This is a genomic window from Marivita sp. (genome assembly GCF_020055675.1).
In the GTDB taxonomy this organism is placed as follows: Bacteria; Pseudomonadota; Alphaproteobacteria; order Rhodobacterales; family Rhodobacteraceae; genus Marivita.
Genome location: NZ_JAIPUS010000020.1, coordinates 1 through 57,671, shown reverse-complemented (window position 1 = coordinate 57,671; position 57,671 = coordinate 1). Strand labels below are relative to the sequence as shown.

At 61.8% G+C, this 57,671-nt stretch carries 50 protein-coding genes and 1 tRNA gene (1 of these 51 running past the window's edge); 30 read left to right on the top strand and 21 right to left on the bottom strand.

All coding sequences use genetic code 11. The features are described from left to right. The 6 genes from LCF59_RS12885 to phoB all read left to right on the top strand — a co-directional run. Positions 1-212: the 3' end of a substrate-binding domain-containing protein gene (locus tag LCF59_RS12885; protein WP_292288016.1), read on the top strand. 772 nt of this gene lie to the left of the window's left edge; only the last 212 of its 984 coding nucleotides appear in the window; its start codon lies off the left edge, out of view; it ends in the stop codon at positions 210-212. A gap of 102 nt (positions 213-314) precedes the next feature. Further along, entirely contained in the window at positions 315-1,691 is a 1,377-nt protein-coding gene (pstC, locus tag LCF59_RS12880) for a phosphate ABC transporter permease subunit PstC (RefSeq protein WP_292288015.1), read from the top strand. A 12-nt stretch (positions 1,692-1,703) separates the two neighbouring features. After that, positions 1,704-3,500, top strand: coding sequence for a phosphate ABC transporter permease PstA (gene pstA / locus LCF59_RS17790; RefSeq protein ID WP_367273397.1), 1,797 nt, complete (start codon positions 1,704-1,706; stop codon positions 3,498-3,500). 15 nt (positions 3,501-3,515) lie between these two features. Beyond that, the gene (gene pstB, locus LCF59_RS12865; RefSeq protein ID WP_292288014.1) at positions 3,516-4,313 is read left to right on the top strand and encodes a phosphate ABC transporter ATP-binding protein PstB; all 798 of its coding nucleotides are present in this window, start codon (positions 3,516-3,518) and stop codon (positions 4,311-4,313) included. A 4-nt stretch (positions 4,314-4,317) separates the two neighbouring features. Then, positions 4,318-5,037 (top strand): phosphate signaling complex protein PhoU, encoded by a 720-nt coding sequence (gene phoU, locus LCF59_RS12860; RefSeq protein WP_292288013.1) that lies wholly within the window; start codon positions 4,318-4,320, stop codon positions 5,035-5,037. 16 nt (positions 5,038-5,053) lie between these two features. Then, complete coding sequence (gene phoB / locus LCF59_RS12855; RefSeq protein WP_292288012.1) at positions 5,054-5,743, top strand: phosphate regulon transcriptional regulator PhoB; 690 nt, start codon at positions 5,054-5,056, stop codon at positions 5,741-5,743. A gap of 14 nt (positions 5,744-5,757) precedes the next feature. Here phoB and LCF59_RS12850 read toward each other — a convergent pair whose 3' ends face one another. Both LCF59_RS12850 and LCF59_RS12845 read right to left on the bottom strand, forming a co-directional pair. Continuing rightward, the gene (locus tag LCF59_RS12850; protein WP_292288011.1) at positions 5,758-6,798 is read right to left on the bottom strand and encodes an ATP-binding protein; all 1,041 of its coding nucleotides are present in this window, start codon (positions 6,796-6,798) and stop codon (positions 5,758-5,760) included. Then, on the bottom strand, positions 6,795-7,976 hold the full coding sequence (locus LCF59_RS12845) for an aminotransferase class V-fold PLP-dependent enzyme (RefSeq protein ID WP_292288018.1): 1,182 nt from the start codon (positions 7,974-7,976) through the stop codon (positions 6,795-6,797). The genes LCF59_RS12850 and LCF59_RS12845 overlap by 4 nt, the downstream gene beginning before the upstream one ends. A gap of 134 nt (positions 7,977-8,110) precedes the next feature. Here LCF59_RS12845 and LCF59_RS12840 point away from each other — a divergent pair, with 134 nt between their 5' ends. The 3 genes from LCF59_RS12840 (at position 8,111) to LCF59_RS12830 (ending at position 10,682) form a co-directional block, all read left to right on the top strand. After that, positions 8,111-8,998, top strand: a complete 888-nt coding sequence (locus LCF59_RS12840; RefSeq protein ID WP_292288010.1) for a PfkB family carbohydrate kinase — start codon at positions 8,111-8,113, stop codon at positions 8,996-8,998. 3 nt (positions 8,999-9,001) lie between these two features. Beyond that, on the top strand, positions 9,002-9,919 hold the full coding sequence (locus LCF59_RS12835; protein ID WP_292288009.1) for a pseudouridine-5'-phosphate glycosidase: 918 nt from the start codon (positions 9,002-9,004) through the stop codon (positions 9,917-9,919). Positions 9,920-10,001: 82 nt separating this feature from the next. Further along, positions 10,002-10,682 (top strand): DUF502 domain-containing protein, encoded by a 681-nt coding sequence (locus tag LCF59_RS12830; RefSeq protein ID WP_292288008.1) that lies wholly within the window; start codon positions 10,002-10,004, stop codon positions 10,680-10,682. Between the two features lie 56 nt (positions 10,683-10,738). On the opposite strand, the gene LCF59_RS12825 is transcribed toward LCF59_RS12830, so the two are convergent. Both LCF59_RS12825 and LCF59_RS12820 read right to left on the bottom strand, forming a co-directional pair. Continuing rightward, entirely contained in the window at positions 10,739-11,770 is a 1,032-nt protein-coding gene (locus LCF59_RS12825; RefSeq protein WP_292288007.1) for a patatin-like phospholipase family protein, read from the bottom strand. Between the two features lie 85 nt (positions 11,771-11,855). Continuing rightward, entirely contained in the window at positions 11,856-12,629 is a 774-nt protein-coding gene (locus LCF59_RS12820; RefSeq protein WP_292288006.1) for a 3-hydroxybutyrate dehydrogenase, read from the bottom strand. A gap of 480 nt (positions 12,630-13,109) precedes the next feature. Between LCF59_RS12820 and LCF59_RS12815 the strand changes: the two genes are divergently transcribed. From LCF59_RS12815 to LCF59_RS12805, 3 genes are all read left to right on the top strand, one after another. Continuing rightward, positions 13,110-14,927, top strand: a complete 1,818-nt coding sequence (locus LCF59_RS12815; protein WP_292288005.1) for an extracellular solute-binding protein — start codon at positions 13,110-13,112, stop codon at positions 14,925-14,927. A 3-nt stretch (positions 14,928-14,930) separates the two neighbouring features. Continuing rightward, on the top strand, positions 14,931-15,047 hold the full coding sequence (locus LCF59_RS12810; RefSeq protein WP_292288004.1) for an entericidin EcnA/B family protein: 117 nt from the start codon (positions 14,931-14,933) through the stop codon (positions 15,045-15,047). A gap of 106 nt (positions 15,048-15,153) precedes the next feature. Next, the gene (locus tag LCF59_RS12805) at positions 15,154-15,441 is read left to right on the top strand and encodes a hypothetical protein (RefSeq protein WP_292288003.1); all 288 of its coding nucleotides are present in this window, start codon (positions 15,154-15,156) and stop codon (positions 15,439-15,441) included. Here LCF59_RS12805 and LCF59_RS12800 read toward each other — a convergent pair. Next, positions 15,397-16,017 carry a helix-turn-helix domain-containing protein gene (locus LCF59_RS12800; protein ID WP_292288002.1) on the bottom strand — a complete coding sequence of 207 codons (621 nt, stop codon included), beginning with the start codon at positions 16,015-16,017 and terminating at the stop codon, positions 15,397-15,399. The two genes, LCF59_RS12805 and LCF59_RS12800, sit on opposite strands and share 45 nt — an antisense overlap. A 78-nt stretch (positions 16,018-16,095) precedes the next feature. On the opposite strand from LCF59_RS12800, the gene LCF59_RS12795 reads away from it, so the two are divergent. The 6 genes from LCF59_RS12795 (at position 16,096) to LCF59_RS12770 (ending at position 21,928) form a co-directional block, all read left to right on the top strand. Beyond that, a complete protein-coding gene (locus LCF59_RS12795; RefSeq protein WP_292288001.1) occupies positions 16,096-17,604 on the top strand; it encodes a class I adenylate-forming enzyme family protein in 1,509 nt (502 codons plus the stop codon). Between the two features lie 66 nt (positions 17,605-17,670). Then, positions 17,671-18,318, top strand: a complete 648-nt coding sequence (locus tag LCF59_RS12790) for a DsbA family oxidoreductase (protein WP_292288000.1) — start codon at positions 17,671-17,673, stop codon at positions 18,316-18,318. A gap of 68 nt (positions 18,319-18,386) precedes the next feature. Further along, positions 18,387-19,619, top strand: coding sequence for a multidrug effflux MFS transporter (locus LCF59_RS12785; protein WP_292287999.1), 1,233 nt, complete (start codon positions 18,387-18,389; stop codon positions 19,617-19,619). Between the two features lie 25 nt (positions 19,620-19,644). After that, the gene (locus LCF59_RS12780; RefSeq protein WP_292287998.1) at positions 19,645-20,859 is read left to right on the top strand and encodes an NADP-dependent isocitrate dehydrogenase; all 1,215 of its coding nucleotides are present in this window, start codon (positions 19,645-19,647) and stop codon (positions 20,857-20,859) included. 48 nt (positions 20,860-20,907) lie between these two features. Next, positions 20,908-21,528 carry a YitT family protein gene (locus tag LCF59_RS12775; RefSeq protein ID WP_292287997.1) on the top strand — a complete coding sequence of 207 codons (621 nt, stop codon included), beginning with the start codon at positions 20,908-20,910 and terminating at the stop codon, positions 21,526-21,528. A 70-nt stretch (positions 21,529-21,598) separates the two neighbouring features. After that, the gene (locus LCF59_RS12770) at positions 21,599-21,928 is read left to right on the top strand and encodes a multidrug efflux SMR transporter (protein WP_292287996.1); all 330 of its coding nucleotides are present in this window, start codon (positions 21,599-21,601) and stop codon (positions 21,926-21,928) included. A 129-nt stretch (positions 21,929-22,057) separates the two neighbouring features. Here LCF59_RS12770 and LCF59_RS12765 read toward each other — a convergent pair whose 3' ends face one another. Beyond that, the gene (locus LCF59_RS12765) at positions 22,058-22,639 is read right to left on the bottom strand and encodes an outer membrane beta-barrel protein (RefSeq protein ID WP_292287995.1); all 582 of its coding nucleotides are present in this window, start codon (positions 22,637-22,639) and stop codon (positions 22,058-22,060) included. Positions 22,640-22,957: 318 nt separating this feature from the next. Here LCF59_RS12765 and typA point away from each other — a divergent pair, with 318 nt between their 5' ends. Then, positions 22,958-24,778, top strand: a complete 1,821-nt coding sequence (gene typA / locus LCF59_RS12760) for a translational GTPase TypA (protein WP_292287994.1) — start codon at positions 22,958-22,960, stop codon at positions 24,776-24,778. Positions 24,779-24,829: 51 nt separating this feature from the next. Here typA and LCF59_RS12755 read toward each other — a convergent pair whose 3' ends face one another. From LCF59_RS12755 to recA, 3 genes are all read right to left on the bottom strand, one after another. Continuing rightward, positions 24,830-25,117: a DUF1330 domain-containing protein gene (locus LCF59_RS12755; RefSeq protein WP_292287993.1), complete on the bottom strand. Its 288-nt coding sequence runs from the start codon at positions 25,115-25,117 to the stop codon at positions 24,830-24,832. Positions 25,118-25,120: 3 nt separating this feature from the next. After that, positions 25,121-27,796: an alanine--tRNA ligase gene (gene alaS, locus LCF59_RS12750; RefSeq protein WP_292287992.1), complete on the bottom strand. Its 2,676-nt coding sequence runs from the start codon at positions 27,794-27,796 to the stop codon at positions 25,121-25,123. Positions 27,797-27,976: 180 nt separating this feature from the next. After that, complete coding sequence (recA, locus tag LCF59_RS12745; RefSeq protein ID WP_292287991.1) at positions 27,977-29,056, bottom strand: recombinase RecA; 1,080 nt, start codon at positions 29,054-29,056, stop codon at positions 27,977-27,979. 181 nt (positions 29,057-29,237) lie between these two features. On the opposite strand from recA, the gene LCF59_RS12740 reads away from it, so the two are divergent. After that, positions 29,238-29,840, top strand: a complete 603-nt coding sequence (locus tag LCF59_RS12740; RefSeq protein ID WP_292287990.1) for a gamma-glutamyl kinase — start codon at positions 29,238-29,240, stop codon at positions 29,838-29,840. On the opposite strand, the gene LCF59_RS12735 is transcribed toward LCF59_RS12740, so the two are convergent. The 3 genes from LCF59_RS12735 to guaB form a co-directional block, all read right to left on the bottom strand. Continuing rightward, positions 29,841-32,165: a PAS domain-containing hybrid sensor histidine kinase/response regulator gene (locus tag LCF59_RS12735; protein ID WP_292287989.1), complete on the bottom strand. Its 2,325-nt coding sequence runs from the start codon at positions 32,163-32,165 to the stop codon at positions 29,841-29,843. An 88-nt stretch (positions 32,166-32,253) separates the two neighbouring features. Further along, positions 32,254-33,411 carry an RsmB/NOP family class I SAM-dependent RNA methyltransferase gene (locus LCF59_RS12730; RefSeq protein WP_292287988.1) on the bottom strand — a complete coding sequence of 386 codons (1,158 nt, stop codon included), beginning with the start codon at positions 33,409-33,411 and terminating at the stop codon, positions 32,254-32,256. A gap of 15 nt (positions 33,412-33,426) precedes the next feature. Continuing rightward, positions 33,427-34,875 carry an IMP dehydrogenase gene (gene guaB, locus LCF59_RS12725; protein ID WP_292287987.1) on the bottom strand — a complete coding sequence of 483 codons (1,449 nt, stop codon included), beginning with the start codon at positions 34,873-34,875 and terminating at the stop codon, positions 33,427-33,429. 249 nt (positions 34,876-35,124) lie between these two features. On the opposite strand from guaB, the gene LCF59_RS12720 reads away from it, so the two are divergent. The 3 genes from LCF59_RS12720 to LCF59_RS12710 all read left to right on the top strand — a co-directional run bounded on the left by LCF59_RS12720 (position 35,125) and on the right by LCF59_RS12710 (position 38,158). Further along, entirely contained in the window at positions 35,125-35,715 is a 591-nt protein-coding gene (locus tag LCF59_RS12720) for an NAD(P)H-dependent oxidoreductase (RefSeq protein ID WP_292287986.1), read from the top strand. 118 nt (positions 35,716-35,833) lie between these two features. Beyond that, positions 35,834-37,882: an ASKHA domain-containing protein gene (locus LCF59_RS12715; protein ID WP_292287985.1), complete on the top strand. Its 2,049-nt coding sequence runs from the start codon at positions 35,834-35,836 to the stop codon at positions 37,880-37,882. Positions 37,883-38,084: 202 nt separating this feature from the next. After that, positions 38,085-38,158 (top strand) — tRNA-Gly (locus LCF59_RS12710). A 63-nt stretch (positions 38,159-38,221) separates the two neighbouring features. Here the strand turns inward: LCF59_RS12710 and mfd are convergent. Continuing rightward, the gene (gene mfd / locus LCF59_RS12705) at positions 38,222-41,698 is read right to left on the bottom strand and encodes a transcription-repair coupling factor (protein WP_292287984.1); all 3,477 of its coding nucleotides are present in this window, start codon (positions 41,696-41,698) and stop codon (positions 38,222-38,224) included. Between the two features lie 33 nt (positions 41,699-41,731). Next, on the bottom strand, positions 41,732-42,259 hold the full coding sequence (locus LCF59_RS12700) for a component of SufBCD complex (protein WP_292287983.1): 528 nt from the start codon (positions 42,257-42,259) through the stop codon (positions 41,732-41,734). 252 nt (positions 42,260-42,511) lie between these two features. Here LCF59_RS12700 and hemB point away from each other — a divergent pair, with 252 nt between their 5' ends. Next, positions 42,512-43,510, top strand: coding sequence for a porphobilinogen synthase (gene hemB / locus LCF59_RS12695; protein WP_292287982.1), 999 nt, complete (start codon positions 42,512-42,514; stop codon positions 43,508-43,510). Between the two features lie 126 nt (positions 43,511-43,636). Continuing rightward, the gene (locus LCF59_RS12690; RefSeq protein ID WP_292287981.1) at positions 43,637-44,194 is read left to right on the top strand and encodes a YSC84-related protein; all 558 of its coding nucleotides are present in this window, start codon (positions 43,637-43,639) and stop codon (positions 44,192-44,194) included. A gap of 289 nt (positions 44,195-44,483) precedes the next feature. Here the strand turns inward: LCF59_RS12690 and LCF59_RS12685 are convergent, their stop codons facing one another. Further along, entirely contained in the window at positions 44,484-45,107 is a 624-nt protein-coding gene (locus tag LCF59_RS12685) for a thiamine phosphate synthase (RefSeq protein WP_292287980.1), read from the bottom strand. Positions 45,108-45,249: 142 nt separating this feature from the next. On the opposite strand from LCF59_RS12685, the gene LCF59_RS12680 reads away from it, so the two are divergent. The 3 genes from LCF59_RS12680 to LCF59_RS12670 all read left to right on the top strand — a co-directional run bounded on the left by LCF59_RS12680 (position 45,250) and on the right by LCF59_RS12670 (position 48,674). Next, entirely contained in the window at positions 45,250-45,993 is a 744-nt protein-coding gene (locus LCF59_RS12680; RefSeq protein WP_292287979.1) for an RNA methyltransferase, read from the top strand. A 63-nt stretch (positions 45,994-46,056) separates the two neighbouring features. Continuing rightward, a complete protein-coding gene (gene ctaA, locus LCF59_RS12675; RefSeq protein ID WP_292287978.1) occupies positions 46,057-47,205 on the top strand; it encodes a heme A synthase in 1,149 nt (382 codons plus the stop codon). Continuing rightward, entirely contained in the window at positions 47,202-48,674 is a 1,473-nt protein-coding gene (locus tag LCF59_RS12670) for a carboxypeptidase M32 (RefSeq protein ID WP_292287977.1), read from the top strand. The genes ctaA and LCF59_RS12670 overlap by 4 nt, the downstream gene beginning before the upstream one ends. 49 nt (positions 48,675-48,723) lie before the next feature. Here LCF59_RS12670 and LCF59_RS12665 read toward each other — a convergent pair whose 3' ends face one another. Continuing rightward, a complete protein-coding gene (locus tag LCF59_RS12665) occupies positions 48,724-48,996 on the bottom strand; it encodes an aspartate-semialdehyde dehydrogenase (RefSeq protein WP_292287976.1) in 273 nt (90 codons plus the stop codon). A 243-nt stretch (positions 48,997-49,239) separates the two neighbouring features. Between LCF59_RS12665 and gyrA the strand changes: the two genes are divergently transcribed. Further along, positions 49,240-51,936, top strand: a complete 2,697-nt coding sequence (gene gyrA / locus LCF59_RS12660; protein ID WP_292288017.1) for a DNA gyrase subunit A — start codon at positions 49,240-49,242, stop codon at positions 51,934-51,936. 609 nt (positions 51,937-52,545) lie between these two features. Here the strand turns inward: gyrA and LCF59_RS12655 are convergent. The 3 genes from LCF59_RS12655 to LCF59_RS12645 all read right to left on the bottom strand — a co-directional run bounded on the left by LCF59_RS12655 (position 52,546) and on the right by LCF59_RS12645 (position 54,451). Beyond that, the gene (locus LCF59_RS12655; RefSeq protein ID WP_292287975.1) at positions 52,546-53,373 is read right to left on the bottom strand and encodes a 1-acyl-sn-glycerol-3-phosphate acyltransferase; all 828 of its coding nucleotides are present in this window, start codon (positions 53,371-53,373) and stop codon (positions 52,546-52,548) included. Then, entirely contained in the window at positions 53,370-54,143 is a 774-nt protein-coding gene (locus LCF59_RS12650) for a GNAT family N-acyltransferase (RefSeq protein WP_292287974.1), read from the bottom strand. Before LCF59_RS12650 ends, LCF59_RS12655 begins: the two co-directional genes overlap by 4 nt. A 125-nt stretch (positions 54,144-54,268) precedes the next feature. Further along, positions 54,269-54,451: a DUF3553 domain-containing protein gene (locus LCF59_RS12645; protein WP_292287973.1), complete on the bottom strand. Its 183-nt coding sequence runs from the start codon at positions 54,449-54,451 to the stop codon at positions 54,269-54,271. A gap of 33 nt (positions 54,452-54,484) precedes the next feature. On the opposite strand from LCF59_RS12645, the gene LCF59_RS12640 reads away from it, so the two are divergent. Continuing rightward, positions 54,485-55,117, top strand: a complete 633-nt coding sequence (locus LCF59_RS12640; RefSeq protein WP_292287972.1) for a histidine phosphotransferase family protein — start codon at positions 54,485-54,487, stop codon at positions 55,115-55,117. On the opposite strand, the gene LCF59_RS12635 is transcribed toward LCF59_RS12640, so the two are convergent. Then, positions 55,097-56,200: an acetoin utilization protein AcuC gene (locus LCF59_RS12635; RefSeq protein WP_292287971.1), complete on the bottom strand. Its 1,104-nt coding sequence runs from the start codon at positions 56,198-56,200 to the stop codon at positions 55,097-55,099. The two genes, LCF59_RS12640 and LCF59_RS12635, sit on opposite strands and share 21 nt — an antisense overlap. A gap of 90 nt (positions 56,201-56,290) precedes the next feature. Further along, positions 56,291-57,671: ATP-binding cassette domain-containing protein (locus LCF59_RS12630; RefSeq protein ID WP_292287970.1), on the bottom strand; the 1,381-nt coding region annotated here is incomplete at its 5' end.

Sequence of the window (57,671 nt, the reverse complement as noted above, 5' to 3'; positions counted from 1 at the left end):
ACCCGGTGTCGCGCTCGATGTACTTCTACATCAAGCACGCCCACGTTGGCGTCATCCCGGGCATCAAGGAATACGCCCGTGAATTCGTCAGCGCACAGGGTCCGGACGGTTACCTCGCCGATGTCGGCCTGATCCCGGTGTCCGAGGAAGCCCAGCAGGCGAACCTTGAAGCCATCGAAGAGCTGCCGGCTCTGACGACCGAGAACTACTGATCCGATTGATCGGACAAGGCTGGGGGCGGCGTGCCGCCCCCGGCATTTTCAATCACGTTCGACCCTATTCCCTGCCGGAACGGGTCACACTGGGGTCCCTGCATGATATTCGCCCTTTTTGTTTTCGTCCCGGTCGCGGCGATTGTCGCGTTTTACGTCTCGCAGCAACACGCCAATGCGCTGTCGTCGGCGACGGGTCAACGCCTGCACTCCAGACCCCAGCACCACGGGATGCACAGCATGCTCTGGGTTATGCTGGCCGGCTGGGGTGTGTTGCTTGTTCTGACGGTCCTTGGCGAAACGCTGATCCACAGAACCCTGATCGGTCGGGTCAGCGATGCCCTGCCCGATGACGGCCCGCTTCAATGGAACCTTGTCCTGTCGGATGCGCGCAGCATCGCGCAGGGCACTGTCGCGTCCTCTACCGACATGCTGCGCGAACAGATTGCGAGTTCATTTTCGTGGATGAACGCGACACGCCTCTGGGGTACGGCGCTGGCGACGATCGGCGCGGTTGCCGCAGTTGCCTGGTGGACGTACCAACAAATCACGATCGAGCTTCGCGCGCGGATCTATGCGGAAAACATGATCCGCAGGGGTCTGGCCGTGATGGCAACGGTTGCCGTTCTCACAACCATCGGAATCGTGCTGTCGCTGATCTTCGAGACGGTCCGATTTTTCGACGCCATCGACTGGCAGCTTCACAAGTTCCTCTTCGGCACCACCTGGAGCCCGCTGTCCGGTGTCTTCGAGGGCGAGATGGATGCCGACAAGGTCGGGATCGTGCCGCTTTTCGCGGGCACCCTGATGATTACCCTGATCGCGATGCTGGTGGCAGTGCCGATCGGCCTGTTCGCGGCGATCTACCTGTCGGATTTCGCCAACCAACGAGTTCGGGCGGTGGTCAAGCCGGTCATGGAATTGCTCGCCGGTATCCCGACGGTCGTCTATGGCTTTTTCGCGGTGATCACCGTCGCTCCCTTGTTGCGCGATGCCGGCAAGGCAATCGGTGTCCCGATCGCGTCCGAATCCGCGCTTGCGGCCGGCATGGTCATGGGGATCATGATCATTCCCTTCATTTCATCGCTGAGCGATGACGTCATCAACTCCGTCCCTCAAAGCCTGCGCGACGGTTCACTCAGCCTTGGCGCGACCAAAGCCGAGACGATCCGGCAGGTGGTCCTGCCCGCCGCATTGCCTGGGATCGTCTCGGCGATCGTGCTGGGCGTCAGCAAGGCCATCGGGGAAACGATGATCGTGGTCATGGCCGCGGGCCAGGGACCCAACCTGACCGGCAATCCGCTTGAGGCGATGACGACCGTGACGGTGCAGATCGTGGCGTTGATTACCGGTGATATCGAGGCGAAGACGGCCGCTGGCCCGGCCTTTACGCTCGGTTTCACGCTCTTTGTGATGACACTTCTGATGAACATGCTCGCACAGCGGCTGGTTGCCCGCTTCCGCGAAGCCTACGACTGACGGGACCTGATCATGGCTGACCTCGCTTCAAATATCCCCGACGCTGCGCCGCGCCGCAGCAGCCTTGCCGGCGGATCGGCTCGTCTGCGCAAGCGGCGCCGCGCCGAACTGCGGTTGAAAATCTACGGCATCTCCGCCATCGGCATCGCGGCCGCAGCGCTGATCACCCTGCTTTCCACGGTTGTGTTCCAGGCTGGCGGGGCGCTCTTTTCCACTTACCTCGACAAGGAAATCCAGCTTGATACCGAGTTTCTCGGGGTCACCGCAAGCTCGGACCCGAAAGTCATCCGCCGCGCCGACTTTGATGGCTTGATCGAGCGTGGCCTGGAAGAGCGTTTCCCCCTCGCCACCGGGCGCCAGGAACGGCGCGAGCTGCACGACCTCGTCTCCGGCGGGGCAAACTTCGAACTGGCGGATCATGTTGCAGCGAACCCCGATCTGCTGGGGCAGAGCATCAACTTCCCGCTGATCGGGTCCGACACGCTGGACCTCTACAAGCAAGGGGCTTACGGGCAGCTCGACCGCCAGCCGGTGAACGGCCTGCTGTCGGTTTCAGAGCTTGAAGACGGCAGCCTCGCCATATCGACGAGTGCCAATGACTTCAGCGATGCCCTGCGCCAGGTGAAGTCCCAGCTTTACGTCGATGCAGACCGGTTGCGTCGTCAAGCCAGCCGCCAGGAAAACGCGATCCGGGTCTACGGCGAACGGGCCGAGGCGGCCGAAACCGAAGAAGAGCGCAGCGAACAACTGGCCGCTCAGGACCTCGCACGCGAACGGCGTGACGCTCTGATCGCCCAGGCCGAGGCGCTCGAGGCACGCGCCGACGGTGCCGGCGGTGCCGAAGAGGTTGACGACGAGAACGTGTCGCTCTTCATCAAGGCCGGCGGCGGATGGATACGCCTGACCGAGGTCAACCGGGCGGAGGCCTCGGGCGAGTTGCTCACCCGGGTCACCCTGCCGATCGAGGACAGCGAGGCCTGGTCGTTCCGTATCATGGAACTGCCCGAGTCCAATCGCCCCTTCAGCGACCATCAGATCGCCTGGGCTGAAACGCTCAATGAAGCAGGCCTGATCGAGCGGGTCTTCAACACCCGCTTCTTCACCGCCGCTGACAGCCGCGCGCCGGAGCTTGCGGGCATCTGGGGCGCGGTCGTGGGCTCGTTCTGGACCATGCTCGTGACATTCAGCCTGACCTTCCCGGTCGGGGTGCTGGGCGCGATCTACCTGCAGGAATTCGCGCCGCGCAATCGCTTCACCGACTTCATCGAGGTGAACATCAACAACCTGGCCGCCGTGCCGTCGATCGTCTTCGGTCTGCTCGGGCTGGCGGTCTTCCTCAGCTTCTTCGGGATGCCGCGCTCTGCCCCGCTGGTGGGCGGGATCGTTCTGGCATTGATGACCCTGCCGACGATCATCATCGCCTCGCGGGCCGCTTTGCGGGCCGTGCCGCCTTCGATCCGCGAGGCCGCCCTGGGCGTCGGGGCCTCCAAGGTTCAGGCGGTGTTCCACCACGTGCTGCCGCTGGCGATGCCCGGCATCCTGACCGGCACGATCATCGGTATGGCCGCAGCACTTGGCGAAACCGCACCGCTGCTGCTGATTGGCATGGTGGCCTTCATCGTCGAGGTCCCTACGGGCATCATGGACAACGCGACGGTCCTGCCGGTGCAGGTCTTCCGCTGGTCGGATTTCCCGGAACGGGCCTTCGAGGCTAAGACCGCGGCGGCGATTTGCGTCTTGTTGACCTTCCTCGTGGTCATGAACCTCGTTGCCATCATTCTCCGCCGCAAGTTCGAACGTCGCTGGTAAAGGACATAAATCCCCATGTACGATGTACCAAATACTACACAGGAGACGGTCGTGACGGACGTCAAAATCAAAGCCAAGGACGTGCAGGTCTATTACGGTGACAACCACGCGATCAAGGACGTGTCGGTCGAGATCGAGAACAACACCGTGACGGCCTTCATCGGCCCGTCGGGATGTGGCAAGTCCACCTTCCTGCGCTGCATCAACCGGATGAATGACACGATCGACGTCTGCCGCGTCGAGGGAGACATCCTGATCGACGGCGAAGACATTTATGACAAGCGCATCGACCCGGTGCAGCTGCGTGCGAAGGTCGGGATGGTGTTCCAGAAGCCGAACCCTTTTCCCAAGTCGATTTACGATAACGTCGCCTATGGCCCCAAGATCCACGGCATGTCCCGCAACAAGGCCGAGCTCGATGACATCGTCGAACGGGCCCTGCGCCGGGGCGCCATTTGGGACGAGGTCAAGGACCGGCTCGATGCACCCGGCACCGGTCTTTCGGGTGGCCAGCAGCAGCGCCTGTGCATCGCGCGTGCCATCGCCACCGAACCCGAGGTTCTGCTGATGGACGAACCCTGCTCCGCGCTGGACCCGATCGCCACCGCCCAGGTCGAGGAACTGATCGACGAACTGCGCCAAAACTACGCCGTTGTGATCGTGACCCACTCGATGCAACAGGCCGCGCGCGTCAGCCAGAAAACCGCGTTCTTTCACCTGGGCAACCTCGTGGAATACGGCGATACGCCGAAGATTTTCACAAACCCCGAAGACAGCCGCACCGAAAGCTACATCACCGGACGGATTGGATAAGATCGTGAACCAGGAACATATCGCAAGCGCATTCGATCGCGATCTTGAAGGGATCCAGGCCCGGATCATGAAGATGGGCGGGCTGGTCGAACAAGCCATCCTCGATTCGGCCCAGGCGTTGGAAACCCGCGACCAGGAACTGGCCGACAAGGTACGTGCCAATGACAAGACGATCGACGAACTGGAAGACCTTCTGAACGAGGAAGCGGCGCGCGTGATCGCTCTGCGCGCGCCAACAGCCGTCGATCTGCGCGTCATCCTGTCGGTCATGCGGATCAGTGCCAATCTCGAACGCATCGGTGACCTGGCCAAGAACCTGGCCAAGCGCAACGCGGTTCTGATGACCATGCCGGCGATCAGCGGGGCCTCGTCGCAGCTGCGCCGCATGTCGCGGGATGTGCAGATCATGCTCAAGGATGCGCTGGATGCCTATATCCAACGCGACGACGCATTGGCCCGTGACGTGATCGAGCGTGACATCGACGTGGACCAGATGTATAACACCCTGTTCCGCGAATTCCTGACATTCATGCTTGAGGATCCGCGCAACATCACGCCATGCATGCATCTGCATTTTATCGCCAAGAACGTGGAACGCATGGGCGATCACGTAACTTCTGTGGCCGAGCAGGTCGTATTCCTCGTAACCGGCGAAAAACCGGATGAACCCCGCAAGAAAGAAGATGTCACATCATCGGATGCAGGTCTGTCGGCCTCATCCTAACCGAGACAAATACCCCATGAACTCCGTTCAACCCACCGTCCTTGTCGTCGAAGACGAACCCGCGCAGCGCGAAGTGCTTGGTTATAACCTTGAAGCCGAAGGATTTCGCGTCGCAAAAGCCGAGAATGGCGAAGAGGCCCTGATGTTGGTGCAAGAGGAACAGCCCGATATCATCGTGCTGGACTGGATGTTGCCCAACGTGTCAGGGATCGAGGTGTGCCGCCAGCTCAAGACCCGGGCGGACACGCGCAATGTCCCGATCATCATGCTGTCCGCCCGATCCGAGGAAGTGGACCGCGTGCGGGGGCTTGAAACAGGGGCGGATGATTATGTCATCAAACCCTATTCCATTGTCGAATTGATGGCCCGTGTGCGCACGCAATTGCGCCGGACACGTCCGGCTGCCGCCGGTTTGCGGCTGGAATTCGATGATATCGTCCTTGACGCCGAAACCCACCGGGTCACCCGCGACGGCTCCGAGGTCAAGCTGGGGCCGACAGAGTTCCGCCTGCTGTCCACGCTGATGGAAAAGCCGGGACGGGTCTGGTCGCGGGAACAATTGCTCGACCGGGTCTGGGGCCGCGACATCTATGTCGATACGCGCACCGTGGACGTGCACATCGGCCGCTTGCGCAAGTCGTTGACCATGGCGGGCGGCGGCGACCCGTTGCGCACGGTGCGCGGTGCGGGATACGCGCTCGGCTGATCGTCTGCCGGCGGTCAGTCGCCGACCGGCAGGATAACGCTGAACGTGGTGCCTTTGCCCAACTGGCTATCCACCTGCAAGTGGCCGCGATGACGGCTCACGATGTGCTTCACGATCGCCAGACCCAAACCGGTTCCGCCCAGTTCTCGGGATCGGTGGCTGTCCACCCGGTAGAACCGTTCGGTCAGGCGCGGCAAGTGAACGGTGTCGATGCCCGGCCCGGTATCGCTTACTTCGATCCGCACACCTCTGCCGCGCAGGCGGTTCTCGTAGTCGGGCGTTCCAAGCGCGATACGGACAAAACACCCGCGGTCGGAATACTTGATCGCGTTCTCGACAAGATTGGTCATGACCTGTCGGATCTGATCCTCGTCACCTGGGACGATCACCGGGTCGTCCGGCAGGGTCACACTGACCTCGATGTCCTTTTCGGAGGCCAATTGCGACAGGCTGTGGCGCGTCTGCTGAATAACCGCGCCAAGATCGATCCTGTCGAGCGGTCGCACGCGTTCTTCGGCCTCGACCCGGCTCAGCGACAACAGGTCCGACACAAGCCGGTTCATGCGCTCGGCTTCGGCGGCCATGATGCCAAGGAATCGCTCCTGCGCCTTGGCGTCGTTGCGGGCCGGGCCTTGTAGCGTTTCGATAAACCCCAGAAGCGCCGTCAGCGGCGTGCGCAGTTCATGGCTCACATTGGCGACGAAATCGCGGCGCATCTGTCCCGCCTGCTCCATCGGGGTGATATCCTCGAAGGACACGAGCGTACCATGCCGGCCGTCCATGGGCACCGCACCGCAGGTGACGCGGTAGGTTATATCGTGCTGCCCGTCATTGGTCAGGTAGCGCGCCTCGCGCGATTTGCCGTCCTCGCGCACCTGTTCGATTGTTTCCAACAGGATCGGTTGGCGCAGCGCGGTGATGAAATGACGCCCCTCGATATTGCGGCCAAGCAGCTTTTCAGCCGCCTCGTTGATGGCGAAAATCGCTTCATCCGGCGCAATCAACAGCGCCGGGATGCCCAGGGTCATCAGGATATCGCGGGGCGCGGCCGTCATTTTGCGGATGCCGCGGCCGCCAGCCCGGCGTCAAACGCCGCCAACAGCGCATCCGGGTCTTCCAAGCCGACGGAGACGCGGAAAAAACCTTCGGTCATACCAAGCGCTTCGCGCCCCTCGGGCGTCAAACCTCGGTGCGACGAGGACGCCGGCTGCGACAGCGTGGTGCCCACGTCCCCGAGAGTCGGCGCAAAGGCAATCCGGTCCGCCCCCTTGGTAAAGGCGTTGGCCGCCGCACGCCCGCCGTCCAGCTCGAAACTCACCATGTTGCACCCGCGTCCCCGCAGCAGCCCCTGCGCGCGTGCGCGGTCCGGGTGATCGGGACGTGTGGGATAAAGGACGCGCCTCACGCCGTCTTGCGCCGCGAGATGGTCAGCCAGCCGCGCCGCCGTTGCCTCGGCCCGGTCAAAGCGCAGGTCAAAGGACATCAGCCCGCGTTCCGCGAGCCAGCAATCGAACGGGCTGGGGGTCAGGCCGGTTGTCACCGCAAAGTCATAGATCGCCTTGGCTTGATCCGCACCACGCGCCGCGACCCAGCCCAGCGTGACATCCGAATGGCCGGCCAGCAGCTTGGTGACCGAATGCAGCACCACGTCTGCGCCCATCTCGAACGGTTTGATCGCCCGCGGCGTGGTAAACGTATTATCCACCACCAGAAGCACCCCTGTCTCGCGACACAGATCCGCAATCCCCTGCACATCCGCGATCCGCAAGGTCGGGTTCGACACCACCTCGATCAAGGCGAGACGCGTGTTCGGCCGCAGCGCCGCCGCAAACGAGTCGACATCGGTCGGATCGGCCAGCGTCGTCTCGATCCCCAGCCGTGGCAAGTCGTCCCGCATCATGCGCAGAGACCGGCCGTAAAGCTGGTCGCCCCCCACGACGTGATCCCCGCTCTTGCAAAGACCCAGAAGAACCGCCGTGACAGCCGCCATCCCCGACCCGACCACCAGACCGGGTTCGGGCGTCGCTTCCATCGCGTCGATCCGGCGGGCCAGCACATCCGCGTTCGGATGCCCCTCGCGCGCATAGGTGTAGCCATCGGCGCGACCCTCGTACTGATCGTCCAGCCGATCCGGCGTTTCGCTGGCATAGACAACCGACGGGATCAGCGGTGTGACCACCGGTGTGGATGCGCTGTCGGGAAGACCATCCGGGCGCATGAGGGTGCGTTTCATCATTGTCGCAGAACTCCGTTCAATTCGTGGCGAAGCCCTGCCACAAAGCGAGTGGCGCAACAATGGGGCCTGCATCGGCCTAATATGAAAACCGGCACTTGCGCAGCCCCCCGCATCGGGCGATGACACGATGCATGACCAAGCGCCCTGATATCCTCTGCATCGGATCCGTCCTGTGGGACGTTATCGGCAGATCCGACCGACACATGAAGCCCGGCAGCGACGTGCCCGGCCACATCACGCGGCTGCCGGGCGGCGTGGCGCTGAATATCGCGATGACGCTGGCGCGATTCGATCTGACCCCTGCCCTGCTCAGTGTCGTTGGCCGTGACCCCGAAGGCGAAGAGCTTGTGTCGGCCTGCAACCGTCTGGGCCTTGTGACAGACCAGGTCTACCGCTCCGACGATCTTCCCACCGACCAATACATGGCCATCGAAGGGGCCAATGGCCTCGCCGCGGCCATCGCCGATGCCCATTCGCTGGAACAGGCGGGCGACAAGATTCTGCGCCCGCTGATCGACGGGCCGCTGGGCTTTGTCGAAGCCCCGTTTCCCGGTCCCATCGCGCTTGACGGCAACCTGACCGAAATGCTTCTGGACCAGATCGCGCACCACCCCGCCTTTTCCAAGGCCGACCTGCGCATCGCCCCCGCGTCACCCGGCAAGGCCGAACGGCTCCTGCCCTTCATCCGCAGCGGGCATGGCACGCTCTATGTCAATCTCGAAGAGGCCGGGTTGCTCTGCCAGGCAAGCTTCGACAGCGCCCCGCAGGCGGGCGCCGCACTGATCGAACGCGGGGCGGCGCGCGCCCTGGTCACCGATGGCGGCAATGTCACCTGCGACGCCACGCCGGAGGGTCTCCTTGCCGAACGTCCGCCAGAGGTGATGGTCACGCGCGTCACCGGCGCAGGCGATGCGTTCATGGCGGCCCATATCGCGTCCGAATTACGCGGCGCTCCGCGAGAATTGGCGCTGCACCGCGCGCTCGCGACTGCCGCAGCCTATGTTGCCGGAGGAACCTGACCGATGACCGCCCTGCCCCTCGATATCTCACCCGCCGTCCAGACGGCGCTCGACACCGGTGCGCCGGTTGTGGCGCTGGAATCAACGATCATCACCCACGGCATGCCCTGGCCGCAGAACCTTGAAACGGCCCGCGCGATCGAGACCACGATCCGCGAAAACGGCGCGGAGCCCGCGACAATCGCCGTACTGGACGGGCGGCTTTGCATTGGCATGGATGCCGGTCAGTTGGATGCGCTGGCGCAAGCCAAACAGGTCGCAAAACTCAGCCGCGCCGACATGGCCGTCTGCATGGCCCGTGGCGGCACCGGGGCGACCACCGTCGCCGCGACGATGATCGCGGCGCGTCTTGCCGGGATTTCGGTCTTTGCCACCGGCGGCATCGGCGGCGTGCATCGCGGTGCCGATCAAAGTTTCGATATCTCTGCCGATCTGCAGGAATTGTCGCAGACCCCGGTCACGGTCGTGGCGGCCGGGGCCAAGGCGATCCTCGATCTGCCGAAAACTCTCGAAGTATTGGAAACCCTGGGGGTTCCCGTCATGGCCTATGGGCAGGACATGCTTCCCACGTTCTGGTCACGAGGCGCGACACTCAAGGCGCCGCTGCGCGTGGATACCCCGCTGGACATCGCCAAGGCCCACCAGATGCGCCGCGCCCTGTCCCTGCCGGGCGGGCAGCTTGTCGCCAATCCGATTCCCCGGGACGCCGAGATCCCGCAGTCCGAGATGCGCCCGATCATTACCCGCGCCACCAAGGACGCAGACACGCATGGGATCTCGGGCAAGGCGCTGACGCCGTACCTTCTGCAACGGATATACGAGCTGACAGACGGCAGATCGCTCGACGCGAATATCGCCCTGGTGTTGAACAATGCCGTGCTGGGGGCGCAAAGTGCACAGGAAATAGCGTCTCTGCGTTGAATTTCAGAGCCTTGGGCTGCGTAAACATTGTAGAGCAACCGGGAACCGCCTAGGGTCCGCAGGAACCACAGACGGACTGCAAATGACCACCCCATTTCAGCCAGAGCGCCGCAAACCCGGCATGTTTGCCCGCCTTCGGGCAAGCTTTCTCACTGGAATTGTCGTCATCGCGCCGGTCAGCCTGACAATCTGGCTGATCTGGTCGATCATGGGCTGGATCGACGGCTTTGTCCTGCCGCTGGTGCCCGACCGGTTCAATCCCGAGCAATATATCGGCATTAACCTGCGCGGCATCGGCGTCATCTTCTTCCTGTTTTTCACGATCTTCATTGGCTGGGTTGCCAAGGGTCTGATCGGAAGGTCGCTGATCCGCTTCGCCGAAAGCCTTGTCCAGCGCATGCCGGTGGTCCGGTCGATCTATAGCGGCGTGAAACAGATCGCCGAAACGATCTTTGCCCAGTCGGACCGCAGCTTCGAAAAGGCCTGCCTTATCCAGTATCCGCGCAAGGGGATCTGGGCCATCGGCTTTATCTCCACCGATGCGCGCGGCGAGGTGGCGCGCCGTGCCGAAACGATGGGACGGCTTGTCTCGGTCTTCGTGCCCACCACGCCAAATCCCACCTCGGGATTTTTGTTGTTCTTTCCCGAAGAAGACGTGATCGAACTTGATATGAGCATCGAAGACGCCGCGAAACTGGTGATTTCCGCCGGGCTTGTCTATCCTAACGACAAGGATCCGACCCGGCCCGTCAAGGCCGCGTGACCTCGGTTTCGCCGCGTGCCGCCCACCCGCCGTCAACGGTGTCCCGAAAGCCCCTCTCAGCCAAACATCTCGACCAGATCCACCGTCTGCCGCGTGCCAAGATCCGCTTTGTGCTGCGACAGGAAGGTATCCGCCGCCTGGCGTCCGGCGGCTTTCAACGCCGCGATCACCGACGGCACCGGCACCATCTTCGTCGCCACCGACAGATCATTCATCAGCTGATCATCCGCGATCATGTGAACCCGCATCTTTTTCATCGCGCCGTCGGCGACCGTGCCTTCAGAGACCAGGCGTTGCACGAACTCGATCGCCCGCAACTCGCGCAGCAGTGACGAATTGAAGCTGATCTCGTTGATCCGGTTCTGGATCTCGTTCGGCATCTTCGGCACCGTGTCGCGATGCAGCGGGTTGATATTGATGATCAACACATCCTTGGGCAAATCGTTGTGATAGAGCGGGAAAAGCGCCGGATTGCCGGTATAGCCGCCATCCCAGAACGCCTCGACCTCGCCGGTTTGCGGATCTGTCACTTCGACCGCCTTGAACAGCGTTGGCAGGCAGGCCGAGGCCAGGATGCTCTGGGTGGAAATCCAGTCGCCTTCGAAAACCCGCACCTTGCCATCGCGCACATTGGTGGCGCAGACGTAGAGTTGGGGCCCTTTCGTCGTGCAGACAGTGTCGAAATCCAGCTGGTCGACGATCTTCTCCAACGGATTGTCGTAAAATGGCCCCCACGCATAGGGCGACATCATCCGGCTGAAGGTATCGCTCATCAGAAAACCGGGGGAATATTCGATGGAGTTGCTGATGGTGCCTGGCGTTGGCAGCCAGGCCTGCATCCATTTCGGAATGCTCAGTTCATCCAGCCGCGCCACCTGCGTCCACAGCCAATCCAGCGACTCGCGCGCGCCCTCGCGGCCGTTCCGCACAAGGCCGGATTTCACCACCGCCCCGTTCAGCGCCCCGGCAGAGGTGCCGGTGATCGCCGCAATCTCTATGTCCGTGTCCTCGAGAATCCGGTCAAGCACCCCCCAGGTGAACGCGCCATGTGCGCCGCCCCCCTGGAGCGCCAGGTTGATCTTTACCATGTTGCCGCGCGCTCCTTCATCTTGCCAGGTAAACTCCGGGGAGCGCGAGGGGCTGGCCCCTCGCACCGCCTTGCGAAGCGCATGGTCAAAGCGCGGTCCAGCCGCCATCGACCGAGATCGTCGTGCCGGTGATCTGCGCGGCCGCAGCCGAACACAGGAACACCGCGGTGCCGCCAACCTGTTCGACCGTCGCGAATTCCTTCGATGGCTGCCGCTCGAGGATCACCTTCTGCTTCACCTCCTCCTCGGACATTTCGTATTTCCTGGCGGTATCCGGGATCTGGCTTTCCACCAATGGGGTCAGGACATACCCGGGACAAATCGCGTTCGCGGTGATCGGCTCTCTCGCGGTCTCCAGCGCCACTGTCTTCGTGAGGCCGACCACCCCGTGCTTTGCCGTCACATAGGCCGATTTGAACGGCGACGCGGTCAGGCCATGTGCACTGGCGATATTGACGATCCGGCCCCAGCCTGCGCGGCGCATCATCGGCAAGGCTGCGGCGGTGGTGTGAAAGGCCGAGGACATGTTGATCGCGATGATCGCGTCCCATTTTTCCGTCGGGAAGTCTTCGACCGGTGCGACATGCTGAATCCCAGCATTGTTCACAAGGATATCGCAGCCACCGGCTTGCTCAATAAGCGCGCGGCACTGCTCCGGCTTCGACATATCCGCCTGTATGTAGCGCGCGGTGATTTCGTGCTCCTTGCCGATGGTTTCGGCCAGGCGATGATCCTCGGCCGTGTCGGTAAAAGAGTTGATCACCACATTCGCGCCCGCGCGGGCCAGTTCATGCGCCACGCCCAGACCGATTCCCGAATTGGACCCGGTGATGATCGCCGTTTTCCCATTGAGCGACATGTTCGCTTCCTCTTTGCGTTGTTTGCTTGTGCAGCAATTTACATGCCGCGCCTGCATAACACAAAGGGGTGTTGCCGGCGATCAGACAGGGGCGCGCCGGGCTCGGGCGAATCGTTCCGCGCGCGGCATCGCGATGCTGGTCTCAGGCCTGACCGACAATTCCGGCGCAACAGCGGGCGGTGGCGCGAGCAACACAGCGGCATCGCCCAAACCCATATATAGCGGCCCGCGCGGCGTGTTCGGCCCAACATGTCGACCGTTGCGTCGGCACCGATCACCTGTCATGGGGATAAAAAAACCCCGGCACGAGGCCGGGGTCAAGTTATTGAGGCAGGTTTCATACAGGCAAGAAACCTATCGAGCAGTGATCCCGTTATAAGCAATCTTTCGCGCCGATCCAAGCTAAAAGTTTGAAAACCCACGAAAGCCTCGTTACCGTCAGGCGCAATAAAACAAGGGCAGACAGGGGTCGTTGCGAAAATGAGATCGAATTGTTTCCAGATTTGGCAGCTAAGCGCCGCCGCCTTCGCCCTGACGATGGCCGCGCACTCTGCGCATGCCGAGCCTCGGCACGGCATAGCTATGTATGGCGATCCGGCGCTTCCACCTGATTTTGTGTCTCTGCCATATGCAAACCCAGATGCCCCCAAGGGCGGCCGGATCGTCACCGGCGAGACTGGCGGCTTCGACAGCCTCAACCCGCATATCCCCAAGGGCTCGACCCCTTGGCAACTGCGGTTCCTGCTCTATGAAGGCCTGATGGGCCGAAACTGGGACGAGCCCTTCTCGCTTTATGCGCTCCTGGCCGAATCAATCGAAACGGGACCGAACCGCGAATGGGTCGAATTCGTCTTGCGCGACGAGGCCCGATTCTCCGACGGAAGCCCTGTCACCGTCGAGGACGTGATGTGGTCCTACGAAACCCTCGGCACCATCGGTCATCCACGCTATCACGGCGCCTGGGCCAAGGTCGCATCGATGGAACAGACCGCCCCGCGCAGCATTCGCTTCACCTTTGAAGAAGATGACCCGGAAATGGCGCTCCTGATCGGCATGCGTCCGATCCTGAAAAAGGCACAATGGGAGGGCAAGGATTTTGCCGCGTCCGGTATCGACGAGATCCCCATCACCACCGCGCCTTACGTGATCGACGACTACGAGGCCGGCCGTTTCGTCAGTCTCGGGCGTGATCCCGATTACTGGGGCCAGGATGTCAATTTCATGCGGGGTCAGGCCAACCTCGATGAAATCCGCATGGAGTTCTACGGCGATGGCACCGCGATGTTCGAAGCGTTCAAAGCCGGTGCACTGAATTCAAGCCGGGAATTCAATGTCGAGAAATGGGCCACGCAATACGACTTCCCCGCCATCGACACCGGCGATGTGGTCAAATCGGTGATCCCGCATGAACGGCCCTCCGGGATCACGGGGTTTGTGATGAACACGCGCCGCGATGCGTTCAGCGACTGGCGCGTGCGCGACGCGATGATCCACGCGTTCAATTTCGAATATATCAACGAAACCATGACCGGGTCCAAACAGCCGCGCATCACTTCTTATTTTTCCAACTCAGTTCTGGGGATGCAGGACGGCGCGGCGGACGGACGCGTGCGCGACCTTCTGGAACCGTTCGAGGACAGTTTGCTGCCCGGCGCGCTGGATGGCTACGCCCTGCCCGTCAGCGATGGCACAGAGCGGAACCGGGGCAATATCCGCGCGGCGATCTCTTTGATGCAAGACGCCGGATACACGATCGAGGAAGGTGTCATGACGCGCCCCGATGGCGCAGCGTTCACCTTTGAAATCGTGCTCAGCCAGGGCAGTTCCGAAAATGAGGCGATCATCGACCTGTTCACGCAGTCGCTGGAACGCATGGGAATTACGCCAATCGTCACCACCATTGACAACGCGCAGTTTCGCGAACGCACGAACACCTATGACTTTGACATGACATATTACCGGCGTGGCCTCTCGCTCAGCCCCGGCAACGAACAGAAACTCTACTGGGGCTGCGACGGGGTTGACGCCCCGGGCACCCGCAACTGGATGGGCATGTGTTCACCGGCGGCCGAAGAAATGATCGACACGATCCTGAATTCCGGGTCGCGCGAGGACTTCATCGCCGCCACCCGCGCGCTTGACCGCGTGCTGACCACCGGGCGCTACGTGATTCCGATCTATCAGTGGAACATCAGCCGCATCGCCCATGTGAAAGAGCTGAAATATCCCGACGCGCTGCCGATCTACGGTGACTGGATCGGCTGGCAACCCGATGTCTGGTGGTGGGACGAGGAGTGATCGATGCCGAAATGGGGACTATTGATGCTGCTGGCGTGCAGTATCACCGCCTGCGCAACGGTCGAGGGCCTGGGACGGGATATCTCTGGCAGTGCTCGGGCCGTGCAAGGCTGGTTCTGACAGGCGGTGAACACCTCTGCGGGTGACTGCGCCCGCAGACGTCTATTGACCGGCGCTGACGCTGTGCCATTATGGCATACGACGGCACACAGTCAGGAGCCTGAACATGACGAGGTCTGAATTTTCCCGGAACTGGTACGCCGCGCTGATCCGTCTTCATGTACGCTTTCCGTTTCTCAATGGCGAAACGTTGACGCGTCCGTCGGATGATATGGAAGATATCACCCGGCACCTTGCCGAAACGCATGACCTGACCCCGCGTGAAGCGTCGGAAGAGCTTGCAGACCTGATCTTTGTCGAATCCCTTGCGCGGCAGGCGAGCGAAATGGCCCGCACGCCAGAGCAAATCTCACAGCAACGAAGTCACCCAAAGGATCGTGGCGTCGTCCTCTGACACCGAGATCACGTTGTGTCCCATCGTGGCATCGTAATAGGCGCTGTCGCCCCGGCGCATCTCGATCGGCTCATAGAATTCCGTGAACAGGCGGATCATCCCGGTCAGGACATAAAGAAACTCCTCGCCGTCATGCCGCACCCACCCATCGAATTCCTCGATCTTGCGCGCCCGCACACGTGCCCGGTAGGGCAACATCTGCTTCTTGGTCAGCGTTTCGGATAAAAGTTCGTGTTCATAGGTGGTCGTTGCATGATGTTGGCCTGATCCAAATGGCGTCATCACCATTCGGCCATTGATCTTTTCCCGCTGCGGCGGCGTGAAAAGCTGCGGCACGCTGATCTGCAACCCGACGGCCAGTTTCTTCAGCGCGTCATAGGTCGGCGACATCTGCCCGTTCTCGATCTTTGACAGCGTTGATCGCGCCAGGCCCGCCTGCTGCGCTGCCTGTTCCAGCGTCCAGTTCCGCGCCTTGCGCAAATCGCGCACGCGCAAACCCAGGTTCAATGCTTCGGGTTGGTCCTGAATCCCGGTGTCGCGTGCGATGCGGATGAGGTTCTTGGGATCATCTGACATGCCGATCTCTATAGCCACCGTCCATGCGGCCCGCAACTGCGGCTTGCGACAGCGCAGGATGCACCCTACCCATGCGTCATGCAGTCCGTCGTCCAGGATAACCGTTTCCCGCCCTGCCCGCAGGATTTCAATCTCGCGGCGCATGTGTTGGCCGCGACGGATCGCGCGCCGGACAAGATCGCGCTTGCGGTGCTGCGGCTGTCGGGGGCCGAACGCTGGAGCTATAGGCGATTGAAACAGGCCATCCTTGGGTGTGCCACCGGGCTTCAACAAGCCGGTCTGCAAAAGGGTGATCGGCTCTTGATGCGGGTCGGAAACACTGTCGAATTCCCGGTCGCCTACCTTGCCGCGATTGCGGTGGGCATCGTGCCGATTCCGACCTCGTCGCAGCTTACCACGTCGGAGGTGCAGCTGCTGGTCGACATGACCGATCCGGCGGCGTTCCTGCATGACGGTGAAACCGCCTGCCCGGCGTCCCGACCGATCATCCGTACGGCCCGGATGGAGGATTGGTACGGCGCGCCTCCCGCTGCGTTCGATTTCGGCGATCCTGACCGGCTTGCATATATCATCTTCACATCCGGCACATCCGGCAAACCGCGGGCAGTGTGCCATGCCCATCGCGCGATCTGGGCGCGGGGAATGATGCTGGATGGCTGGTATGGCCTGGCCGAAACCGACCGGCTGATGCACGCAGGAGCGTTCAACTGGACCTATACAATGGGCACCGGGCTTCTGGATCCGTGGACCCTTGGGGCGACCGCGCTGATCCCGGCCAAGGATGTGTCCCACGCGCAATTGCCGCTCTTGCTCAAACGTCATGACGCGACAATCTTTGCCGCAACACCCGGGGTTTACAGGGCCTTTCTAAAGTCGAACACGCCCAGTCTTCCCAAGCTCCGCCACGGCCTTTCGGCCGGGGAAAAACTTCCCGCCGCGATCCGTGATGCCTGGCAAAATGCCACAGGCACACCGGTCTTCGAGGCGTTCGGCATGTCGGAATGTTCGACCTTCATCTCGACCGCGCCCGGCATGCCACAGGTTGCGCCGGAAAGTCTTGGCTGGCCCCAGCCGGGGCGGCGCGTCGCGATTCTGGGAAAAGACGGCCCCGTTCCCGTCGGCACGTCGGGCATCATTGCCGTTCACCGCAGCAATCCGGGGATGATGCTGGGCTACCTGGATCAGCCCGAAGAAACGGCATCCCGCTTCCAGGATAACTGGTTCCTGACCGGAGACACCGGTGAACTGACTGAAAACAAAGACATTCTCTATCATGGCCGCGCAGATGACATGATGAACGCCGGGGGCTTCCGGGTCAGCCCGCTCGAGGTGGAGGCGACGCTTCTGAGCCACCCAGACATTCAGGATGTCGGCGTCACCAATATAGAGATCAAACCCGACACCCGTATCATTGCCGCGTTCTACGTGGCCGATGCCGAGATCGACACCGATACGCTGTCACGCTTTGTCGCCAGCCAATTGGCCCGGTACAAGCAGCCGCGACTGTACAGGCGGCTCGCCTCTTTGCCCCGGAACGCCAATAACAAACTCTTGCGCCGTGCCCTGCCCGACCACGGCACGGAATAGTGCGGGTTATCATTTGCACGGACCTCTGCTAAACGCGTCAAAACGTTTTTTTTTGAGGAATCACACATGGTCAAGCTCGATATCATGTCCGACCCGATCTGCCCTTGGTGCTATATCGGAAAGGCCAACCTTGATCGCGCGCTTGAGCAAAGGCCGGATCATCCCTTTCAGATCACCTGGCACCCATTCCAACTGAACCCGGACATGGCCCCCGAAGGCATGGACCGGCGCGCCTATCTCGAAAGCAAGTTCGGAGGACAGGAGGCCGCGGCAAAGGCCTATGCGCCGGTGATGGAGCACGCCGAAAAGGCCGGTGTGAAGATCAACCTTGAAGCCATTGAAAAAACACCGAATACCATGGACGCGCACCGCCTGATCCATTGGGCGGGGATCGAAGGTCACCAGCTCTTTGTCGTGGATGCGCTGTTCAAGGCGTACTTCGTCGACGGGCGCGATATTGGCGATCCCGACGTTCTGGGCGATATCGCCGATTCCTGCGGCATGGATGCCAGCGTTGTGCTGCGCCTGCTTGCCACCGAAGAAGACCGGCGCGACATTGTCGACCGCGATGCCGCTGCGCGCGGCATGGGGGTGACGTCTGTTCCCACGTTCATCGTGGCCAGCCAGCATGCGGTTCCCGGCGCACAGCCGACAGATCTCTGGCTCAAGGTGCTGGATGATATCATGGAACAGAACGCGGCACAGCAGGCCTGAGGCGTGCCGGGGCTGTTGCACGATTTGACTTGGTGCTAGAGGCCAAGGCGCAGCTTCGGGAACCCTTCATGCCAAAATCCATGCCGCGCGCCGAATTCATCGCCCTGATGGCGATGGTGGCCGCCACGATCGCCCTGTCCATCGATGCAATGCTGCCCGCGCTTCCACAAATCGGGCAGGACTTGACGCCCGGGGATCTGAACAACGCCCAGCTTGTCATCACGACCTTCGTTCTTGGTATGGGGGTTGGTACGCTTTTCGCCGGTCCCCTGTCCGACACGTTCGGACGCAAGCCGGTGATGCTGATCGGCTCCGGCATTTATATCGTGGGGGCGCTGCTGGCATCACGGGCGCAGACCTTGGAGGTCATGATCGCCGCACGGGTCTTGCAGGGCCTTGGCGCGTCGGGGCCGCGCGTGGTGACGCTGGCCGTGGTCCGCGATCTTTATGCCGGGCGCGGCATGGCCAAGGTGTTGTCGTTCATAATGATCGTCTTCGCGCTGGTGCCGGCAATCGCGCCGCTTCTGGGATCGATCGTGATAAACCTGTCTGGCTGGCGCGCGGTGTTCTACGGGTTTGTCGCGTTCTCTGTTGTCACCGCGACCTGGCTGGCGCTTCGCCTGCCTGAAACGCTGTCGCCGGAAAACCGCCGCCGCCTCCGGATCGAAGACTTGGCCAGTGCCGCCAAAGAGGTGTTCGCCCACCCTGTCGTCCGCCTGTCGATCCTCGTGCAAGCCCTGTGTTTCAGTATGCTGTTCTCCATGCTTGCGAGCGTTCAGCAGATCTATGACATCACCTTTGACCGCGCCGAGAATTTCCCGCTGTGGTTCGGTCTCGTGGCCGTGCTTGCCGCGTCGTCCAGCATCCTCAATGCCGCACTCGTGGTTCGGTTGGGCATGATGGTCCTGGTTCGCGCCATGCTGTCGGCGCAGGTGTTGATTTCGGGGCTGATGATCGTGCTGGGGATCGGCGCAACCGCGGGCGTGATCGCGCCTGGCCCGTTTTTCGCCGCGTTCGTGGTCTGGCAGGTGTCGATCTTCTTTCAGGCCGGAATGACCATCGGTAACCTTTCAGCCATCGCGCAGGAACCCATGGGTCATATTGCGGGCATGTCGGCCAGTATCATCAGCGCGATGTCGACCGTGGGCGCGGTGAGTCTTGCGATCCCGGTGGGGCTCATGTTCGATGGAACGCCAGTGCCACTGTCCATCGCGATTTTTGTCGAAGCGCTCGCGGCGCTGTGGCTGATGCGATTGATGATGACGGCAGAGGCGCGGCTTGCACCTACGATTCCCAACTGACCCGAAAAAGGAAAGGGACCCGCCAATGTCGAAGATCAAAGTCGAAAATCCGATTGTCGAGATGGACGGCGATGAAATGACCCGGATCATCTGGGATTTCATCAAGAAGAAACTGATCCTGCCCTATCTCGATATCGACCTGCTCTACTACGATCTCGGGATCGAGGAGCGGGACCGCACCGAAGACCAGATCACCATCGACGCCGCCGAAAAAACCAGGGAGGTCGGCGTCGCCGTCAAATGCGCCACCATCACCCCCGACGAAGGCCGGGTCGAGGAGTTCGGACTCAAGAAGATGTGGCGCAGCCCGAACGGCACCATCCGCAACATCCTGGGCGGCGTGATATTTCGCCAGCCGATCATCTGTCGCAACGTGCCGCGTCTTGTTCCGGGCTGGACCAAGCCCATCGTGGTCGGCCGCCACGCTTTCGGGGACCAGTACAAGGCGCAGGATTTCAAGTTTCCGGGCGCCGGCAAGCTGACGATGAAATTCGAAGGCGTGGACGGCACGGTGATCGAACGCGACGTGTTCGATGCGCCCTCGGCCGGGGTCTTCATGTCGATGTATAATCTTGACGACTCGATTCGAGATTTCGCGAAGGCCTCGTTCAACTATGGTCTGAACCTTGGCTGGCCGGTCTACCTATCGACCAAGAACACCATCCTGAAACAATATGATGGCCGCTTCATCGAGATCTTCGAAGAGGTGTTCGAGGCAGAGTTCAAGGACAAGTTCGACGAAAAGGGCATAGAATACCAGCACCGCCTGATCGACGACATGGTGGCCTCGGCGCTGAAATGGTCGGGCGGCTTTGTCTGGGCCTGCAAGAATTACGATGGCGATGTGCAGTCCGATACCGTGGCGCAAGGGTTTGGATCGCTGGGCATGATGTCATCGCAGTTGATGACCCCGGATGGGAAGATTGTCGAAGCCGAGGCGGCGCATGGAACCGTGACGCGGCACTATCGCCAGCATCAGGCGGGTGAAGAGACATCGACAAATTCCATAGCAAGTATATACGCTTGGACCGGTGCGTTGAGGCATCGCGCAAAGCTTGACGAAAATATCAGCCTGCGCGCCTTTGCCGAAACGCTGGAGCGTGTGGTCGTGGAAACCGTCGAAGCTGGCTTCATGACAAAGGATCTCGCGCTGCTGGTGGGACCCGAGCAAGGCTGGCTGACGACAATGGGCTTTCTCGAAAAGCTGGATCAACGTCTGGACGCGGCGCTCAAGGGGTAACGCATGGGCGGGCTTGACAGTGTTTGGCTGCGTCATACACGCTGAGCCATGTTCCTGCTGAGCAAACCACCAGCGGACAGGCATACCGCGCTTGAAGACGTTCAAGGCATCTTGGTTGGCGCGACATTGGTTGCGCTGGCCGTTCAGTTCCTGTCCGCCTCCAACCTCATTACGGGGCAGATCGCCGGTCTGTCCCTGGTGGTCAGCTATGCCACGGATTGGCCCTTCGGAGCGATCTTCTTTGTCCTGAACCTGCCTTTCTACCTGGTGGCCGTCTCTCAATTGGGCTGGGTCTTCACGGTAAAGACCTTCTGCGCGGTGGCGGCCATGTCCGCGATATCCGAGCTGCTGCCCCTGATCCTGACGGTCGACACCGTTCACCCAGCGCTTGGCGCGGTATTGGGCGGTATATTGGCCGGTGTGGGACTGATTTCTCTGTTCAGGCACGGGGCGACGCTGGGCGGTGTGGGCATCGTGGCGCTGTGGCTGCAAGACACGCGTGGTATTCAGGCGGGCAACACGCAATTGCTGTTCGATCTGGGTGTCTTTGCTCTGGCGGTCTGGATCCTGCCCTGGCCGGTGGTTGCCTGGTCGCTGCTTGGCGCGGTGATCCTGAACCTGATCGTGACGGTCAACCACCGCGGCGACCGCTATGTCGCACGATCCTGAAAGATGAAACACGGCGACACACAGTAACAGGACGTATAAGCCCATTACCCGAAAGGTTGAGAAGGTCGCGATGCCCTATTTCATTCTCATGTTGGCCGTTCTCGCCGAGACCATCGGGACCACGGCGCTTCAGGCCAGCCAACAGTTTTCCCGCCCCCTTCCGTCGATCATCGTGGTCGTGGCGTATGGCGCGGCCTTCTATCTTCTGGCCATCGCACTGCGCACTTTTCCTGTCGGCGTGGCCTATGCCATGTGGTCCGGCATGGGCATCGTGTTCATCGCCATCATCGGCTTTGCGGTGTTCGGGCAAACGCTGGACATGGCGGCCATCATCGGGATCGCCCTGATCATGTCCGGAATCCTCGTCATCAACCTCTTCTCCGGAACGGCCACGCATTGAAAAACGCGCAACGAAGGGACGGTGCGCGTTCCATGCCTTGTGGCAATCGATTCATTTTTGGGAACGCCTTGCCAAGGTGAGCACCGGTTTTTGCGCGCCCTGGACGGGGCTGATCACCGGAGCGAGACCCTAGAAGCGGAAGCTGCCTCGCAACGACACGGTGTCGGCATCAATATCGACGCCGGTGTCGTCGAAATCGTCGAACCGGTGGGCAAGGTATTCGCCACCCACGGAAAACTGTTCCGTCACCTTGTATTCAACGCCAAGGCCGCCAACGATGCCGGTGTCATCTCCGCCATCTGCGTTGAGCTGTGCCGCGCCGACCGTGCCATAGATCAATGTCCTGCCCAGATCATAACCGCCGCGCACCTTTGCGCGCAGAATGTTGTCCACCTCCACACTGCCCAACTCGATATCTTCACCGGTCTGGTAGTCCAACTCACCGCCAACCACGAACTGACCGAAGTCGTAATCATAGCCGCCGTAGAGGCCATAGACGCCTTCGCTGTCCTCCAAATCGTCGGCGTCCACCGACAGGTTGCCAAAGCTCAGACCGCCATAGCCCCCGGTCCAGTCTCCGCCCATCGGGCCAGAGGTCGCGGCCTCGGGCTCAATCACCACCGGCTCCACCGGTGCAGGGTCGGACCCACCGGCGTAAGATGCGGTTGCCGCTGTCATGGCCAGTGCACTGCTCAGAAAAATGCGTGTCATGAGAGATCCTTTCTCTTGGTTCGCCTCGTTGCGTCACGTCAGCCCGGCTTGTGCCCCTGACGTGCCATTACAGAAACGTCGCCACCTCCGATCTCGTTTCAACACCGCAGTCACGACGCGCGCACAGGAACCGGACCAACGGCCATTCACTGGCGAAAACTCGCAAGATCAGGGGGGACTTGCCGATGCGCTGTCACACTTTCGTGATCGCCCTGTTGTGCCCAAGCGGCATCTCCCATCTCCATAGGGTTTTCTGCTGGTGTTCTCCAGTGGGGCCTAGTAACCCCGCCTCAATTCATTCCGACAAGAGATAACGACATGGACCTTCGCAACATTGCGATCATCGCTCACGTGGACCACGGCAAGACAACCCTGGTTGACGAGCTACTCAAACAATCCGGCGCATTTCGCGCCAATCAGGCTGTGGCAGAGCGTGCCATGGACAGCAACGATCTCGAACGCGAGCGCGGCATCACCATTCTTGCCAAGGCCACGTCGGTCGAATGGAAAAGCACACGCATCAACATCGTCGACACCCCCGGTCACGCCGATTTCGGCGGCGAGGTGGAACGTATCCTGTCGATGGTCGATGGCGTGGTGCTGCTGGTCGATGCCGCCGAAGGGCCAATGCCGCAAACCAAGTTCGTGACCGCCAAGGCGCTTGCCCTGGGTCTGCGTCCGATTGTCGTGTTGAACAAGGTGGACAAGCCCGACGCCGAACCGGACCGCGCGCTGGACGAGTGTTTCGATCTGTTCGCGTCGTTGGACGCAAACGAGGACCAGCTCGATTTCCCGCATCTCTATGCCTCGGGACGGTCCGGCTGGGCCGATACAGAGCTTGACGGACCGCGCCAGGACCTGGAAGCGCTGTTCAAACTCATTGTCAATCACGTGCCCGCCCCCAAGCAGATCAAGAAGCAGGACGATGATTTCCGCATGTTGGCCACCACGCTGGGGTCCGATCCGTTTGTCGGGCGCCTTCTGACCGGCCGGGTTGAAACCGGTCGTCTCAAGGTGGGCGCCACGGTGCAGGCCCTGAGCCGGCTTGGCCAGAAGATCGAACAGTTCCGCGTTACCAAAATCCAGGCGTTTCGCGGGCTTGGACCACAGGACATCGACGAGGCATTGGCGGGCGACATCGTTTCCATCTCTGGCATGTCCAAGGCAACCGTCGCCGACACGATCTGCGCGCTTGCCGTGGACGAACCTCTGGCAGCGCAACCGATCGATCCTCCCACGATCACGGTCACCTTCGGCATCAACGATTCACCGCTGGCCGGCCGCGATGGCAAGAAGGTCCAATCACGGGTGATCCGGGAACGCCTGATGAAAGAAGCGGAATCCAACGTTGCCATCAAGATCAACGACACCCCCGGCGGCGAAGCTTTCGAGGTGTCGGGCCGGGGTGAATTGCAGATGGGCGTCCTGATCGAGAACATGCGCCGCGAAGGGTTCGAACTGTCGATCTCGCGGCCGCAGGTGATCATGAAGGAAGGCGATGACGGCAAGATGCTGGAGCCGGTCGAGGAAGCAACCATCGACGTGGATGACGACTATTCCGGCGCCGTGATCGAAAAACTGACCGGTGCCCGCAAGGGCGAACTGGTCGAGATGAAACCCGCGGGAGCCGGAAAAACGCGCATTATCGCGCATGTTCCGTCCCGCGGTTTGATCGGCTATCATGGCGAATTCCTGACCGACACCCGCGGCACCGGTGTCCTCAACCGGGTGTTCCATGGCTGGACGCCACACAAGGGATCGATCCCCGGTCGCCGGGCTGGTGTGCTCATCTCGATGGAAAACGGCACCTCGGTCGCCTATGCGCTCTGGAACCTGGAAGATCGCGGCAAGATGTTCATCGGCTCGCAGGAAGCAATCTATACCGGGATGATCATCGGCGAACACAGTCGCGAAAACGATCTGGAAGTGAACCCGCTCAAGGGCAAGAAACTCACCAACGTGCGCGCCTCGGGCACGGATGACGCGGTCCGCCTGACGACGCCGATCACGCTCTCGCTGGAAGAGGCGATCGCCTATATCAACGACGATGAGCTGGTCGAGGTGACGCCGAACGCGGTGCGGTTGCGCAAGCGCTACCTTGACCCGCACGAGCGAAAGCGGATGGCAAAAGCCGGTTAAGCGAAGAGGCGATCTCGCAGGCGCGACGCGCTTGCGAGATCCGGTCCTGTGTTACTCCGACGTTTCGACGATCAGCAATTCCCGCTCTGACGCGCCGCGCGCATGATCGAGCGCGCGCTGATAATCAGCGCTGTTGTAACAGGCCTCGGCATCCTCGACCGATGGGAAGCGGGCCACAACATTGCGCTCCCGCTCCTGTCCCTCAAGCTGGACAAAGCGCCCACCGCGAGCGATGAAATGCCCACCATGTTGGGCAATCGCCGGGCCGGCCAGCTCTGCGTATTTGGCATAGGCCTCGGGGTCTGTCACCGTGACATGGGCAATCCAGAGTGCGGGCATATCCTATCCTTTCAAAACAGCTTCGGCGGCCTTGATCGCGGCTTCGGCATTATCGACGGAAGCCCCGCCACCCTGGGCCATATCGGGACGGCCACCGCCGCCCTTGCCACCAAGTTCTGGCACGGCGGCCTTGACCAGATCAACTGCCGACACCGACCCGGTCATGTCCGGCGTCACGCCAGCCGCGACAGCCGCCTTCCCGCCCGCGTCCGCGATCAGAAGAACCGCGCCAGATCCAAGCCGTTGTTTATGTTCGTCGATCAAGGGGGGCAGGTCTTTTCCGGACACACCGGATAACACCTGCGCGATGAATTTCACACCGTTCACATCTTTTGCCTCGGCCGCCTGGCCCTGCCCGGCCCCGCCAGCCATGGCCAGTTCCCGGCGCAGCTGTGCGACTTCGTTGGATAAGGACTTGCGTTCATCCAGAAGCGATTTGACCCGCGCCGGCACATCCGACGCGGACGACTTGAGGTCCTGTGCCACTTCGGCCAGCCGCTGATCCTGTTCCGACAGGTAGGCAAAGGCCTCTGCCCCGGTCAGCGCCTCGATGCGGCGCACCCCGGCGCTTGAGGCGGTGTCCCCCAGAGTGACGAAAACGCCGATATCACCGGTGCGCTGCACATGGGTGCCGCCACAAAGTTCAAGAGAATAGGTATTTCCGGCGCTGCCCTTGCCCGAGCCGGCTTGCTCTCCCATCGACACAACGCGCACTTCATCGCCGTATTTCTCGCCGAAAAGCGCCTGTGCGCCCATCTCGCGGGCATCGTCCGGCGTCATGATCCGGGTCTCGACAGGCAAGTTCTGGCGAATATAGGCGTTCACCTCTGTTTCGATCCGCTTCAATTCCGCAGGGCTCAATGCCTTGCCGTGACTGAAGTCGAACCGCAGCCGGTCCGGTGCATTGAGCGACCCCCGCTGGACCACATGATCGCCAAGCGCGCGGCGCAACGCCTCGTGCAGAAGATGGGTCGCGGAATGGTTGGCCCGGATCGACGTGCGACGGCCATGATCGACTTCGAGTTGCACCGCTTCGCCGCTTTTGAACGTGCCGCTGCGAATGGTGACGTGATGCGCGACCATCTTGCCGCCGCCCATGCGCTGGGTATCCGTTACCTCTGCTTGATCGTCTTCATTCTCGAGCCGCCGCAGCCAGCCGGTGTCACCCACCTGCCCGCCGGCCTCGCCATAAAACGGCGTCTGGTTCAGCACGATCCAGCCGCTTTCACCCTCGCTCAGCCTGTCAATCGCAGCACCGTCCTTGACCAATGCCAGCATCTGGCCCTCGGCTTTTTCGGTGTCGTACCCCAGGAAATCCGTCGCGCCATGGCTCTCGGCCAAATCGAACCAGATCGCCGCATCTGCGGCCTCACCCGAGCCGGACCACGCGGCGCGTGCTTTGGCCTTCTGTTCGGCCATCGCCGCATCAAACCCGTCCATATCGACGCTCCGACCCTTTTCGCGCAGTGCATCTTGCGTCAGGTCAAGCGGGAATCCGTAGGTGTCATAGAGCTTGAACGCCGCGCTGCCCGGCAGTGGCGCCTCTTCGGACAGCCCGCTCAATTCTTCGTCGAGCAGCTTCAACCCGCGATCCAGCGTCTGCTTGAACCGCGTCTCTTCGAGCTGCAATGTTTCCTCGATCAGGGCCTGTGCGCGTGCCAGTTCGGGATAGGCGGCCCCCATTTGGCGCACCAATGCCGGCACCAGCCGGTGCATCACCGGATCCTGGGCCGCCAGCAAATGCGCATGACGCATCGCCCGGCGCATGATGCGGCGCAGCACGTATCCGCGCCCGTCATTGCTGGGCATCACGCCATCGGCGATCAGGAAGGAGGTGGACCGCAGGTGATCCGCGATCACACGGTGATGGGTCTTGCCGGGGCCATCCGGGTCGGTCGAAGACACATCCGCGCTTGCCTCGATCAGGGCGCGCATCGTGTCGGTGTCATAGTTGTCGTGGCTGCCCTGCAGCAAGGCCCCGATCCGTTCGAGTCCCATTCCAGTGTCGATCGACTGCATGTCGAGCGCCTTCATGGAGCCGTCCTCGAACTGTTCGTTCTGCATGAAAACGATGTTCCAGATCTCGATGAACCGGTCGCCATCCTCCTCGGGGCTGCCCGGTGGTCCACCCCAGATGTGATCGCCATGATCGTAGAAAATCTCGGTGCATGGCCCACAGGGTCCGGTTGGACCCATCTGCCAGAAATTGTCGGACGACGCGATGCGGATGATGCGGCTCTCGGGAACACCGACCTTTTTCCAGATCTGGAATGCTTCGTCATCGGTATGGTAGATCGTGACGTAGAGCTTTTCGGCAGGAATTCCGAAGTGCCGGGTGATCAGTTCCCAGGCAAAGGGGATCGCCTCGGATTTGAAGTAATCGCCAAAGCTGAAATTCCCGAGCATTTCGAAAAAGGTATGATGGCGCGCTGTGTAGCCGACATTGTCCAGATCATTGTGCTTGCCGCCCGCGCGCACGCATTTCTGCGAGGTTGCCGCGCGGCGATAGTCGCGGTGTTCGACCCCGGTAAACAGGTTCTTGAACTGCACCATGCCCGAGTTGACGAACATCAGCGTCGGATCGTTGCGCGGCACAAGCGGGCTCGACGGAACAACCTCGTGACCCTGTTTTTCAAAATAGCTCAGAAAGGTAGAGCGGATATCGTTCAACGTTGGCATGTTTGACCTGACCCGAAAGGTAAAAAGGCGGCGTGTGTCGTTCGGGCTGAAATAGCCTCTGCTTTGAAGGCTGTCCACCATCCAAACCCGCCCGAAACGCAAACAGGGCGACGCATTCGCCACCCTGCTTTCCGTGTCCGTATCGTCGTCTCATGCCTTTGGGGGCTTGTCCCGTCGCGATCAGCTTTCGACGATATCGTCCTCGGATTCACTTCCGGAGCCGCTCATGTCGAAATCCAGCCCATGTGCTGCGCGAATCTTGTCCTCGATCTCTAGCGAGACTTGCGTGTTTTCGCGCAAGAATGTCTTGGCGTTTTCGCGGCCCTGTCCAATCCGTTCGTCGCCATAGGAATACCACGCGCCGGATTTTTCGACGACGCCCGCCTTCACACCAAGGTCGATCAGCTCGCCCATCTTCGAGATGCCTTCTCCGTACATGATGTCGAATTCCACCTGTTTGAAGGGTGGTGCGACCTTGTTCTTGACGACCTTGACGCGGGTTGCGTTCCCGACAATCTCGTCGCGATCCTTGACCGCACCAATCCGGCGAATGTCGAGACGGACCGAACTGTAGAATTTCAGGGCATTGCCGCCCGTCGTGGTTTCAGGGCTGCCGAACATCACGCCGATTTTCATGCGAATCTGGTTGATGAACACCACCATGCAGTTCGATCGGCTGATCGATCCGGTCAGTTTCCGCATGGCCTGGCTCATCAGGCGGGCATGCACGCCGACGCTGCTGTCGCCCATGTCGCCCTCAAGTTCGGATTTCGGTGTGAGCGCAGCCACCGAATCGACCACCACCATGCTGACCGCACCGGACCGCACCAGGGTATCCGTGATCTCGAGCGCCTGTTCGCCGGTATCGGGCTGCGAGATCAGCAATTCGTCCAGGTCGACGCCGAGTTTGCGGGCATATTGCGGGTCGAGCGCGTGTTCCGCGTCGACAAAGGCGCAGACGCCGCCTTTTTTCTGTTCCTCGGCCACGCAATGCAGTGTCAGCGTTGTCTTGCCCGAACTTTCGGGGCCGTAAATTTCGATAATCCGGCCTTTGGGCAAACCGCCGATTCCCAGAGCGATGTCGAGGCCAAGCGATCCGGTCGAGGTCGACTCGATATCGCGCAAGACGTTGTCGCCCCCCAGTTTCATGATCGAGCCCTTGCCGAACTGGCGCTCGATCTGCGCCAGCGCCGAATCCAGGGCTTTTTGTTTGTTCGCGTCGCGCTTGCTATCCATATTCAGAAGATCTGCCGTTGCCATTGCTTTCGATCCTTATTCCACACCCGGACAGGTGCGGCAATTGCTGCTTTTGTTCACTTCCTGTTCTTTCTCTTTATGAGATCAAAACGCGAACATTTCAACTTCTAATTTCACAACGAGTGTTGCGCGGATTGGTTAAGGAGTGGTTTAAGGCGCCCAGATTACAGGCGGAGCGGCGATCATGTTGGTGTTCTGGAACGAAGGATTGGTCCTTCTGTCGGTGCCAAAAACCGGGACACAGGCCTACATGCGCGCCCTCGCGCCGCGCGCGTCACTCGTGGTGAGCGATCCGCCGGAGCTAAAGCACGCGCCGGTCTATCGCTATAACCGGTTTTTTCGGCCCATGTTCGACAAGATGGGCAAACCCGACCTGGAGCTGGTCGCCGTGATCCGCGAACCGCTGAGCTGGTTGGGAAGTTGGTATCGCTACCGTCAACGGGCCGCCCTGGACGGTCGACCCGCTTCGACAAAAGATGTGACGATAGACACTTTCCTGCGCGCAGCGTGCGAAGAGTCGCCGCCAGCCTATGCAAATGTCGGATCCCAAGCCAAGTTCGTGGAACCGCGGCCCAACGGGACGTCTGTGTCGCATTTCTTTCGGTACGAGGATCAGGCCGGTTTGCGCGCCTTTCTTTCCAAAAGATTGGGGCCTTTGCCGGACATTCCTGAAGTGAACGTCTCTTTAGAACAGTCTTTGCAGATTTCACCAGACGCCCAAGCCTTGGTGCGCCTGCACCGGGCAGCCGATTTTGTGCTTTGGAATTCGATTCCCGAAGGCGGCTGATCACGGCTCCGCAGGATTTCCGTCCACAGATGTGGCGGCAAGCTGCTGGTTCACGATTGCGGTCAGATCTGTCAGGGAAAACGGCTTGGCGAGAAAGGCTGACGATTCGATCCGCGCACCTTGGGATTTGAACACGTCCTCGGCATAGCCGGACATGAACACCACCGGCACCTCGGGTCGGGATGCGCGGGCCTCGCGCACCCAGCTTGGTCCATCAAGGCCGGGCATGACCACGTCGGTGACGAAAACATCCACCTTCAAATCGTCATCCTCCAACAGATCAAGCGCCTCCTCGGCATTTGCGGCCTCGACCACCTTGAACCCACGATGCGACAGCGCGCGGGAGGCAAACGCGCGGACCGGAGCCTCATCCTCGACCAGAAGCACAACTCCGTCACCCTCGCGGGCCGGGATGGATCTCGGTGTTTCACACGTGGTTGGCGGGGCAGCGATCGGCTCTTCGCAAACCGGAAACATCAATGTGAACACGCTCCCTTTGCCTTGCGTGCTATCGACAAAGATGAAGCCGCCCGATTGCTTCACGATACCGTAGACGGTTGAGAGGCCGAGCCCCGTACCCTCCCCGGTGCGTTTCGTTGTGAAGAAGGGCTCGAACACCTTTTGCAGCTTGTCATGCGGTATTCCAACCCCCTCGTCCTGGACCCGAACGACAACATAGGCGCCGGCAGGCACCTTGGCCCGCCCATGCTGTATCGGTTTGTCCAGAACGCGTTCATCGGTCTCGATCAGGATCGTCCCTCCTTCGGCCATCGCGTCGCGGCCATTGACGACCAGGTTCATGATGACCTGTTCAAGCTGGCGTTTGTCGGCCCGGATCGCAGGCAGACCCGGATCCTGGCGCAGGTTGAGCGTGACTTTTTCCCCCACCAGACGGTTCAGAAGATGGGTCAGATCCGACAGAATATCGCGCAGGTCCAGACGCTCCGGACTGAGAGTCTGCTTGCGCGAAAACGCCAGTAGCTGGCCCACAAGCCCGGCTGCGCGATTGGCGTTCTGATGGATTTGGATCAGGTCAGCATATTCCGGATCGCCTTGATCATGGCGCAGCAACAACAGGTCGCAATGCCCTGAAATGGCGGTCAGAAGATTGTTGAAATCATGCGCGACACCGCCGGCAAGCTGACCGATGGCCTGCATTTTTTGGCTTTGGACAAACTGCGCCTCCAGACTTTTCAACTCTGTTGCATCGTTCAACACGGCGACCAGCGATGTTTGTCCATCCTCGATCACGCGGGTCAGCGTGACCTGTACAAACACCTCGGTGTCAGACCGTGTCAGGCGCAGGAATTCCGATCGGCCCAAACCTTTGCCCGCGGCGGCGTCCGACAGCCAATCCGGAATCGATCGGCCCAGCCCTTCCATCAGATCCGACAGCGTGCGATGGTCGTCCCGGCTTGCGTTCAAGAGGTCACGGGCGCAACGGTTGGCGCAGGTGATCTCCCCCTGCGAGGTAAGCTTGAGAAGCGGAACCGGCAGTGCCTCAAAGCCAGCCTCGTCCGAGGCTTCGGCGCGCGGCTGGGTCGCGGGGATCATCAGCACCTCTTCGCGACCAAGCCCTGCGTCTTGCAAATTGATCGTGTATTCCTGTTCCCCACTGGCCGCTTGAATCTGATGGACCTCTCCGGGGCGTAACGGTGTGTCGGAGATGAGTTCATCCAGCGACCGGACCCTGCCGCCAGCGAGCGTCCGCGCCGCAGCGTTCATCCACAGCACGGTGCCGCCCCGGCCAATCGTCATCGCCGGAAAGGCCGCACCGCCCGACACGTCCTGACCGTCCCGGCTTTCAAACGACTCCAACCGCCACAACAGGGTGTCGGGACCAGCCTGATGCGCCGACATCCGCATGTGCTTGTCCGGCAGGACAACCTTTTCCGACGCGATGCCGTCGCTGAGCGCCCCGCTTTGAACGCGGTGGATCAGGCCTGCCGCATCGGCCACGAATGTTTCGACAATCGGGCGCAACCCCTGACCGGTCGACACCTTGTGCAGGGCTTTGGCCGCGCGGTTTGCCGCAAGCACAATGCCGTCGTGATCGGTGAAAATGCATGCCGAGATATCATGTTCTACCAGCAACCCAAGCTGCCGCATCGCACGCTGTCCCCGCATTTTGCGCCACGTGTCAATTAGAAGAGCGGCAAGATAGATTGCGGCAAACGCAGCACCCGAAGCCCAGAACCCCGATTGCATCGCGCGATGCGGGGCTGCCAGAGCCAGTGCCGCGCTGGCAACCGCGAACGCCAACAAGAGCGATTTGGCACTGGCGAGCCTTGGTTTGGCCGGCACGGATCGATCAAAAAGGGTCATCAAGCAGCTCTTTGGACATCGGGTTTCCGGCACTTGACACCGATAGGATTAAACTCCGCTTAAAAGCTAAACCCCAAATACCTGTATTTCAAATTGTTTTTCTCTTTAGGATTGCAAGAAAAAATCCGTCTCCACCTTGAACCAGTCCAAATCGGCCCTCTTGTGTGCAAACCCAGTCAGGATGACGCTGCAAGAATCCATTGATCTGATCTTCGTTCTCGCGACGCAGAACGGAGCAGGTTGCATAAGCCAGCACACCGTCAGAGGCGACGCATGCGACCGCCTTGTCCAGAATATCCGCTTGGACTTGGGTCAACCGATCCAGGCTGTCCGGGGTCAGGCGCCATTTGCCATCTGGCGCGCGGCGCCAGGAACCGCTTCCGGAACAGGGCGCATCGCACAAGACCAGTTCATAAAGCCCTTTTGGCGCAGGTACCACGCGCACATCGGCCCCGGCGCGTGCGGCGCGTTGGGGCAGATCGGACATGCGGCGCGGATTGGCGTCATGAGCCTCGACAGGGCCGTTCAGATACGCCGCCATGGCAAGCGTTTTTCCGCCCCCGCCGGCACAATAGTCAAGCACGCGCATGCCTGGGTCCAACGGCAGCGCTTCGACGACGGCTTGGCTCGCGACATCCTGCAACTCCACAAGTCCGCTCCGAAAAGCGGTGGACTGAGAAACGCGACGCGCATTTGCCGTGACCTCGAGCGCGGTGTCCGACAAGGGATGCGGGACCGTTTGGATCCCGTCATCGGCCAGCGCGGCCTGCGCCGTGCCGCGATTGGCCTTGATCGTGTTGACCCGCAAATACACTTGTGCGCGATGGCGCAACGCTTCAGCTGTCGCAGGAGCATCACCCGGCAATTCATTGACAAAAAGCGAAAATAGCCAATCTGGAAGATCAGCGGCCGCGGCCCCGACGGGTGTCTGACCTGCCGCCTGTTCTGCATCGGTCAGGATGTCCAGCCCATACCCGGTGCCGGAAAAAACAAGCGACGGGTCTTCACCGGTCTGCCGCAATCGCCCAAGCACCCGGCCCCGGCCGGTCTCAGCACCACCCAGGGCTGCCGTGCTGCGCCAGTTGCGCAGGATATCGAAGACATGATCGCGGATCGCGGCGCGGTCCTTGGACCCGGCAAAGCGGGATTTGCGCGCCCATGTGGTCAGCGCTTTTTCCGCCGGCTCACCTTGACCGATCTCGTCGACGATCTGGGCTGCGGCTGCCCATCTTGCGGCGGGTGTCACGGCGTCGTCTCGCCGTCAGCCAAGACGGTAATTCGGGGATTCCCGGGTAATTTGCACATCATGAACATGGCTTTCCTGCAAGCCCGAGCCAGTGATGCGCACGAACTTGCAGTTGTTGCGCATCTCTTCCACGGTTGCACAGCCGGTATAGCCCATCGCTGCGCGCAGGCCGCCGACCAGTTGGTGAATCACCCCCCCGGCTGACCCCTTGTACGGCACCTGCCCCTCGATGCCTTCGGGCACCAGTTTATCGTTGGCGGCGTCTTTCTGGAAATAGCGGTCCGCGGAGCCCCGCGCCATGGCCCCCATCGATCCCATTCCACGATATGTTTTGAAACTGCGGCCCTGGTACAAAATCACTTCGCCCGGCGATTCGTCAGTCCCGGCGATCATGCTGCCCACCATGGCGCAGGACGCACCCGCAGCGATGGCCTTGGCGAAATCGCCGGAAAACTTGATCCCGCCATCGGCGATCACCGGCGTGTCACCGGCCGCCCGGGCGCAATCCATGACCGCTGTCAGCTGTGGCACGCCAACGCCGGCGACCATTCGTGTGGTACAGATCGACCCCGGTCCGATTCCGACCTTCACGGCATCCGCGCCTGCATCGATCAGGGCGCGGGTGGCATCTGCGGTCGCGACGTTGCCTGCGATGACCTGCACTTCGTTGGACAGCGATTTGGCGCGACGCACGGCATCTATCACCCCGGCGCTGTGGCCATGCGCGGTATCGATCACGACGATATCCACGCCGGCGGCAACCAGCGCTTCGGTTCTTTGATGCCCGGCATCGCCCACCGAGGTTGCCGCGGCGACACGCAGCCGACCCAGGCTGTCCTTGCAGGCCGTCGGGTTCAACACCGCCTGCTGGCTGTCCTTGAGCGTCAGAAGCCCGGTCAGCTTGTCGTCCTTGTCCACCACCAGAAGCTTTTCGATCCGCCGGGCGCGCATCAGGTTCAGCGCTTCCTGACGGTCGGCCGGTTCGCGCAGAATCGCAAGATCATTCGAGGTCATCATCACGCGCACCGGCGTATCGTCCGACGTGGCAAAGCGCATGTCCCGGTTGGTGACGATGCCGACAACACGGCCTGTGTCGTCAACCACCGGAAAGCCGGTGAAATTGTAGCGCTCGATCAAAGCCTTGGCGTCCGCCAACGTCTGATCCGGACGCAGGGTGACCGGGCTGTAGACGATGCCGGATTCGAACCTCTTGACCCGTCGCACCTCAAGCGACTGTTGGTCAACCGACAGGTTCTTGTGGATCACCCCCATACCTCCGGCCTGCGCCATGGTGATCGCCATGCGCCCTTCGGTTACCGTGTCCATCGCCGAGCTGAGCAGCGGGATATTCAACGCGATGGTCTTGGTCACCCAAGTCCGCGTATCGGCCGTTGCAGGCAAGACTTCGGATGCCCCCGGCACCAAGAGTACATCATCAAAGGTGAGAGCCTCGCGAATCTCCATCGGAATCCCTTTCCACGGACAGCATCGTTAGGCACGTCCCTATCGCACGGGTTGCGACCGGGGAAAAGCCCCAATCCCCTTGGCGACCATGCGACGCCGAAGCAATCGGGATGGACGTGCAAGTGCAGCCCGGAGGGCAAGGAAGAGACTTGCGCGGTTCTGGCGTATCAAGGTGGTCCGCGACACCGCTTTGTCTTGGACCTGTGACCGGCCCGTGTGATAATCGCGAAATGCGTGGAGGCAGACGCCATGGCAAAACGGATCTTCATTCTCAACGGTCATCCCGGCCCGGACTCGATCACCCGTCAGGCGATGGAGCGCTACGCAATGGCCGCCCGCGCAGCAGGCCACGAAGTGCGCCTGTCGCAGTTGCACGACCTGACATTCGATCCCGACCGGGGCAAAGCCGGGTACGACAGCCCCAAGCCTTTGGAACCGGTGCTGGAAGAGTCGCTGGGCAATCTTGAATGGTGCACGCATTTCGTCTTGGCCTTTCCGCTGTGGTGGGGTGGCTTTCCGGCCAAGCTCAAGGGATGGATTGACCGTGTGCTGGCCATCGGGCGGACCTTCACCACTCGGGAAACCACGCCCATCGGTCTGCCCAAGCCGCTTTTGACAGGCCGCACCGCGCGCGTCGTCATCACGTCTGACACGCCGCGCAGCTTCCTGTGGCTGGCCTATCACGATGCAATCCGGCACCAGATCAAGGGGCAGGTTCTCGGCTTTGTCGGTTTCAAACCGGTGAAATTCACATTTTTCGCCCCCGCCTCTGATCCCAAGCCGGGATCGGTCGATAAACTTCTTGCGCAGATGGACAGGCTGGGCCGCGACGCAGCCTAGGTGCAAAGGCTGCGTTTGCGCAGCTCATGCCGCTCTGCACGATCATTATGACGCAATTCACCGTTTCCCGGGTCACGGCATCCCTATTATCGCGACCAACACGCATACAGGGATGCCCATGTCAAACCAGGATCCACTTGTTGTCTTCACGCCGTCCGGCAAACGTGGCCGGTTCCCCGTTGGCACCCCGGTGCTGACCGCCGCACGGCATCTGGGGGTCGATCTTGACAGCGTCTGCGGCGGGCGCGGCATCTGCTCCAAGTGCCAGATCACACCCGGCTATGGCGCGTTTCCCAAGCACGGCGTCACCGCCCGCGAGGGCGCCCTGTCCGACTGGAACGCCGTTGAGGCGCGTTACGACGAAAAGCGCGGGCTGAAACCGGACCGCCGCCTTGGCTGCCAGGCCCAGGTGCAGGGCGACATCGTGATCGACGTGCCACCCGACTCCCAGGTCCACCGCCAGGTCGTGCGCAAGGCCGCCAGTGCCCGCGTGATTGAAATGGACCCGGCCACCCGGCTTTACTATATCGAGGTCGACGAGCCCGACATGCACACGCCCACCGGTGATCTGGAGCGCGTGGCGCGCGCGCTCAGGGAACAGTGGGAGATCGAAGCGGTCACCTGCGCCTTCCCGGTGCTGACGGTGCTGCAACCCGTTCTGCGAAAAGGCAAATGGGCGATCACTGTCGCCCTGCACAAGACCAGCGCCGAGGCGACACCCCGCATCATCGCCGTTTGGCCCGGCCTGCACGAGGCGGGCATCTTCGGGCTGGCCATCGACCTTGGCTCCACCACCGTTGCGGCCCATCTGACCAATCTGGACACCGGCGAGATCGTGGCCTCCTCGGGCATCATGAACCCGCAGATCCGCTTTGGCGAAGACCTGATGAGCCGTGTCAGCTATGCCATGATGAACCCCGGCGGCGATCAGGCGATGACCCGCGCCGTGCGCGACGCGATCAACACGCTGGCCGAGGAAATCGCAAAGGAGGCGGGCATCGCGACCAGCCTCATTCTGGAAACCGTGTTCGTCTGCAACCCGGTGATGCACCACCTGCTGCTGGGCATCGACCCGGTGGAACTCGGCCAGGCGCCATTTGCGCTGGCCACGTCGAACCACCTCGACCTGACCGCCCGCGACCTGGACCTGACCGCCCTGCCCGCCAGCGCCCAGATCTACATCCTGCCTTGCATCGCGGGCCATGTCGGAGCCGATGCCGCCGCTGTGGCGCTGTCGGAACAGCCGGGCAAATCCGAGGACCTCGTGCTGATCGTCGATGTGGGCACCAATGCGGAGATCCTGCTGGGCAACACCCGCCGCGTGCTGGCCTGTTCCTCGCCCACCGGCCCTGCCTTCGAGGGCGCGCAGATCTCCAGCGGGCAACGTGCCGCCCCCGGTGCCATCGAGGCGATCCGCATCGACCCCGTCACCAAGGAACCGCGTTTCCGGGTGATCGGCTGTGACAAATGGTCGGACGAGGATGGTTTCTGGGACGAGACCGCCGCGACAGGCATCACCGGCATCTGCGGCTCGGGCATCATCGAGGCGGTGGCGGAACTGCGCATTGCCGGGGTGATGGACGCCAAGGGGCTGATCGGATCGGCGGCGCAGACAGGCACCGAGCGCTGCGTGCCCGAAGGGCGCACCCATGCCTACCTGATCCATGATGTCACGGAGCAAGGCGGCCCGCGCATCACCGTCACGCAAGGAGACATCCGCGCGATCCAGCTGGCCAAATCCGCGCTCTACGCGGGCGCGCGGCTACTCATGGACGAGATGGGTGTGGACACGGTTGACCGCGTGGTGCTGGCAGGCGCGTTCGGCGCGCATATCAGCGCCAAACACGCGATGGTGCTGGGGATGATCCCCGACGTGCCGCTGGACCAGGTCACGAGTGCGGGCAACGCCGCCGGCACCGGCGCGCGCATTGCGCTCTGCAACCTGGCCGCCCGCGCCGAGATCGAACGCAGCGTGCGCCAGATCACCAAGGTCGAAACCGCCATCGAGCCGAAATTCCAGGACCATTTCGTCGCGGCGAACGCCATCCCCCACGCCACCGACCCGTTCCCGGAACTGGGCAAGGTGGTTGAGTTGCCCGTCGTTGGGTTCAACACTCAGGGGGATGGGAGTGATGGCGGTCGCGTGCGGCGGCGGAAGCGGGGGTGATGGGCCGGGAGCCCCGCCGTCGCGCAGCGGCGGTGACGCGTCCGCCTGCCCATTTTGCCGAAGGCAAACCTTCGGTTTGACGGCGGGCGCGTTCCGCGCCCACCTGGTCGGGCGCTTGTTCTGCGGTCCCACGAGGGAGACCCTCACAGCGCACCCCCCTCTTGACGCCCCACACACCCAAGCGTATCTGACCGTCCAGAGCGCGGGTATGGTGAAAAGGTATCACGCGAGCTTCCCAAGCTTAAGTTGCGGGTTCGATTCCCGCTACCCGCTCCAGACCTCCGCACAACGGCGCGAAGGATGGGTTGACGCATCACCGCTTTCCGCTAACGCACAGCCTCAGGCCTTGGCCGTCTTCGCCTCTTTCACCTTCTTTGCCAGGTCCTGAGCGATCGCAAACGCGCCCTTGATCTTGTCGCTGTCCCTCTTCCAGTCGCGGCGCACAACGATCTTGTTGTCCTTGACCTTGGCAAGCCCCTTCTGGTCCTTGATGAAATCCACCAGGCCATCGGGAGATGCGAACTTGTCATTGTGGAACTGGATCGTTGCCCCTTTCGGCCCGCCATCGAGTTTCGCGATACCGGCGCGTTTGCACATCGCCTTGATGCGCACCACCAGAAGCAGCGTGTTCACCTCTTTCGGCAGCTTGCCGAAGCGGTCGATCAATTCAGCAGCGAAGCCCTCGAGCTCGACCTTGGTGGAGAGAGATGACAGGCGGCGGTACAGGCCCAGGCGCACATCGAGATCGGGCACGTAGTCCTCGGGGATCAGGACCGGCACGCCGAGGTTGATCTGCGGGGCCCAGTGATCGTCCGCTTCCGACAGGCCCTCCATTTCGCCCGACCGCACCTTGGCAATCGCCTCTTCCAGCATCGACTGGTAAAGTTCGTAGCCGACATCGCGCATCTGGCCGGATTGTTCCTCGCCCAGCAGGTTGCCCGCGCCACGGATGTCGAGATCCTGACTGGCAAGCGTAAAGCCCGCGCCAAGCGTGTCGAGCGAGCCAAGCGCGCGCAGCCGTTTCTCGGCTCCGGGCGTCAGCTTGGTGCGTGGTTTCGTTGTCAGGTAAGCATAGGCCCGGGTTTTCGACCGGCCCACGCGGCCGCGGATCTGGTAGAGTTGGCTTAGCCCGAACATATCGGCGCGGTGGATGATCATCGTGTTGGCGGTCGGGATATCAAGGCCCGATTCGACAATCGTGGTGGCCAGCAGCACATCGTACTTGCCGTCGTAAAAGGCGTTCATGCGGGTGTCGAGCTCGCCTGCTGCCATCTGGCCATGCGCCACGACAAAGGAGATCTCGGGTACCTGCTCTGTCAGGAACGCCTCGATCTCGGGCAGATCGGACACGCGGGGCACGACGAAAAACGATTGCCCGCCGCGGTAGTGCTCACGCAGCAGAGCCTCGCGCACCGTGACCGCATCGAATTCCGAAACATAGGTCCGGATCGCCAGACGATCGACCGGCGGCGTGCTGATAATGCTCAGGTCGCGCACACCGGACAGAGACAGCTGCAACGTGCGCGGGATCGGCGTCGCGGTCAGCGTCAGCACGTGAACATCCGTGCGCAATTGCTTGAGCCGCTCCTTGTGCGACACCCCGAAATGCTGTTCCTCGTCGATGATCAGCAGCCCGAGGTTCTGGAACTGGATGCCCTTGGCCAAAAGCGCGTGCGTGCCGACCACGATATCCACTGTGCCGCGCGCCAGGCCGTCCTTGGTAGCCTGTGCATCCTTTGCCGAAACAAAGCGCGACAAGGCCCTGACTTCCAAGGGAAATCCACGGAAGCGTTCGGCGAAACCCTTGTAGTGCTGGCGCGCCAGCAGCGTCGTCGGCGCGATCACCGCGACCTGCACGCCCGACATGGCGGCGACAAAGGCTGCCCGCATCGCGACCTCGGTCTTGCCAAAGCCGACATCGCCGCAGATCAGGCGGTCCATCGGCTGGCCCGAATGCATGTCTGACATGACATCCTCGATCGCGCGCAGCTGGTCGTCGGTTTCCTGGTACGGGAACCGGGCGGAAAACGCGTCCCACGCCCCCGGCGGCGGGTCCATCACGGGCGCCTTTCGCAGCGCACGTTCGGCAGCGATACGGATCAGCCGGTCCGCAATTTCGCGGATGCGTTCCTTGAGCTTGGCTTTCTTCGCCTGCCACGCACCCCCACCCAACCGGTCGAGAAGGCCCTCTTCGTGTCCGAATTTGGACAGCAGTTCGACATTTTCAACCGGCAGGTAAAGCCTTGTTTTTTCTGCATATTCCAGCAAAAGACATTCATGCGCCGCACCTGCGGCGGTGACCACCTCGAGCCCAAGATACCGACCGACACCATGGTCGACATGCACGACCAGATCGCCGGGCGACAGCGATTGCGCTTCCGTCAGGAAGTTCTCGGCTTTGCGTTTCTTCCTTGGCGACCGGATCAGCCGGTCGCCCAGCACGTCCTGCTCCGAGACGACAGTGATCCGCGCCCTTTTGCCAGCCTCCCCCCAAGGCGCCTCGAAACCTTGCTCCAGCGGCCACACGGTGAGGTAAAGCCCGCGCTTGCCGACGCGGGTCAGATCGTTGACCGGGATCGTTTCGCCCAGCCCTTCATCCTCGATCAGTCCCGACAAACGCTCTCGCGCGCCATCGGAATAGGACGCGATGACCACGGGTCCGCCTTGCATCTTTGCGCGAACATGATCCGCCAGCGCACTGAACAGGCTTATATTTTCCTGCTGCCGCTCTGGCGCAAAGCTGCGCCCGATGCGCCCGCCCGCATCCACTACGTTCGGCCCCGAGGCCTGTTGCAGCGGGTGGAACTGGACCACCCGGCGATCGGCAAGGGCCGCCGTCCAGGCGGCATCGTCGAGGTAGAGTTGTTCCGGCGACACCGGCTTGTAGACCGTGTCCATGCGCGATTTCTGTTGCAGGGCGGCGATGCGCGTTTCGTACTGATCCACGATACCGTCCCAGCGCGCCAGCCGCGCGGGCGTGACCTGATCGTCCTGCGTGACCGGCACACCGGGCAGGTAATCGAACAGCGTTTCAAGATGATCGTGGAAGAACGGCAGCCAATGCTCCATCCCGGCCTGCTTCCTCCCGGCGCTGACCGCTTCGTAGAGCGGATCGTCGCTGCCCGCAGTGCCGAACTCGATCCGGTAATTCTGCCGGAAGCGCGTCATCGCCGCCTCGTCGAGGATGACCTCTGAAACCGGGGCGAGCTCGACGACGTCGAGCTTTTCCGTCGTCCGCTGCGAGGCGGGATCGAACCGCCGCGCCCCGTCCAGCACGTCGCCAAACAGGTCGAGCCGGACCGGACCGCCGTCGCCCGGCGGGTAGATGTCGATGATGCCGCCGCGGATGGCGTAATCGCCCGGCTCCATCACCGTCGGCGCCTGGCTGAACCCCATGCGCACCAGGAAATTGCGCAGCGCCTCTTCGTTCACGCGGTTGCCGACCCGGGCCGTGAAGGCCGCGTCCTTCAGCACGGCGCGTGCCGGGATCTTCTGCGTCGCTGCGGTCATCGTGGAGAGCAGCACATATTGCGCGGGCATCGCATGGGTGAGCGCGGCCAGTGTCGCCATGCGCGCGGCCGAAATATCCGGGTTGGGTGACACGCGGTCGTAGGGCAGGCAATCCCAGCCGGGAAACACGAAAACCGGGATGTCGGGCGCATGCAGGCGCAGCGCATCGCGCATCTGTGCCAGCCGCCGGTCATCGCGCGCCACATGGCACACGGCGCCGCCGGCCTTTTCGGCTTCGGCCAGGACAAGACGGGCATCGAAGCCTTCGGGCGCGCCGCCCATGATAACGTGCTGGGGTTTGTTCATAGCGCTGTCATTTGGCGTGACAGCCGGGCCGCGTCAACCGCCCAACACGCCAATGCTGAGGTTCACGTACATTCCCCACATCGCAGTGACAAAGATCGACACCATGCCAATCGCCTGCACGGACAGGCGATGTCGCGCCAGCCGTCTGTAGACCGCGTCGAGGTTGTCGTCCTGGTTGCGCAGACCCCGCGCCGTACGGACGCTGAGCATGCTGACAATCGCCATGGGAAAGCCAAGCAAAAACAGGGCCTGCGCAATCTCGACCGCGTAGAACCAGCCGAGAATGAAAAACCCGGTAAGGAAAAACATCCCCGCCGCGATGATCCACAGACCCGCCTCCTCGATAATATAGAGGATCCGGCCCGTGTTGATCCGCAACAGGTCTGTCAGGTCCTCGGCATCCTGACCGCCGCGTCGCTTGGCGCGGCTGACCATGTCATAGGGCACACCCAGCACCCAATGGCTGGCCGATGACCACACCACGGCCAGAACGATCCAGAACCAGAGGTTCGAAAAGGATCTCATGTCGATAAGCTCGAAGACGGTAGAATACCAATCCAAGGTGGCGCCCCCCGTTAAATTTCGCTGATCTCTAACGCGCTGTTCGGCGATTGCCCAGAGCCGGATGCTGGCGCGTAAAATGGCGTGCGCAATCCATCACGGACGGGCCGCGCGCCCGATAGCCCCGGCGCGGCGTTGCCACCTGTCGACCGGAGCGGCGGCGCTGTCACGCGGTTTGGTCCGAGCGGGGTCTGGACATGGGCGCGGGGGCGGTGCATCCCTTGGGCACTGATAAAGCCCAGGGACAACCCGATGACGCCGATTACACCCGCCTTTCCCGCCTCACGCCTGCGCCGCCTGCGCCGCACCGAAGGGCTGCGCGCCATGGTCCGCGAAAACAGCCTGACACCGGATGATTTCATCTGGCCGGTCTTCGTGCGTGACGGAGAGGGGATCGAGGAGCCGGTGCCGACGATGCCCGGCGTCCTTCGACGCTCGGTCGACAAGGTGGTGGCGGCCGCGCGCGAGGCGCATGAGCTCGGCATTCCGGCGATTTGTCTTTTCCCCTACACCGATCCCGCACTCAAGACCGAAGACTGCGCCGAAGCCTGGAACCCCGAGAACCTGTCAAACCGCGCGACCCGTGCGATCAAGGACGCGGTGCCGGATATCATGGTCATGACTGACGTGGCGCTGGATCCCTACAACATAACGGGGCATGACGGATTTTCCGAGGATGGGTATATCGTCAACGATCGCACGGTCGAGGCCTTGGTGAAACAGACCCTCAGCCAAGCGCGCGCCGGCGCGGACATCATCGGCCCGTCCGACATGATGGATAGCCGCATAGCGGCGATGCGGAGCGAATTGGAACGCGAGGGCTTTCACAATGTCGCGCTTCTCAGTTACGCGGCGAAATACGCCAGTGCCTTTTACGGGCCGTTCCGCGACGCAGTTGGGGCCGCAGACGCCTTCACGGGCGACAAGACGGGATACCAGATGGATCCGGGCAATTCCGACGAGGCGATGCGCCTGGTGGCGCGGGACCTTTCCGAGGGCGCGGACATGGTGATGATCAAGCCCGGCATGCCCTATCTCGACATCTGTCGCCGGACCAAGGACATGTTCGGCGTTCCGACCTTCGCCTACCAGGTGTCCGGCGAATACGCGATGCTGGCAGGTGCGGCCGAACGCGGCTGGCTGGACCATGACCGCGTCATGCTGGAAAGCCTCATGGCGTTCAAGCGCGCCGGCTGCGACGGCGTGCTGACCTATTTCGCACCGGCCGCTGCACGCCTGCTCAACGCATAGCGATCCATCGCCTAAACGGCTCTGTCGATGGTGACAGGTCGCTCGGTTGTGGCTATACTGTACCCAATCGGCGGAACAGCCGAACTCCGAGGCTATGGCAATCTTCGAAAATGAAAGAGCAGACACATGACATCCCTGACACGACGTGAGATGGCCCTTGGCCTCGGCGGCATTCTGCTATTGTCCGGCTGCGCCAATGGCGTCGGCGGCAATGGCGCGGCCCGGATCGACGCCCGGGTCGATGCAACCCTGGCCGAAATGTACCGCCGCTTTCCCGGCACCCAGGCATTGGCCTCGAACGCCAACGGCCTGTTGGTGATGCCGCTGGTGACAGAGGCGGGGCTGGGCCTTGGCGGCGCCTTCGGACGCGGCGCGCTGCGCGTCGGCGGCGTGACGGTAGATTTCTACTCCACGACCAAGGCCAGCGCGGGCTTGCAGATCGGCGCACAGCAATACGCACATGTGCTGTTCTTCATGACCGAGGACGCGCTGATGAAGTTTCGCCGCTCCCCCGGATGGGCTGCCGGTGCCAATGTCGAATACGCGATACCGGAAGGTGGCGAGACAATCGCGGCGGAGACAACCACCTCGCTGGCTCCTGTCATCGCGGTGATTTTCGGTCAGGCCGGCCTGCGCCTCGGAGCAACGCTGGAAGGCGTCAAATACACGCGGATCATTCCCTGACGCGGAGACATGCCGGGCAAGCCCCGCTTGGTATGTGCGGGTCTGCAGCCCTTGGGGGCTCTGCCCCCAAACCCCCGGGATATTTCGAAACCAGAGAAGATCAGACCACGGGTCCACCCCCTGCTTTGTGGGCAGGGGGCTTCTCCGGTTACGGTCATCGGCGTCCCCGCCTGTACCGCAAGATCGTTTATCGGCCGTTAAGGTTAATGGTCCGTTACCTCTCCGGTTTTAAAACATCCCGGGGGAGTCGCGCGAAGCGCGGCGGGGGCAGAGCCCCCGGTGTCCCGGGTCAGCCAGGCATCGCGGCCGCCAGGGTCTTGAGCGCGATCACCGGATTTTCGCTGCGCCAGATTTCCTCGCCGATGCCGAAGAAATCGGTGATCGGTGCCAGGGTGCGGATGATCTCGGGATCAAGCCCGCCTTCGGCGACCACGGGGATCTCAATCATTTCGGACCACCATTTGAACAGCTCCGTTTCGGCGCGCGATCCATCGCCCAAAGCGGTGTCGCCGACGGGGCCGAAGCTGACGTAATCGGCACCCGCCTCGCCCGCGGTCATGCCATCATGGCGCGACTGGTCGCAGAATGCGCCGACGATGGCATCCGGTCCAAGGTCCTTGCGGGCCATACGCACGGATCGCGGGCCATCGGTCAGGTGCACGCCATCCAGGCCAAGCCGCTGCGCCAGCACCACATGGGTGTCGATCACCAGCGCGACGTCGAACCGATGCGCCACCTCGCGCACGGCATCGGCGGCGCGCAGGATCAGGTCCTCGTCGCGCGTGGCCAGCGACAGGCGGATGCAGGCGATCTCGACCGTGTCCAGAACACGCGCCAAGTCTTCGGGAAAATGACTGAGTTCGATCTCGGGTGGCGTGATCAGGTAGATCTGCGGCTGCTCTGCATTGGACATCTTCGGCCCCTTCTGGTTTTGCTCGCCCGTCTATACCGTGATTTCGCGCCATGCGCCAAGGGCTTGCATGGCTTGCACGGCTTGCCCTTGGCGGGACAGCGCACTAGTCAGGCGCAAATTTTCGGAACCGGAGTCCCGAGCCATGCCAAGTGACACGCCGCAGCCCTGTTTTGTCCTCGTGCGCCCGCAGATGGGGGAAAACATCGGCGCGGCAGCGCGGGCAATGCTGAATTTCGGTCTGGACCGGATGGCGCTGGTCGCCCCGCGTGACGGCTGGCCCAACCAGAAAGCGGTTGCCATGGCATCTGGCGCGGGGCGGGTTCTCGATGATGCGGTGGTGACAGCGCGTACCGTCGATGCGGTCGCGGATTGTTCCTTTGTCTTTGCCACCACGGCGCGTCAGCGGGGCATGACCAAACCTGTCGTCACTCCGGAGCGCGCGATGGAAATCGCCCGCGAAAAGATCGCAAGCGGCGAAACGGTCGCCGTTCTCTTCGGGCCGGAACGAGCCGGGCTCGAGAATGACGATATCGCCCTGGCGAATGCGATCATCTCGGTACCGGTCAACCCGGAGTTTCCATCCCTGAACCTTGCACAATGCGTTTTGCTGACCGGCTACGAGTGGCGGCGTCAATCGATCGTGGCACCGGCCGAAACAACTGAACTGGCAGGCACCGAGTGGGCCACGGCGATCGAGATGGACAAGCTGGCCGGTCACTATGAAGACAGGCTGGAGGAGGCAGGTTTCTTCTATCCCGAGATCAAGGCGGCCGGCATGAAGCGAAATCTGCGCAACATGTGGAGTCGCATGCCGCTGACGCGCGCCGATGTGCAGATGTTGCACGGCATACTGCGGCAAATGGTGCGTTGGAAGAACAAGGGGTAGCTCCGCGCCTTGAAGCGCTCCCGTCCCGGGCCTAGTCTTTTGCCCAACTCAGGAGGTCCGTGCATGAGCGGAAATCGCAATATTTTCGAAGACGTGGTCGATGACACGCCACGCAAGGCGGCGCCGAAGGGCGGCATGATCGACGCGGGCAAGCGTGGTGCGCGCGGAGCGATCCGGGCCTGGCTGATGGGGCTCTTTGCGCTGGTTGCCGTGATGATCGCCGTTGGCGGGCTGACCCGGCTTACCGATAGCGGTCTGGCGATTACCGAGTGGCGGCCGCTCACCGGGGCCTTGCCGCCGATGAACGCCGGCGACTGGCAGCGGGAGTTCGAACTCTATCGCGCGATCCCGGAGTACCAGTTGCAGAACAAGGGCATGAGCCTGTCCGACTTCAAATTCATCTATTGGTGGGAATGGGGCCATCGTCAGCTTGGCCGCGTCATCGGCCTTGTTTGGGCCGTGGGCTTCTTGTGGTTCCTGTTGCGCAAACAGATCCCCACCGGGTGGACCGGGCGGCTCTTGATCCTTGGTGTGCTGGGCGGCATTCAAGGGGCGATCGGCTGGTGGATGGTGTCTTCGGGCCTGACGGGCACGATGCTCGATGTGGCGTCCTACAGGCTGGCGACCCACCTTGGCTTGGCGTTTGTCATCCTTGGCTTTATCGCCTGGTACACCTTCGAGCTTGGCCGCGAGGAGCGCGACCTGATGCAGGCCCGGCGGTCACGGGACGGCGCGCTGTTCGGGCTGGGCACGGGGCTCATGCATTTCACGTTCCTGCAAATCCTGCTGGGCGCCCTGGTGGCGGGAATCGACGCCGGGCGCACCTACAACGATTGGCCGCTGATGGCGGGCGCCTTCCTGCCGCCCTTCCCGTTCGAGCTGGAGCCGGTGTGGCGCAACTTCTTTGAAAACGCGGGGCTCGTGCAATTCATGCATCGGATCGCGGGCTATCTGCTGTTGGTCTTTGGCATCTTCGTCTGGGTGCGCGCGCGCAAGTCGCCGAACGCGAACACGCGGGTTCGCTTCAATGCGGTCTTTGCCATGCTCTGGGTCCAGATGGTGCTGGGCATCGTGACGGTGCTTTATATGGCGCCGTGGCAGATCGCGATCACGCACCAGGTTGGCGCGGTGATCCTGTGGGTGCTGGTCCTGCGGGCACGGTTTGCTGCGCAATACCCGGCCCAACAATCCATTCGAGGAGCAACCACATGAGCACGGCTTATGATGACCTGATGGCCTTTTGCCGCGAAACCGAAGCCTTGGGCCAAGTTGCCGGACGCCTTGGGTGGGATCAGGAAACGGTGATGCCGCGCGGTGCGGTCACCCAGCGAAGCGACGAGATCGGCGCGATGGAATCGGTGCTGCACGCGCGCCGCACCGATCCGCGTGTCGCGGAGTGGCTGGAGAATGCCGCGCCAACGGACGCGGAGGGGCGCGCCAACCTTCGCCATATCCGGCGCAGTTTCGAACGAAGCTCGAAGGTCCCGGCCGATCTGGCGGCCGAGCTTGCGCGCACGACGTCGGTCGCGCAGGGCGTCTGGGCCGAAGCGCGGGCAAACGATGATTTCGCCGCGTTCGCCCCGACCCTGGAGCGCGTCCTCGACCTGAGGCGCCAGGAGGGCGCGGCGATTGCCGATGGCGGCGATCCCTATGATGCGTTGTTGCAAGATTACGAGCCGGGCGCGACGGCGGCAGACCTGGACGCGATGTTCGGGGCCATGCGGCCACGCCTGGTGGCGTTGCGAGACAGTGTCCTGGGGGCGCCTGCCCCTGCTGCCTTGCGCGGCACCTTTGATGAGCACGCGCAGATGCGGCTGGCCCGGCAGATTGCCAAGGGTTTTGGCTACGACATGAGCCGGGGACGCGTGGACAAGGCGGTTCATCCGTTCAGCTCGGGATCGGGCAACGACGTGCGCATCACGACACGCACCAACCCGATCGACCCCTTCAATTGCATCTATTCGACAATCCACGAGGTTGGCCACGCGTCTTACGAGCAGAATATCGACCAAGCCTATCTGCTGACGCCTCTGGGCCAGGGTGTGTCGATGGGAGTCCATGAAAGCCAGAGCCGGATTTACGAGAACCAGCTTGGCCGCTCGCGGGCGTTCACGGGCTGGCTGCTGGGCCAGATGGTCGAGACGTTCGGCGATATCGGCATCCCCGATGCGGAGGCGTTCTTTGCCACGGTGAACCGGGTGCACCGAGGCTTCATCCGTACAGAATCCGACGAGGTGCAGTACAACCTGCATATCCTTCTGCGATATGACCTGGAGCGCCAGTTGATTGCGGGGTCGCTGGATGTGACCGATCTGGAAGAGGCCTGGAACACACGCTTCGAGGCGGATTTCGGCTATGCGGTGGACAAGCCGTCAAACGGTGTCCTGCAGGACGTGCACTGGTCGGTGGGCCTGTTCGGGTATTTCCCGACCTATTCGCTGGGCAATGTCTATGCCGGGTGCCTGCACGAGGCGTTGCGCCAGGCCGTGCCTGACCTGGACCCGCAAATGGCGGCGGGTGACACGTCCGGCGCGACGACATGGCTGCGGGACAATGTGCAGCGCCATGGCGGGCTGTACGAACCGCGCGACGTGATCGAGCGGGCATGCGGTTTCGCACCGAACGAGGCGCCGCTGCTGACCTACCTCGAAGAAAAATTCGGCAGCATCTACGGGGTTTAAGACCCGCGCCGCTTTGTGCGAACGCCAGAAACGGCGCTCGCACGCGGTGTCAATGATAGGTGAACTCACCAACCATGTTCTGCCATTCACCCGAGGACAGCATCTTGCGATGCGTGTATTGCACCGAGTGCAACGGGCCTTCGATCGTGTCTTGCCAGAATTCGATGAATTCGAACAGCTTGGGATGATCGGGGGCCAGATCATAGTCCTGCCAGACAAACGTGTTCAGGACATTCCGGTAATCCGGCATCCGGTAATAGAATTGCGCGGTGGTCAGCCCGTAGCCCCGCAGCATCAATTCGGTTTCGCTCATTTCCGACATGCAAACCTCATGCGATTATTGTTATGTTGGAAATCTTGCCACAGATTCGTTACTTTTCAACAAAAACAACATGTTGGCCATCTTGAGTGGTGAGTGCCAATCGCTCTTTGCCACGAAAATCTTCAAGTGGATTGCAGGCTACATCCTGTCTCTGATATGTGTTATCCCAACAAAATATAGACATCCAGACAGCAGGCTATCCCCGTGAGCGACACGCCAGAACCCCCTGAAAACACTGAAGATATGCCGCCTGAACGTCCGCGCCACGATGGGCCGCAAATATCGATCACGGACGAGATGAAGTCGTCTTACCTGGATTACGCGATGAGCGTGATCGTCAGCCGTGCGATCCCGGACCTGCGCGACGGTCTGAAACCGGTGCACCGGCGAATCCTCTACGCCATGCACGAATCCGGCAACAGCCACGACAAACCGTACCGCAAATCAGCGCGTCCGGTGGGCGACGTCATGGGGCGGTACCACCCGCATGGCGACAGCGCGATCTACGATGCGCTTGTGCGGATGGCGCAAGACTTTTCCATGTCGCTGCCGCTTCTGGATGGCCAGGGCAATTTCGGGTCCATGGATGGTGATAACGCCGCCGCCATGCGCTATACGGAAGTGCGCATGGACAAGCCCGCCAGCTTCCTGCTCGCGGATATCGACAAGGACACGGTCGATTTCCAGGACAATTACGACGGCAAGGACAAGGAACCGACGGTTCTTCCGGCACGGTTTCCCAACATGCTGGTCAACGGTGCGGGCGGCATTGCCGTGGGCATGGCCACAAATATCCCGCCGCATAACCTGGGCGAGGTTGTGGAGGCCTGTCTGGCCCTGATCGAGGAGCCGGACCTGAGTTCGGAGCAATTGATCCAGTACGTCCCCGGCCCTGATTTCCCGACAGGCGGACTCATGTTGGGCCGCTCGGGCGCGCGCAAGGCATATCTTGAGGGGCGCGGCTCGGTGATCATCCGGTCCGAGACGCGGGTTGAAGAAATCCGCAAGGATCGTTGGGCGATCGTCATCGACGAAATTCCCTACCAGGTGAACAAGTCCACCATGATCGAACGGATCGCCGAATCCGCCCGCGAAAAGCGGATCGAAGGGATCGCGCACGTTCAGGACGAATCCGACCGCAATGGTGTGCGCGTGGTGGTCGAACTCAAGCGCGATGCAACCGCCGAAGTGGTGTTGAACCAGTTGTTCCGCTTCACCCCGATGCAAACCTCCTTTGGCTGCAACATGCTGGCGCTGAACGGTGGGCGGCCCGAACAGTTGACGCTGCGCCGCTTCCTGACCGCGTTCATCGATTTTCGTGAGGACGTCGTTGCGCGACGGACCGCGTATTTGCTGCGAAAAGCACGCGAGCGGAGCCACATCCTGTGCGGCCTCGCCGTGGCGGTCACCAATATCGACGAGGTGGTTCAGACCATCCGGTCTTCGGCCGATGCAGCAGAGGCGCGCCAGCGGTTGATGACCCGAAAATGGCCCGCCAAGGATATCCTGCCCTATATCGCGCTGATCGATGATCCGACCCACACCGCCAACGAGGACGGCACCTATAACCTGTCCGAGGCACAGGCCCGCGCCATCCTGGAATTGCGCCTGCAACGCCTGACCCAGATCGGTGTCAAGGAAGTCACCGATGAGTTGGAAGAGCTGGCCGGCAAAATCCGTGAATACCTCGAAATCCTGGGGTCGCGTGACCGGATCATGGGGATCATTGCCGATGAACTGCGCGAAGTCCGCGACCAGTTCGCTGTGCCGCGCCGCACCGAGATCGTCGACTGGTCCGGCGACATGGAAGACGAGGACCTGATCGAACGCGAGGACATGGTCGTGACGGTCACACAGACCGGCTATATCAAGCGCACGCCGCTCGCCGATTTCCGCGCGCAAAAGCGTGGCGGCAAGGGGCTGTCGGGCATGTCGACCAAGGATGACGACGTCGTCACCACGCTGTTCGTCGCCAACACCCACACGCAGCTGTTGTTCTTCACCACCGAGGGCATGGTCTACAAGCTCAAGACGTGGCGCCTGCCGCAGGGCGGGCGCACCTCCAAGGGCAAGGCCATCGTCAACATCCTGCCGATCCCGACCGGCGTGTCGATTGCCGCGATCATGCCGGTAGACCGGGACGAGACCGATTGGGATGACTTGCAGATCGTCTTCGCCACCAGTGCGGGCGACGTGCGGCGTAACGCGCTGTCGGATTTCACCAACGTGATGCGCAACGGCAAGATCGCGATGGACCTGCCCGAGGGTGTGGAACTGGTCAACGCGCGGATCGCGTCCGAAGACGACGACGTGATGCTTGTCACCGACTCGGGCCGCGCCATCCGTTTCCCGACCACCGCTGTCCGCGTCTTCAAGGGCCGCAAGTCCACAGGTGTCAGGGGCATTCGTCTCAACAACGGCGACCGCGTGGTGAGCATGGCCGTGATCCGCCACTTCGAGGCCGATCCGGCAGAGCGGGCCGCTTATCTCAAGATGCGCCGGGCCGTGGCCGGGCTGGCCGACGATGCCGAGTCCGAGGACGACGAGGAGGCAATGGCCCCCGGCGCCATCACCCAGGACCGCTATGCCGAGATGTCGGCAGCGGAAAATCTGATCCTGACGATCACCGCCAAGGGCGCGGGCAAGCTGTCTTCATCGCATGACTACCCCGTGCGCGGGCGTGGTGGCCAAGGCGTGCAGGCCATCGATAAAGGGCTGCGTGCCGGGGCCATCGTGGCGTCATTCCCGGTGGATATGGACGACCAGATCATGCTTGCAACCTCGCGCGGACAATCGATCCGGGTGCCGGTGGACGGGATTTCCTTCCGTTCCCGCAATGCAGGCGGCGTGAAGGTGTTCAACACCGGGGCCGACGAAGTCGTGGTTTCGGTCGCATGGATCGCCGATCAGGCAGACGAGGACCTGCCCGACAACGAGTAAACACAGGATCGGCCGCGGACTGCAAGCCCCTGGTGTCGCAAGATGAAAGAGCGGCGCGGCCCTGTTGGTCGCGCCGCTTTTTGGCTTTTGCGAAACCGTTACGCGATTCGTTTATACGATGATGCGACGCAGAAACGGCGCTGAGCGATGTCATGGCCTACGAAGGTCCTCGGATTCGACCCAAGGTCCAAGGTCGTGCCACTGACGTCAGTCAAACCCGTTGTTCGCCGACAGGACAGGCTCCTTCAGAAGGACAATAGAATAGACGGTATCGCACCGGACACATCAAATTCCCAACTTGGCATTTTCTGCCGCCTGTGCCGGTGCGTACGGGTAACGAGTGCTCTGAATTTGCACAAAAAAATTTATCGGCGCCCAAGGTGGTCCTGATCCATCTGTGCCGCAGTTTTTCATATCAAGCCCGGCGTGTTGCACAGGTGATGCGCCGGGCTGTTTCGCGGCGTTCTCGGTATTGCACATCCTTGAAGAGCTGCGCCTTCCCTTGGCCCTTGGCCCTTGGCATACCGATGGCTGCGACCTGTGACACCCGTCCCCGGTTTTCAGACTGGGTAAATTTGCAGCAGGGTGCCGTTTACGCGCCAACGGACTTCACTCGCAAAGTCGGGAATGATGCGATCTCACCTGTTCTTCCAGCTTGCGGGCCAGCGTTTTCCGGTTGGGGAATGCGTCGATGCGCACTGGCTCATGATACACGAGTTCGATCTTGCCTTGCGGATGTTGCGCCAGCACCTTGATCAGGTGTTCGCCAAAGCCCATCTCTCCCCACCAGCCGTAAAACCGTGGATCCTTGCCCTCGGGCGGGTGATAGATCACGGTCACGGCTTGAACGCGCATTTCATGGATCAGCGCATCACCGAAAAACGGCGCAAAGAGCGTGGGTTTGAACGGCAAGACACGAACCGTATCCGACGAGGTGCCCTCCGGAAAGAACAACAGCCGGTGGCCATGCCTCAGGCGCTCTTCGAAAAGTGCCACCTGCGCCTTCACGTCTCGCGGGTCGCGCCGGATGAAGACCGTACCGGTGGCGCGGGCAAGCCACCCGATTCCGGGCCATGACGCCACTTCGGATTTGGAAACGAAATAGACATTCTTGCGGGCATTCAGGGCAAAGATGTCAAGCCACGAGCTGTGATTGGCAACAACGGCACCGCGCACCCGAAGGCGCGGCCCGCGCACCAGCAGCCGCATCCCGAGGATAAACAGGGCTGTCCGGCACACGCCTTGGGTGATGTAGGGCGTGACAGGACGATCAACCCCCGAAAGAGGACGCTCGACCAGTCGCACCAGCAGCAGCACCAGCAGACCCCCGAACAACACGGTGCCGAGGGCCAGCCCGCGCAGGATCACCCGCAGCCAACCGGGAACCGAGATGCGCTCGGCTTCTATCGGCTCGTCACTGTCCCATGTCGGGCTCATCGTGCGGCGCGCGCCGGGCGGCGCAGCGGATCAGCGGGATCAAGCCGTGCCGCATCGAGGATCAGGCAGAGATCGGTCGTGTTGAAGGCGTGATCGACAAACACCCCCTGCCCGATCGCGCCTCCCAGCTTAAGGTAGGATTTGATCAACGCCGGCGTGTCGCGCATCGCGGCCTTGCGGTCGACCTTCGCGGGGGGAAGCAAAGCCATGTCCTGCGGCATCTTCGATGTCACGCGCAAATCCGGCGGGGCAAGATAAGCGGCGTGCAGATGCGACACCGGGTTGAGCAGACGTTCCGTATCGGTACCATGAAAGCTGGCCGTGCCGAACAGAAGATCGATGTTTTTTTCCACCACATATTCTGCCAATCCCTGCCACAGACTGCGCAGCGCGACGCCGCCCCGGTGGTCCGGATGCAGACAGGATCGCCCCAGCTCAAGCAATGTGCGGCCGCTGGCGTGCAGCGGGGACAGATCGAACTCATCCGCCGAATAAAACTGCCCCGCCTCGGCAGCATGTTCGGCTGTCATGAGGCGATAGACACCGACAATGCCGTCGGTGTCAGGGTCCGGTGCGCGCAGATCGCGCAACACCAGATGATCGGCAAACGCATCGAACCTGTCCGTTTCGATCCGTCGCCCATGATCCACACCGGCCCCATCGCCGCCCAGTTCGGTCACGAACACATCATAGCGCAGCCTCTGCGCCGCGCGAATGTCAGCATCAGTCCGCGCCAATGACACGTGAAATGGGGGGGCCGTCTGTAGCATGGAGCTGCCAACCTCCTTCTAGACCACAGTAATCGCAGCGCGGTTGACGCGCAACGACATCGGAGCTGACCAAAATGCGCGTATTTTGGCTTGGATTAAGCATTTATCAACCTTTGGTTGAAATGCTATTCTTCGAACACCGGCATTAATTCAATACGGGAGCCATCTATCACAACTTTACCCGCCTCACGGAAATTCACGGTGATCGTGTCGCCGATGTTGGACTGGACCTGCCCGACACCCCAGTCAGGCTGTTCCGGGTGGCGGACCAATGACCCGGGCTCCAAAAGACCATTCATATCAGACATAAGCGGGCTCCTTGCTGCTTACTGGAGGACATAGTGCAACATGACAGGTCTTCACTTGCTGCATTGATCGGATCTCGGATTTGTCATGACCTTATCAACCCGATTGGCGCGATTTCCAATGGCCTGGAATTGGCCGGGATGGCCGGCATGGCACCGGGCGGGCCGGAGCTGTCACTGATCCAGCAAAGCTGCGATAACGCAACGGCGCGGATCCGGTTCTTCCGCATCGCCTTTGGCAATGCGGGGGACACCTATCCGATCGGGGCAGCAGAGGTGCAGAAAACGCTGGCCGACCACTATGCGGGCACACGCATCATGACCAGCTGGCCGATCACAGAAAGCCTCGGACGCGATGTGACGCAGTTTGGCTACCTGTCGGTTCTTTGCCTGGAAAACGCGCTGCCCCAAGGCGGGCAAATCCAGGTTACGACAGAGCCGGGACGCCTCGTGACAACGGCCCAGGCCGACACCGTCCAGACGGATGGGCCATATTGGACCCTTTTGGCAAAGGGCGCATTCTCCGGTGATTCGTCAAAGCTGCGACCCGCCGACGTGCAATTTCCCCTGCTTGCACGGCTTTGCAAGGACGACGGCATCGCTATAACCGTTCGGTCGGGACAGGGGTGGGCCAGCCTGACGCTCGATCTATCCGACCGGACTGGCTGACCGTCGTTTCAAATGCGCCACGGCGTCTTGCACCTGTTGCGAAATCGGCCCCTCTCTGGGTCTGTCCAGCAAGGTGGTCAGCAGCGCCTCATCCGGCTGGGCCTGCCGGGTCCAGCGCAAGGCACGCAGAATATCCGAGGCCTCCTCAGGTAGCCGATCGGGAATGTCGTGCCCGGCGATTGTTGCCCAGACACAGGACCACGCCCGGCCGACCGTCCACGGATTATAGCCGCCACCGCCCGACACGACCATCCGGGGGGACAAGGCGCGCAGTGCCTGCACCGTAAGCACATGGCACCGATTGGACAAGCCAAGGCGGGACAGCGGATCCTCCGTCACGGCATCGGCGCCGCATTGCAGATAGATCGCATCGGGCTTTTGCCGCGCCACTGCGGGTAGGATCACCTCGTTGAGGATCAAGTCAAACTCGGTATCATTCAATCCGCGCGGAACGGGAATATTGAGTGCTGCACCACCCGCCTCATCCTCCAGCTGGCCGGTGAAGGGCCAGCGGCGATCTTCGTGGACAGAGATCATCTGAACCGCCTCCGAGCCGTGAAACGCGACCGCAACCCCGTCGCAGTGATGCGCGTCGATATCGATATAGGCGATGCGCTCCAGCCCCATCGCGCGCAGGCGCTGGATCGTCAGAACCGGTTCGTTGATGTAACAGAACCCGTTGGCACGATCAGGCAAGCCGTGATGCGTCCCGCCGCCGGGATTATAGGCGATGCCGCCGTGCCTCACGCTCTCGGCTGCCAACAACCCCCCGCCGGCCGCGGTGGCAGGGCGGCGGTAAACCTCGGGAAAGACCGGGTTGGACAGGGTGCCAAGGTCATAGTGCAGGTTCGGCTGTTGCGTCGCTTCGGACTCTTGCAGCGCCTCGATATAGGCGCCTGTGTGAAACCCCAAGAGCGCGCTGGGCTTGGCGCAGGGGCTGGTTCGGTATTGATCGGAGGGCAGCCAGCCAAGGCTGCGGCACAAGTCCATCACGGTGGGCACACGCGGAATCGACAGCGGATGGCGTGGGCCATAGCTCGATCCGCGATAGATGCGAGCGCCGATGAAAATTGGTCTGGACATGATGGCCGACCTAGGGCGCGGCAGGACAAAGACCAAAACGCCCGGACGCGTTCAGAAGGGTCTGGCCCCTGATCCGCCGATGCCGGAGGATCATCCGGCCTCGGCCTTTTCGGTCAGCTCGAGCCATTGGTCTTCGGCCTCGGTCAAGGCAGTCTGCCGGGCCGCCAATGCTTCGGACGCCTTCTTGAATTTCAATGGCTCGCGGGTGAACAGCTCGGGATCGGCCAAAAGCTTTTCGAGCTTGGCAATCTCGCCGGTCAGGCGGTCGATCTCGGCCGGCAATTCGTCAAGCCGGTGCTTTTCGGTAAAGCTAAGCCCGGATTTCGGCTTGGGCGCCGCGGCGGCTGATGTCCCGGCCTCTTTCGGCGCAGAGGCCGCGGAGGATGTCGGCGCCATGTCCTGACCGCGCTGGGCGCGATAATCGCTCCAGCCGCCGGCATAGACAGTGGCCCGGCCGTTGCCCTCCATCGCGACGGTTGTCGTCGCCACGCGGTCAAGGAAATCCCGGTCGTGGCTGATGAGCAGAACGGTTCCGTCATAGTCACTCAGCAGGTCCTGCAACAGATCGAGCGTTTCGACATCGAGATCGTTTGTCGGCTCGTCCAGCACCAGCAGGTTCGATTCGCGCGCCATGATCCGGGCCAGCAGAAGCCGCGCCTTTTCACCGCCCGACAATGACCGCACCGGCGCTCGCGCCTGTGCTTCGTCGAACAAAAACTCCTTGAGATATCCCACAACGTGCTTTGGTGCACCGCGCACCATGATCTGATCAGCCTTGTCCGACACCCGCATCTCGGGATCGCCGGTCAGGTTTTCCCACAGGCTCAGATCGCCGTTCAGTTGCGCGCGGGTCTGGTCAAAGACCGCTGGCACCAGGTTCGTGCCCAGCTTGACAGTGCCGGCATCCGGTTCGATCTCGCCCATCAACATCTTGATCAGCGTGGTCTTGCCCACCCCATTGGGTCCGACAAAGGCCACGCGGTCGCCGCGTTGCACGGTGAGCGTGAAATCCCGAACGATGGGCGTGTCGTCAAAGCGTTTGGCCAGGCCTGAGGCTTCGATCACCTTGCGGCCGGATTTTGGGCCCGAGGCAAGCTCCATCGCGGCCGTGTCCTGTCGCTTGGTCATGCTGCTGCGATCCTGTCTCAAGTCTTGCAGCGCGCGGACGCGGCCCATGTTTCGCTTGCGTCTTGCGCTGATACCTTCGACCGCCCACCGCGCCTCGGCCTTGATCTTGCGGTCGAGCTTGTGGCGCTGAATGTCTTCTTCTTCCCAGGTCTTGTCGCGCCATTCCTCGAAGGCCTCGAATCCTTTTTCCTGGCGGCGCACCTGTCCCCGGTCGATCCAGAGCGTCGCGCGGGTGAGTTCCGACAGGAAGCGGCGGTCGTGGCTGATCAGGACAAAGCCCTTGCGCGTGCGCTTGAGCTCGTTTTCCAACCAGCCGATTGCCTCGATATCGAGATGGTTGGTC

Bases quoted from the DNA above. Each gene is read 5' to 3' on its own strand.
- pstC (WP_292288015.1), top strand. From the start codon at position 315: ATGATATTCGCCCTTTTTGTTTTCGTCCCGGTCGCGGCGATTGTCGCG.
- pstA (WP_367273397.1), top strand. From the start codon at position 1,704: ATGGCTGACCTCGCTTCAAATATCCCCGACGCTGCGCCGCGCCGCAGC.
- pstB (WP_292288014.1), top strand. From the start codon at position 3,516: ATGTACGATGTACCAAATACTACACAGGAGACGGTCGTGACGGACGTC.
- phoB (WP_292288012.1), top strand. From the start codon at position 5,054: ATGAACTCCGTTCAACCCACCGTCCTTGTCGTCGAAGACGAACCCGCG.
- LCF59_RS12850 (WP_292288011.1), bottom strand. From the start codon at position 6,798: ATGACGGCCGCGCCCCGCGATATCCTGATGACCCTGGGCATCCCGGCG.
- LCF59_RS12845 (WP_292288018.1), bottom strand. From the start codon at position 7,976: ATGAAACGCACCCTCATGCGCCCGGATGGTCTTCCCGACAGCGCATCC.
- LCF59_RS12840 (WP_292288010.1), top strand. From the start codon at position 8,111: ATGACCAAGCGCCCTGATATCCTCTGCATCGGATCCGTCCTGTGGGAC.
- LCF59_RS12835 (WP_292288009.1), top strand. From the start codon at position 9,002: ATGACCGCCCTGCCCCTCGATATCTCACCCGCCGTCCAGACGGCGCTC.
- LCF59_RS12830 (WP_292288008.1), top strand. From the start codon at position 10,002: ATGACCACCCCATTTCAGCCAGAGCGCCGCAAACCCGGCATGTTTGCC.
- LCF59_RS12825 (WP_292288007.1), bottom strand. From the start codon at position 11,770: ATGGTAAAGATCAACCTGGCGCTCCAGGGGGGCGGCGCACATGGCGCG.
- LCF59_RS12820 (WP_292288006.1), bottom strand. From the start codon at position 12,629: ATGTCGCTCAATGGGAAAACGGCGATCATCACCGGGTCCAATTCGGGA.
- LCF59_RS12815 (WP_292288005.1), top strand. From the start codon at position 13,110: ATGAGATCGAATTGTTTCCAGATTTGGCAGCTAAGCGCCGCCGCCTTC.
- LCF59_RS12810 (WP_292288004.1), top strand. From the start codon at position 14,931: ATGCCGAAATGGGGACTATTGATGCTGCTGGCGTGCAGTATCACCGCC.
- LCF59_RS12805 (WP_292288003.1), top strand. From the start codon at position 15,154: ATGACGAGGTCTGAATTTTCCCGGAACTGGTACGCCGCGCTGATCCGT.
- LCF59_RS12800 (WP_292288002.1), bottom strand. From the start codon at position 16,017: ATGTCAGATGATCCCAAGAACCTCATCCGCATCGCACGCGACACCGGG.
- LCF59_RS12795 (WP_292288001.1), top strand. From the start codon at position 16,096: ATGCAGTCCGTCGTCCAGGATAACCGTTTCCCGCCCTGCCCGCAGGAT.
- LCF59_RS12790 (WP_292288000.1), top strand. From the start codon at position 17,671: ATGGTCAAGCTCGATATCATGTCCGACCCGATCTGCCCTTGGTGCTAT.
- LCF59_RS12785 (WP_292287999.1), top strand. From the start codon at position 18,387: ATGCCAAAATCCATGCCGCGCGCCGAATTCATCGCCCTGATGGCGATG.
- LCF59_RS12780 (WP_292287998.1), top strand. From the start codon at position 19,645: ATGTCGAAGATCAAAGTCGAAAATCCGATTGTCGAGATGGACGGCGAT.
- LCF59_RS12775 (WP_292287997.1), top strand. From the start codon at position 20,908: ATGTTCCTGCTGAGCAAACCACCAGCGGACAGGCATACCGCGCTTGAA.
- LCF59_RS12770 (WP_292287996.1), top strand. From the start codon at position 21,599: ATGCCCTATTTCATTCTCATGTTGGCCGTTCTCGCCGAGACCATCGGG.
- LCF59_RS12765 (WP_292287995.1), bottom strand. From the start codon at position 22,639: ATGACACGCATTTTTCTGAGCAGTGCACTGGCCATGACAGCGGCAACC.
- typA (WP_292287994.1), top strand. From the start codon at position 22,958: ATGGACCTTCGCAACATTGCGATCATCGCTCACGTGGACCACGGCAAG.
- LCF59_RS12755 (WP_292287993.1), bottom strand. From the start codon at position 25,117: ATGCCCGCACTCTGGATTGCCCATGTCACGGTGACAGACCCCGAGGCC.
- alaS (WP_292287992.1), bottom strand. From the start codon at position 27,796: ATGCCAACGTTGAACGATATCCGCTCTACCTTTCTGAGCTATTTTGAA.
- recA (WP_292287991.1), bottom strand. From the start codon at position 29,056: ATGGCAACGGCAGATCTTCTGAATATGGATAGCAAGCGCGACGCGAAC.
- LCF59_RS12740 (WP_292287990.1), top strand. From the start codon at position 29,238: ATGTTGGTGTTCTGGAACGAAGGATTGGTCCTTCTGTCGGTGCCAAAA.
- LCF59_RS12735 (WP_292287989.1), bottom strand. From the start codon at position 32,165: ATGACCCTTTTTGATCGATCCGTGCCGGCCAAACCAAGGCTCGCCAGT.
- guaB (WP_292287987.1), bottom strand. From the start codon at position 34,875: ATGGAGATTCGCGAGGCTCTCACCTTTGATGATGTACTCTTGGTGCCG.
- LCF59_RS12720 (WP_292287986.1), top strand. From the start codon at position 35,125: ATGGCAAAACGGATCTTCATTCTCAACGGTCATCCCGGCCCGGACTCG.
- LCF59_RS12715 (WP_292287985.1), top strand. From the start codon at position 35,834: ATGTCAAACCAGGATCCACTTGTTGTCTTCACGCCGTCCGGCAAACGT.
- mfd (WP_292287984.1), bottom strand. From the start codon at position 41,698: ATGAACAAACCCCAGCACGTTATCATGGGCGGCGCGCCCGAAGGCTTC.
- hemB (WP_292287982.1), top strand. From the start codon at position 42,512: ATGACGCCGATTACACCCGCCTTTCCCGCCTCACGCCTGCGCCGCCTG.
- LCF59_RS12690 (WP_292287981.1), top strand. From the start codon at position 43,637: ATGACATCCCTGACACGACGTGAGATGGCCCTTGGCCTCGGCGGCATT.
- LCF59_RS12685 (WP_292287980.1), bottom strand. From the start codon at position 45,107: ATGTCCAATGCAGAGCAGCCGCAGATCTACCTGATCACGCCACCCGAG.
- LCF59_RS12680 (WP_292287979.1), top strand. From the start codon at position 45,250: ATGCCAAGTGACACGCCGCAGCCCTGTTTTGTCCTCGTGCGCCCGCAG.
- ctaA (WP_292287978.1), top strand. From the start codon at position 46,057: ATGAGCGGAAATCGCAATATTTTCGAAGACGTGGTCGATGACACGCCA.
- LCF59_RS12670 (WP_292287977.1), top strand. From the start codon at position 47,202: ATGAGCACGGCTTATGATGACCTGATGGCCTTTTGCCGCGAAACCGAA.
- LCF59_RS12665 (WP_292287976.1), bottom strand. From the start codon at position 48,996: ATGTCGGAAATGAGCGAAACCGAATTGATGCTGCGGGGCTACGGGCTG.
- gyrA (WP_292288017.1), top strand. From the start codon at position 49,240: ATGCCGCCTGAACGTCCGCGCCACGATGGGCCGCAAATATCGATCACG.
- LCF59_RS12655 (WP_292287975.1), bottom strand. From the start codon at position 53,373: ATGAGCCCGACATGGGACAGTGACGAGCCGATAGAAGCCGAGCGCATC.
- LCF59_RS12650 (WP_292287974.1), bottom strand. From the start codon at position 54,143: ATGCTACAGACGGCCCCCCCATTTCACGTGTCATTGGCGCGGACTGAT.
- LCF59_RS12645 (WP_292287973.1), bottom strand. From the start codon at position 54,451: ATGTCTGATATGAATGGTCTTTTGGAGCCCGGGTCATTGGTCCGCCAC.
- LCF59_RS12635 (WP_292287971.1), bottom strand. From the start codon at position 56,200: ATGTCCAGACCAATTTTCATCGGCGCTCGCATCTATCGCGGATCGAGC.